The following is a 51,795-nucleotide window of genomic DNA, read 5'->3' on the forward strand; positions in this document are numbered from 1 at the left end:
GTAGAGGCTGCTCGCCCTAGCAGCGCGGCCATGGAACGGATCGAGTTACCTGCCACCACTGCACGCGAAATCTCTTCGCGCTCAGCCAACGTCAGAGCCAATCTGGACCTGCGGCGTACAGCGGGTCTGATACCGCCTGTTTCCGCCAAGATGCGCTGTATCGATGAATGGTTTCGATCAAATAGTTGGGCTATGTGCTGGAGAGAGTCGCCTTTCTGCCAGTGATCCCACATCAGTTTTTTCTGGCTTTCGGTGTAATAGATCCGAGGTCTCTGCTTCATCTGCAACACTCCTTCTGCTTACACAGAATTTAGTTGTGTTGCATCGACCGGTTGAATCCACAGCCGAAAGCAGCCCTTAGAAAAGTTACAGTTCTTGATCCATTTCTGCAGGTCAGATCTTGTGGATGTTGGGCGGACAGCTCTAAGGGATAGGTATTTTCAGACAGGCACTCGACAGGTAGTCTGAGCCACCCAACTACGTAGCAGCGCGATGGACATCAATCTACTGAACGAATCCATGATCGGCCATTGGCGTATTCCCTCGGGTGTCTGGCAATGCGAGTTCCAGTTCGGGAGCCGATTAATTTACGTCCAGCATCACGATGATGAGCTCCCCCATGCCAGGCTTATCGAGGCGCAACGTGTGGTCAACGCCGCGTGGACTGATTTGCCCCAAGCCCTAAAGTTTGCCGAGCAGCACTGTAAAACGCAGATGCCTGAGTTGATGCGGCTTTATGAGACTCATATGCCGTGGGAGTCTCCGTTGTATGTGTACTCGATCCACTTCGATCTCGACTCACCTTACCCCGGCTATACCATTTCCAAGAACCTTGATTTCGATTGGGGTCGTACCCTGGTCGATGAAGACGACCTGTGTATGAGTCACAACGTCTGCATGAAGCTGCATGAGCCAGGGGATGACTTTTGGATTTACATCAAGCGCGTGGGCTTTCAGCAATTTGAGCTTGGCTATTAGCCTAGTGATCAACTATCAACTAAGGGTCTGTTCCTGAACCTCGTTGATCAGGCACGCTCCCCAATACACCACCACTGAACTTCAACCTCATCATCGCTTTGGGTTACATCATGCCCATGCTCGATGAATGACTCGGGTATATCCAGGGCAAGCTTGTGGCTCAGGCTTATTGGAGCGAGCGAATTATGCTGCCCCAGAAAACTCAGGTAGTACTCACGGTCATAGAACACCGTTACTTCACTTTGGTGCAGCCAGGGCCATACCAGTAGGCAGGCGACGCGGTAGTAGCCCTGGCTGCGATCCGCAGCGCGGGAAAGATGGTTCGCTGCTTCGAGCAGTTGCTGAACGCAAAACGCCTGCAATTCGATACGTGCCTGCGGACCTTCAACGAGGGTATTGAGCACTGGAATTTTCCAGTGCGTGTAGCGCTGGCGTTCATCAATGTGAGGATAGAACTCACCGCTAAAGCCCGCGGCCCAGTACTCCAATGCGCGGAGACGGCGGGGGATGCCTCGGAGCTTTTTGTTACTGAGGAGTAATCTTCGCAAGGGATGTCCTTATGCTATGCGGTGACACTGACGGTTTGGGTGCTCATTGTAAGCTGCTAAGCGATCAGCGTTTTCGGGAGTTGATATTGGAAATATCCGCTCTTGAAAGCTGCCCGGCATGGGCTTTCATTTTTGACGGTTTGCGCAAATAGCCTGATGTTTTTCTGTTTGGCTCGACATCCTTTTTAGCAATCCCGGAAACGGTCCAACCACAATCCCCGCTTCACCCATACCGAAAATACGAGAGGCAAAAAATCTTGGAATAGCTCGGCGAAATAACCCTATAAGCCGTCCGCCCCTTTTCTGCATTCTGGCAGCAACCATTGAGCGTCCATCAGTTGCAGTTCATCTGCTGTCCAGTGGTCTCATGAACAGGTCTGGCTCTTCGTGAAGCCCTGAAATCTGGCACATCGAACAACCCGGTGACTAAAGGCCCTCCACAAGCGGACACTACGGATTGCATGGCCTTGGCGAGGGCCGGCGCGGGCAGACCGGCGTTCGCACGGTTTTCCATGGGCCGGCCACTTCGCGGCTATTCTCTAATTTCAGGTCGATGGCCTAAAGATCCATGTCCACGCCTATGGCCTGATGTCCTGCTCGCCCGGGTAAAAACGCTTTTCTCAGCCTCGCTGAGCCGTGTCGGGTGTTGCTTCGAGGACGGGCCCCTCCAGTTCGAGGGCGGTTAATGGCGCTTCACGGTGATCAGGGACGATGACAGTGAGGGCATGCATGCAGTGGCGGCCATGGATATGAGCGTCGGGTCAACGACCGGAGAAGAGGCGGCGGACTTTTTCGTGCAGACCCTGGAACAGGCCAACGATGCCGTGGTGATCATTGACGATCACAACCAGGTGGTGTTCTTCAACGCGGCGGCCGAACGTTTCTGGGGCTGTCCACGGTGCGAGGTGCTGGGCAGCGACGTCAGCACGCTGGTGCCGATCCCCATCCGCTCGCGGAATGATGGCGAGACCGGGGTCAACAAGATCATCGGCACCAGCCGCGATGTGTGCATCACGCGCAAGGATGGCGAAGAGCGCTGGGGCGCGATGGCGATCTCGAAAATCACCCTGCAGGGGCGCATTTTGTATGCCGCCTTTTTCAAGGACGTGACCCAGACGCGGTTGAAGGATATCGAGCAGCGCTTGCTGTCGATGTCAGTCAATGCCAGTAGCTCGGCCACCTGCATCGTCGACGCCGACGGCCGACTGATCTATATCAACGACGGGCTGGTGCGCTTGCTGGGGTATTCCCGCGAGGAATTGCTGGAGCGCTCGCCGCAGATGTTCTTCGTCACCGATACCCCGGGCCAGGCCCAGGCCGACGAGCTGCAACTGGAGAGCATCCTCAGTGGCCAGCCCCATGAAGCCTGCGGCCTGATCAGCAAGCGCAACGGCCAGCGGCTGTGGGTGCAGGTCTGCTCGGCGCCGGTGTTCGACGCCGGCGGGCGGATCGGCAATATCGTCATCGTGTTCACCGACATCACCCGTTCCAGGCTGCCCGAAGTGCTGCAGGACAAGGTCATCGGCGCCTTGTTGCAAGAGCAGCCCCTGGAACGCGTGTTGATGCTGCTGTGCCAGGAAATCGAGCGCCTGGCGCCGGAGGTCATCGTCTCGATCCTCGGCGTGGACCCGCAGGGGCTGATGCACCCCCAGGCCAGTCCCGGCTTGCCGGCCGACTATTCCCAAGCCATGGAGGGACTGCCGATCGGGCCCGCCGCCGGTTCCTGCGGCACCGCGGCCTTTCGCGGCGAGCCGGTGCTGGTCACCGATATCGACACCGATCCGCTGTGGGCCGATTATCGTTTGCTGGCGCAGCGGGCCGGGGTGCGGGCCTGTTGGTCGATCCCGCTGCGCAACAGCGCCGGCAGGGTGTGCGCGACCTTTGCCCTGTACTTTCGCGAGCGCCGCAAGCCCGATACCACCCATGCCCATCTGATCATGACCGGGACCCTCCTGTGCATGCTGGCGCTGGAGCGCGAGGAGGCGCGCCAGTCGATCCGCCACATGGCCTTGTCCGATGCCCTGACCGGCTTGCCCAATCGCAGTTCCCTGCTGGTCGAGGCCAACCGCAGCATCGCCGAGGTGGCCCTGGAGCAGGGCGAGTTGGCGGTGCTGTATGTCGACCTGGACCGCTTCAAGCAGGTCAACGAGGCCCTGGGGCATGCCTCGGGCGATGAGCTGCTGCAGGTCATGGCGCAACGGCTGCGCAGCGTACTGCGCGAGTCGGACATCGTCGGCCGGCTGTCGAGCGACGAGTTCGTGCTGGTGCTGCCCCGGATGAACGCCACCCGGGTCACGACCTTTCTCGAACGCCTGATGCCGACCCTGGGCGCCCCGGCCGATATTGCCGGGACCGCCGTGGTGCCTTCGGCCAGTGTCGGCGTCAGCCTGTACCCCAGCGACGGCCAGGATATGGAAAGCCTGCTGCATTGCGCCGATATCGCCATGTACCAGGCCAAGCGTACCGAGCGCGGCGGTTTCAGGTTCTTCCTCGAGGAGATGGACCAGCTCGCCCAGCAGCGCCTGCAGCTGGAGACGGCGCTGCGCCAGGCCCTGACCAGCGACGGCCTGCATCTGGTCTATCAACCGCAGATCGACTTGCGCAGCAACGGCCTGGTCGGGGTCGAGGCGCTGGCGCGCTGGGAGCATCCGCGCCTGGGCACTATCCCGCCCGCGCAATTCATCGCGCTGGCTGAGGAGTGCGGGTTGATCAACTATCTCAGCCAGTGGGTGCTGTGCGAAGCCTGCGAGCAACTGGCGCGCTGGCGTCGATCGGGCATCAGGGTGCCGTCCATGTCGGTCAACCTGTCGCCGATCAACTTCCACAACCTCAACCTGGCGGCCCTGATCGCCCGCCAGTTGCAGCGTTGCGGCCTGCAGCCGGCGGACCTGTGCGTGGAGGTCACGGAGGGCGTTTTCCTGTGCAGCAGCCCGACCACCGAGCAGACCCTCCAGGATCTGCACACCCTGGGCGTGCGCCTGGCCATCGATCACTTTGGCGCGGGCTATTCCAGCCTGGGCTATCTGCGGCGCTTGCCGATCAACGAGCTGAAGCTGGACCAGAGCTTCGTCGAGGAACTGGAGCACGACGCCTCCTGCCGCGCCTTGAGCGAGGCGGTCATCGGCATCGGCAAGGGCCTGTCCCTGCGGGTGATCGCCGAGGGCATCGAACACCCCGCGCAGCGCGACATCCTGCAGGCGCGGGGCTATGACGTGGGGCAGGGCCAGCTGTTTTCCTCGCCATTGCCGGCCCGGGCGTTCGGGCAGTGGTTTGTGGGTTGGCAGAGTTAGCCGGCCGGTCGATGGGGCAGCGCCGCGCTCCAGGCGGATGCGAAGTGGACCGCGACGGGCCTGCGCACGACCCTTTCTTTTCCTTCTTTCCAGGGCCGCTGCGGGCATTGCCCGGTGCCAGGCGTGGGCGTGGTCATTCAAACACTATGTTCTTTAAGTCAAGTTGTTAGCGTGTAGGGATTTTCTGTTTTATGCCGTCGAAAACCAATTAAACCTGACGGTTTGTTAGATGTTTAGTTGTGGGTATTTAGTGTTTCTGATTATTGGATTTTGTAACTGTTGGCGTATTCCGTATGGGACTGATGTGATTCGGGAAAATCATTTGTCAGCGGTATTTTTGTGGGCTTTAGTGGGGGTGGAAAACAATTCGCGAACACTTCCAAACAGCATGATTCAATCATGGGTGGTTTAAATATAATAAGAAGGTAAGCCATGACAGACTCCACAAAAGTGCCGGCTGCGTGCGATACAGCGGGCGATTTTCATAATGAGAAAACCGCCGGCGGACTGAAAAGAACCCTGACGCCCCGGCACCTGAATATGATCGCCATCGGCGGCTGCATCGGTACCGGGCTGTTCGTCGCCTCGGGTTCGACCATTGCCCAGTCCGGGCCGGGCGGCGCGCTGCTGGCCTTTGTGGTCATCGGCGCCATGGTGTTCTTCCTGATGACCAGCCTCGGTGAACTGGCGTCCTGCATGCCGGTTACCGGTTCGTTCTCGACTTATGCCTCGAAGTATGTCGATGAAAGTTTCGGCTTCGCCTTGGGCTGGAACTACTGGTATGCCTGGGCGGTGACCGTTGCAGTCGATCTGGTGGCCGCGCAGATCATCATGGCTTATTGGTTTCCGGATGTGCCGGGGTATATCTGGAGTGCGGGTTTTCTATTGATCATCAGCGCACTTAATATGGCCTCGGTGCGCTTGTTCGGTGAGTCCGAGTATTGGTTCGCCCTGATTAAAGTCATCACTATCCTGCTGTTTATCACGGTGGGCATTCTGATGTTGTTCGGCATTCTGAGCGGCGGCGAAAATGCCGGCCCCAGGCTCTGGTTGATTGGCGATGCGCCGATTGTCGGCGGCCTGGGGGCCTTGGTCGGGGTGGCGATGATCGTGGGGTTTTCGTTCCAGGGCACCGAGTTCGTCGGCATCGCCGCCGGTGAAACCCGGGACCCCGGGAAAAACGTGCCGCGCGCGGTGCGGCAGATCTTCTGGCGGATCCTGCTGTTCTACGTGCTGACCATCCTGATCATCGGCCTGTTGATTCCTTACAACGACCCGAGCCTGTTGAGGAATGGGGTGTCCGATATCCGTGTCAGCCCCTTCACCCTGATCTTCGAACGGGCCGACATGCTCGGCGCGGCTGCGGTGATGAACGCGGTGATCCTGACCTCGGTGCTGTCCGCCGGGAACTCCGGCATGTACGCCTCCTCGCGGATGCTCTACAGCCTGGCCCTGGAGGGCAAGGCGCCGGCGATCTTCGCCCGTTTGAGCGCATCCGGCACCCCGCGGTGGGCGCTGCTGGCCACGGCCACGGTGGCGGCCTTGTGCTTCCTGACCTTCATCTTCAGCCCGGGGCAGATCTATAACTGGTTGCTCAGCACCTCGGGCATGCTCGGCTTTATCGCCTGGCTGGGCATTGCGGTCAGCCACTACCGGTTTCGTCGCGGCTATGTGCGCCAGGGCCATGACCTGGGCAATCTGCCCTATGTGTCGCGGTTCTTTCCGTTCGGGCCGATTTTCGCCTTTGTCCTGTGCCTGTTCGTCACCCTGGGGCAGAACTATCAAGCCCTGCTCGGCGACTCGATCGATTGGGCTGGGCTGACCGCCACCTACATTGGCCTGGTGCTGTTCCTGGCGATCTGGCTGGCGCACAAAGTTGTCAGTAGATCCAGGTTCGTCCGGTTCGATGACATGAGCTTTTCGATGATTCGCAACAAGTCCGAGACTTGCCCGCCGCTGGAATCGGCTATGAATGAGAATGCGGGTCTTCCTGTGCGAATGACCCAGGTCGGAGCCAAGTGATGAGTCAGGATTTTCTCGAAAGTTATTACCAGGCCACGATTGAAAAGACCGCCTATCCGGCGCTTGGCGGCCGGGTGGAAACCCGGGTGTGCATTCTGGGCGGCGGGCTGGCCGGGCTGTCCACGGCGCTTGGCCTGGCCGAACGCGGCGTAACCGACGTGGTGGTGCTGGAATCCCACACCGTGGGGCACGGCGCCTCGGGGCGCAACGGCGGTTTTGTATTCGGCGGCTATTGCCTGGGCAATGCCGAGCTGCTCAAGACCCTGGGCCGCGAGGAAGCGCAGCGGCTCTACCGGCTGACCATCGACGCGGTCGAACTGATCCGCCAGCGCGTCCGGCAATACGACATCCAGTGCGACCTGACCGACAGGGGCGTGCTGCTGGCCAACTGGTTCAACGACCCGGCGCGTCTGGAAAAGCCTCGGCAGCTGATGAAGGAGGTCTATGGCGTCGACTGGCAGTATGTGGCGCCGGGCGAGTTGCGGGAAAAGCTCAAGACCGAGCGCTATTTCGGCGCCTTGTTCGAGAGCAATGCCTTTCACTTCCACCCGCTCAAATATGTGTATGGCGTGGCGGCGGCTGTCGCCGGCTACGGCATCGATATCCACGAACACTCCGCGGCCCTGGCGATCGAGCAGCAGGGCGGCAAGTACCTGGTCAGGACCGCGGGTGGCGAAGTCCTGGCCGAGCAGGTGGTGTTCGCCGCGGGTGGGTATTCCCGCGGGCTATACCGGCCGGTGGAGCGGGCGACGCTGCCGATTGCCACCTATGTGGTGGCGACCGAACCCCTGGGCGAGCGTTTGCGGGAAGCGATCAACTGCGAGTCGGCCATTTACGACACCCGCTTTGCCTTCGACTATTACCGCCCACTGGCGGACAGCCGGATCCTCTGGGGCGGGCGCATTTCCATCCTCAATCGGGGCCCGCAGGCGATCGCCGGCTTGCTCAAAGCGGATCTGGTCACGGTCTACCCGCAATTGGCCGACGTCGAGATCGAGTACTCCTGGGGCGGGCTGATGAGCTACGGCCGCCAGCAGATGGCGCAGATCGGCCAGGATGACAACGGCGTGTGGCATGCCGTGGGGTTTGGCGGTCACGGCATGGCGCCGACCACGGTGGCGGGGGAAGTGCTGGCGGATGCCATCGCCAAGGCCATTCCGATTCCCCGGGGCTTTGGCCAGTTTGGCCTGGTGCCCACCTTTGGCTTGGCCGGTCTGGTCGCGGCGCAGGCGACCTATACCGCCTATCAGGCCCTGGATGCCTACGATGCCCACCGTTTGAACAAATGACCGCAGCTTCTCCCGGGCCATACAGGTCATGGAGCAATCTCAGCGTTTTCTGGCCCAAACCCCGGAATGAACTTATGCTGGCGGGCAAATCTGCACTCATTGAAAACCCAAGGCGTGACGCGAGGACGTTCCGAGCGTCTACGACTTGAACAAGTGACGCTGCTGCAGCCCGTATTGGCTCTTGGCATATTGAAATTGGGAGATTGTGTATGGTCATCAAACCCCGCGTTCGCGGCTTTATCTGTGTGACGACCCACCCGGTCGGTTGCGAAGCCAACGTCAAGCAACAGATCGACTACGTCACCGAACAAGGCACCATCGACGCTGGGCCAAAGAACGTACTGGTGCTCGGCGCTTCCACCGGCTACGGCCTGGCCGCACGTATCACCGCCGCCTTCGGTTGCGGCGCCAACACCCTGGGTGTGTTCTTCGAGCGCGGCAGCGTTGACGGCAAGCTCGGCACCGCCGGCTGGTACAACACCGCGGCTTTCCACAAGTTCGCCGAAGAAAAAGGCCTGTACGCCAAGAGCATCAACGGCGACGCCTTCTCCGACGAAGTCAAGCGCCAGACCATCGAAACCATCAAGCGCGACCTGGGCAAGATCGACCTGGTGGTCTACAGCCTGGCCGCTCCGCGCCGTACCCACCCGAAAACCGGCGAAGTCCTGAGCTCGACCCTCAAGCCGCTGGGCAAATCGGTGACCCTGCGCGGTGTCGACACCGACAAGGAAATCGTTAAGGAAACCACCCTGCAGCCAGCCACCCAGGAAGAAATCGACGGCACCGTGGCCGTGATGGGTGGCGAAGACTGGCAGATGTGGATCGACGCGCTGCACGAAGCCGGCGTCCTGGCCGAAGGCGCGAAGACCACCGCCTTCACCTACCTGGGCGAGAAGCTGACCCACGACATCTACTGGAACGGTTCCATCGGCGAAGCCAAGAAGGACCTGGACCAGAAAGTCATCGGCATCCGCAAGGAGCTGTCGGACCTGGGCGGCGACGCGCGGGTATCGGTGCTCAAGGCCGTGGTGACCCAGGCCAGCTCGGCGATCCCGATCATGCCGCTGTACCTGTCGCTGCTGTTCAAGGTCATGAAAGAGCAGGGCAGTCACGAAGGTTGCATCGAGCAGGTCTACGGTCTGTACAAGGACAGCCTGTACAACCCGAACCCGATCATCGACCAGGAAGGCCGCCTGCGTGCCGACTACAAGGAACTGGAACCTGCCGTCCAGGACCGCGTGAAGCAGCTGTGGGATGAAGTCACCAGCGAAAACCTCTACCAGATGACCGACTTCGCCGGCTACAAGCAGGAATTCCTGCGCCTGTTCGGTTTCGAGATCGACGGCGTCGACTATGAAGCCGATGTCGATCCGGACGTGAAGATCGCCAACCTGATCCAGGTGTAAGCGAACTTAATGCGTCATCGCCAACGCCCCTCCCATGAGGGGCGTTGTCGTTTCTGCCCGGGCTGTGCGCAGGTTCAGGCCGCTGCCTGTCAACGGTCGGCTTGGGTTGGGATCGACATCTGGCGCATCACTCGTGTTGAATGTCGGCCCATTGCCAAGGGGGAAGACCATGCAAGCCGCACCCGTGCGCATCACCGCCGAGGAGATGCTCTCCGCATGCCGACCTACGTCAACGACCACAGCGGCTACCTGATCGAGACCGCCGCCGGTCTGCTGGACAATGCCAGCCCGGAGGAGCGCATCCGCCTGGAAGCCGAAGAGGAAACCGGCTACCGCGTCGGCGCGGTGGAGAAGGTCTATGAAGCCTTCATGAGCCCCGGCTCGGTCACCGAGCGCATCCACTTTTTCATTGGCGAATACTCCCCCGACGACCGTATCGGCGACGGTGGCGGCCTGGAGGAAGAGGGCGAGGACATCGAGGTGCTGGAGCTGGGTTACCAGCAGGCGCTGGACATGGTGCGCAGCGGCGAGATTGTCGACGGCAAGACCATCATGCTCCTGCAATACCTGGAACTGCGCCTGATGCCGCCGCGCCGCCTGACGATCCTGGTGGCCGCGCCCCGGTACTCGGCAACCGACGATGCGGCGGCGCTGACGCAGCAGGTCGCCAGCCTGGACGACTGGGCCGCGCGGCTGTTCGAGGCCGGGCACAGCCCTGTGTTCGGCCAGTGGCTGGGGGTGGCGGCGGGCGAATCCAGCGCTGCCGACGAGTTCCAGGCGCGTGCGCGGCATCAGTTGCAGCGTTGCGACGCGCTGCTGCGGATCGGCGGGGCCTGCGCCCGTGCCGATGCCCTGGTCGCCATGGGTGAGCAATTGGGCCTGCCGGTCTACCGTTCGCTGCAGGACATCCCGCGTTGCACTTCGGCCAGTTGAGCCAGCGCTCAACTGGCCGATTGGCCGACGGCCTTGTATCGGAGTGTGTATCGGCCCGGTGCTGATACACCTGCTTGTCCTGGCGCCGGTTGCGCACACAACCCGGATACACCCCGAGGATTAACTACGTCCACCCGCCAGCACCGAGCTTCTCGGTGTCGGTGGCGGGAACCGTTAATCAATCCATCGAAGGGGTATCAGCATGTTCAAACTCTCCAATGTTTCCAACGTCGCGCTCGGCCTGGCGCTGGTCGGCGGCCTGGGCCTGTCCACCGCCGCTTCGGCGCTGAGCATGACCGAGCTGTCCCAGGGCTACACCCTGGCCGCGGCCGACGGGGTCAAGACCTCGGCCGAAGGCAAGTGCGGCGAAGACAAGTTCGCCAAGACCGACACTAACCACGACGGCAAGGTCTCCCGCGAGGAGTTCATCGCCGCCGCCCCCGAGCGCGCCGCCGAGTTCGACAAGATCGACGCCAACCACGATGGCGCCATCAGCCTGAGCGAAGCCAAGCAGTACCTGGCGGCCAAGGCCGGTTCGGCCGAAGGCAAATGTGGCGAAGGCAAGTGCGGCGCGGCGATCGAGTCCTGATCGGCGGTGGCGGGGGGCACCCGGGTGCCCCCCGGTTTTTTCCGGGGCAACCAGGAGATTGACCCATGCAACCCTCTCACAGCGTGTTATCTACCCAGGCTCCGCGGCTGCCCGTTTCGGCAACCGTGGGGCTTGGCTTGCGTCGTGCCTTGCTCGACTCATTGCATACGGCGCCTGCGGGCGCTTTTGACTTTCTGGAACTGGCGCCGGAAAACTGGATCGGCATCGGCGGTGCCCATGGCGCCGCGTTGCGCGCCCTGGCCGAGCGCTACCCGTTGAGTTGCCACGGGCTGTCGTTGTCCCTCGGTGGCCCGGCACCGCTGGACCTGGGGTTCCTGCGGGAAGTGCGGCAGTTTCTCGAGCGTTTTAATGTGCCGCTGTACAGCGAACACCTGAGCTACTGCGGCGACGACGGGCATCTCTACGACCTGCTGCCGCTGCCGTTCACCGAAGAGGCGGTGCGCCATGTCGCGGCGCGCATCCGCCAGGCCCAGGAGGTGCTGGGCCGGCGTCTGGCGGTGGAGAATGTCTCGTACTACGCCGCGCCGCGCCAGGACATGGACGAGCTGGCGTTCACCAACGCGGTGCTGGCCGAAGCCGATTGCGACCTGTTGCTGGACGTCAACAACCTCTACGTCAACTCGGTGAACCACGGGTTCGAGCCCCAGGCCTTTCTTGCCGGCCTGCCGCCGGAGCGGGTGGTGGCGATGCATGTGGCCGGGCACTACGACCAGTCCGACAGCCTGAAGATCGACACCCACGGTGCGCCGGTCAAAGCGGTGGTCTGGGCCTTGCTGGCGCGCGCCTATGAGTTGTTTGGCGTGCAACCGACCCTGCTGGAACGGGACTTCAACTTCCCGCCATTCGCCGAGCTGCTGGGCGAGCTGGACAGCATCCGCCAGTTGCAGGCCAGTGCCTGCCAGATGCAGGGGAGGCTGGCCCATGGATAAGCCGCTGATCGCCCTCGACGCCCAGCAACAGGCCCTGACCGCCTACCTGCGCGACCCCGAGCACCGGGCGCCGCCCGCCGGGATGGACCGCACGCGGGTGGAGATTTACCGCGAGCTGGTGTTCGACAACCTGCAGTCGTTGCTCAGCGGTACTTTTCCAGTGCTGCGTTCGGTGCTCGGCGAGGCGGATTGGCGCCGGCTGCTACGGGTGTTCCTGCGCGAGCACCGCTGTGCCACGCCAAAGTTCGGCGAGATCGCCGGCGAATTCGTGGCCTGGATGGCTTCTACGCCCGCCGGTTTGCAGGACGGCAGTTGGCCGGCCTTCATGGTCGAACTGAGCCATTACGAGTGGATCGAAATGGCCCTGCAACAGACCGAGGCCGAACCGCTGCCGGTCAGCGACCCGGAGCTGCTATTGCGTCGCCCACTGCGCCTGTCGCCCCTGGCCTGGCCGCTGGTCTACGCCTGGCCGGTGCAGCGCCTGGGCCCGACCTGGCGTCCCAGCGAGCCCGGGGCAGCACCGACCTTGTTGCTGATCTGCCGCGATGCCGGCTACCGCGTGCGCTTCTCTGAACTCAGCCCACTGGCCTGGCGCCTGCTGGAGCGTATCGAGGCGCTCCCCCAACTCCACGGCCGCGCCCAGTTGCAAGGCCTGGCCCTCGAAGCGGGCATCGACGACCTCGACACCTTTCTTGCCAATGGCCAGAGCCTGCTGCGACAACTGCACGGCCAAGGCGCTATCGGCCCAATGTAGCCGCTGGCGCAGCCTGCGATCGGCGGCGTAGCCGTCGTAAAACCTGGTTGCACGTTGTCCCAGGCACACCGCGTTGCCTGGGTTTTTGCGTCTGCTGCGCAGCCGATCGCAGGCTGCGCCAGCGGCTACAGGGATATGCGTCTGTTATCGAACGTTGCCTGTGCAGAAACACCAACGCTGTGGCGCAAGCTGCGGCTGTTTTGCAGCAATCGGCGGTTCAATCCGATACGTGCTTGAACAGATGCCGGCTCCAGCCGTTATTGGCCCGATGTAGCCGCTGGCGCAGCCTGCGATCGGCGGCGTAGCCGTCGTAAAACCCGATTGCACGTTGTCCCTGGCACACCGTGTTGCCTGGGTTTGCGTCTGCTGCGCAGCCGAGCGCAGGCTGCGCCAGCGGCTACGGGGATATGTGCCTGTTATCGAACGTTCCCTGCGCAGAAACACCAAGGCTGCGGCGCCAGCTGCGGCTGCTTTGCAGCAATCGGCGGTTCAATCCGATAGACGCTTGAACAGATGCCGGCTCCAGCCGTTATTGGCCCGATGTAGCCGCTGGCGCAGCCTGTGCTCGGCGGCGTAGCCGTCGTAAAACCCGGCTGCACGTTGTTCCTGGCACACCGCGTTGCCTGGGTTTGCGTCTGCTGCGCAGCCGAGCGCAGGCTGCGCCAGCGGCTACGGGGATATGTGCCTGTTATCGAACTTCCGCCGTAGAAACGCCAAAGCCGCGGCGCCAGATGCGGCTGCTTTGCAGCGATCGGCTGTTCAATCCGATAGGCGCTTGAACAGATACCGGCTCCAGCCGTTATTGGCCCGATGTAGCCGCTGGCGCAGCCTGCGCTCGGCGGCGTAGCCGTCGTAAAACCCGGTTGCACGTTGTCCCTGGCACACCGCGTTGCCTGGGTTTGCGTCTGCTGCGCAGCCGAGCGCAGGCTGCGCCAGCGGCTACGGGGATATGTGCCTGTTATCGAACTTCCGCCGTAGAAACGCCAAAGCCGCGGCGCCAGCTGCGGCTGCTTTGCAGCAATCGGCGGTTCAATCCGATACGTGCTTGAACAGATGCCGGCTCCAGTCGTTATTGGCCCGATGTAGCCGCTGGCGCAGCCTGCGATCGGCGGCGTAGCCGTCGTAAAACCTGGTTGCACGTTGTCCCTGGCACATCGCGTTGCCTGGGTTTGCGTCTGCTGCGCAGTCGAGCGCAGGCTGCGCCAGCGGCTACAGGGATATGTGCCTGTTATCGAACTTCCGCCGTAGAAACGCCAAAGCCGCGGCTGCTTTGCAGCGATCGGCGGTTCAATCCGATACGTGCTTGAACAGATACCGGCTCCAGCCGTTATCGGCCCGATGTAGCCGCTGGCGCAGCCTGCGATCGGCGGCGTAGCCGTCGTAAAACCTGGTTGCACGTTCTCCCTGGCACACCGCGTTGCCTGGGTTTGCGTCTGCTGCGCAGCCGATCGCAGGCTGCGCCAGCGGCTACGGGGATATGCGTCTGTTATCAAGCTTTTCCCCAGTAGAAACACCAAAGCCGCAGCGCAAGCTGCGGCTGCTTTGCAGCTATCGGCGGTTCAATCCGATACGTGCTTGAACAGATGCCGGCTCCAGCCGTTATTGGCCCGATGTAGCCGCTGGCGCAGCCTGCGCTCGGCGGCGTAGCCGTCGTAAAACCCGATTGCACGTTCTCCCTGGCACACCGCGTTGCCTGGGTTCGCGTCTGCTGCGCAGCCGATCGCAGGCTGCGCCAGCGGCTACGGGGATATGTGTCTGTTATCGAACTTCCCCCGTAGAAACACCAAAGCCGCAGCTCACGCTGCGGCTTTTTTGCCCCTCGGTATCAGCGTCCGTGGCGCAGGCGCCCGATCAAGGCATCCAGGCTGAGTTTGCCCGGGCCCTGGAACAGCAGCGGCAGCAGCGCCGCCAGGTAGATCGCCGGCAGTTTGAAGTTGCCGTGGCCCTTGTTGCTGATGGCGTAGCCCTGGGCCAGTTCACTGAGGCTCGACCAGTCGGTCGGCCAGTGCACGGCGACGGTGGCGACCACAGTGACCACGATCAGCACCAGCGCGGCGCAGCGGGTGCCCAGACCTAGCAGCAACGCCAGGGGGCACAGCAGCTCGGCCCACATCGACAGCTGCCAGTTCAGGCTCGCCGGCAACTGGTCGAAGGGAAAGGGGAAGGCGGACTGGATCTGCTGGAACCAGTTTTCCCCCTGCCATTTTTCCAGGCCCGACTCGAAGAACTCCCAGGCCAGTAACAGGCGCAGGCTGAGGAGCGCGACCCAGGGGGACAGGCGATTGAGGTGGCGTTGCAGCCCGTCGAGGGCGGACGACAGTGTGAGGATCATGGGGTGGATCTCCTGGGCAAAGTGGGGGGCATTACAAAAGCGGCGCAGCCTGCGCCAGCGGCTACCGGGGCGGTATCAGCTCAGCGCGGGTTCAGGGCCTGGCGTTGCCGGCGTTTGTTGGCCTGGGCCAGCTTGCCCAGCAGGTTGATCGCCATGGCCGAGCAGGTGAGCGTGAAAGGCAGCAGGTACCAGGCGCTCAAGGGGATGCGTTTGAAATTGGAGAAAGCGAATATCGCGGCGATCACCCACATGCCGGTGGTGTGCAAGCGTTTCCAGGCCGTGCGGCTGAGCAGCGAGGCCGGGCCTTTGAACGAGGTCAGGGTCAGCAGCAGGATAAACAGGTAACCCACGGACCCGGGCAGGTTGCCCAGGGTGCTGCGGCCGGGCCAGAACTGCGGGTTCAGTTGCCCGTAGCTGTAGATCAGCAGCGCGTGCACCAGGTGCGAGAAGGCGAACGCCAGGCCGATGAAACGGCGCTCGCGCACCAGCGTCTGGCTCAGCGGCGAGGGCAGCAGCACGGCGAATGCCGAGGCAGTGAAGGCCAGCAGAAACAGCACGAAAGATGAGCGCGCGGTGGCGCGGATGGCGCTGCGGGTGGCTTCGACCAGGTCCGGCTCAAGCAGCAGGATCAGCGCGGTCATCAGCAGCACGACGGCGGCCAGCAGGCTGAACAGCCGCCAGCCGTGGAAACGCGAGGGAAGGGATGGTGTGGGCATGAGAGGCTCCTTGAGGTTGGGCGCCGCTGTCGCGGCGCGTCCCAGGAGTCTTGCAAGGCCATGTATATCGGCTGTGTCGGCGAGGGGCGGTTATGTATGCCTGTGTAGCGAGGCGCTCAGAGGCTGGCCTTGTTGCTGACCAGGATCAGCTCCGCGCACAGGCCGCCCCCTTCGCGATTACTCAGGCGCAGCGAGCCACCCAGGGCCACCGCCAGTTGCTGGGCGATGGCCAGCCCCAGGCCGGTGCCGCCGGTGTCGCGATTGCGCGAGCTTTCCACCCGATAGAACGGCTTGAGCACTTCGGCCAGTTGCTCTTCGCTGATCCCCGGGCCGCGGTCCAGGACCTTGACCGACAGGCGATCGCCGGCTTGTGCCTGGACCTCGATCCGCGCCGCGCCGGAGAACTTCAGCGCGTTGTCCACCAGGTTCACCAGCACCCGGCGCAGGGCGTGGGGGCGGGTGTCGATCAGCGCCCCGTTCTTGCCGGCCAGCTCGACGTCCTGGCCGGTGTCCTGGTAGTCGAACACCAGGCTGTCGAGAAACGCGTCCAGGTCGATGCGGCAACTGGCCTCGGTGGCGCCATGGATGCTGCGGGCATAGGCCACGCCCTCGCGCACCAGGTGCTCCATTTCGCTCAGGTCGTTCCACAGCTTGTCCTTCTCGGCGGAGTCGTCCATGAACTCGGCGCGCAGTTTCATGCGGGTGATCGGCGTCTGCAGGTCGTGGGAGATTGCCGCCAGCAGTTGCATGCGCTCCTTGAGGTAGGCGCCGATCCGCGCCTGCAGGGCATTGAAGGCCTTGGCCGCGTGCACCACTTCGATCGGGCCTTTTTCGTCCAGGTGCACGCCGTGGGTGTTGGGGGCGAGGCTGTCCACCGCCTGGGCCAGCCGGGTCAGCGGGCGCACAGCGATACGTACCGCCAGCCAGGCGCAGAGGATCAGCACCAGCAACTGCCCCAGCAACACTGCCGGCAACCAGGGCGACATCGGCGTCATCGCCGGGCGCACGTCGATGGTCAGCGGGCTGCCGTCGGCCAGTTGCAGGTGGGCCTGATAGTGCTGGCGCGGTCCGGGGATGGTGTTGAATGTCAGGTGGTAGTCGCCGCCAATGGCGCTCTTGATCGAGTTCACCGAGACCGGTACATCGGCGCTGTCCATGGGCTGGCCGGGTTCGCCGGCATTGAGCAGATAGCCATAGTTGCGCCGTTGCAGACGTTGCAGCCAGGCGGGGCGCTCGGCGGCGGGCAGGCGGTCGAGGATGGCGATGGAGGTGGCGACGTCGCTTTCCAGGTTGCCGAGCATGGTCATCTTCGCGCTCTGGTAGCGCTCGTAGGACTGCGCGGCGAACGACAGGCCCTGGGCCAGCGCCAGGCCGATCAGGAAAATCAGCGACAGCCGCGAGGCGAGGGTGCGCGGCCAGTGCAACGCAAGCTTCATGACGCGGCCTCGAGGATCTCCACCGGCAGCGAGAACACATAACCCTCGCTGCGCACGGTCTTGATGTAGGCCGGTTCGCGAGCGTCGTCCAGCAGGCGCTGGCGCAGGCGGCTGACCAGCAGGTCGATGGAGCGGTCGAACAGGTCGGCGTCGCGGCCCTGGGTCAGGTTGAGCAGCTGGTCGCGGTTGAGCACCCGTTGCGGGTGGTCGAGGAACACCCGCAGCAAGCGGTATTCGGCGCCGCTCAGGGCGACCAGGGTGCCGTCCTGGTCCAGCAGGTGGCGCGCGGTGGTGTCCAGGCGCCAGCGGCCGAAGCCCAGCAGGCGGCCGCTCTCGGTGACCACCAGGTTCGGCGGCAGCATGCGCGTGCGGCGCAGCACGGCATTGATCCGCGCCAGCAGCTCGCGGGCGGCGAAGGGCTTGACCAGGTAATCGTCGGCGCCCATCTCCAGGCCGACGATGCGGTCGGTCTCATCGTTGCGCGCGGTGAGCATCAGCACCGGCGTGGCCTTGTGCTTGCCGGCGCGCAGCTCGCGGCACAGCAGCAGGCCATCGTCGCCGGGCAGCATGATGTCGAGCACGATCAGGTCCACCGGGGTGGTTTCCAGGAAGCTGCGCATCTGCCGGCCGTCAGCCACTACCGTGGTGCGCAGGCCGTTCTTTTTCAGGTAGTTGCCTACCAGCTCTCTGATCTCGCGGTCGTCATCGACTATCAATACGTGATCGACATGATCCATGGGGTTGCCTCTGTATAGGGTCGTGCTGCCTAGTCTATAGGGCCCGGGCGGGCCTGCCTGCGGGCTTTTGTATTGCAGTGTATCTGGCGCCTCACTGAATACACGGCGATGCAAAACAGGGTTTTTCCGACGCCTTTGTATCGCTGTGTATCCCCCGGCGGCGTGGATACGCAGGGAAACCGCAAGGGCGGTTTGCCGACACAAGCGCGATACCTTGCGCGCATTCAATGGGCTCCATCGAGGCACAGCCACTGGCCTCGCAACCCAACCCATTGTCGTTCGAGGAAACCCGTATGAAACGCACCGCCCTCTACGCCGCCTGCCTGTTCGCCGCGCTGAATATCTGCACCCTGTCGGCCCGCGCCGAAAGCACCGTGCAGGCCCAGACCTACAGCTACGGCACCCCGCTGGATATCCAGAAAGTCCTGTCGATGACCGAAGACGCCGAGCCGAGCTGCGGCGTGGTCAATGCGCGCATGACCTACCTCGATTCCCAGGGCCGTACCCAGGCCCTGGATTACCGCAAGTTCGCCAACAACTGTAACGACGGCAACTGAGTGCACTCACTTGTCATGTAGTCCCTGTTGAACATGAGGATCAGCCCATGAACACCCTGAAAACCTGCCTGCTTACCCTGACCTTGACCCTGGCCGGCGTGGCCGTGGATGCCAGCGCCGCCGATGCGTCCTGCACGACCTGCTTCCAGCTCGCGCCCTTGAGCCAGGGCGGCCAGCCAGAGCGAGCGGCGCCGCTGCTCGCCGAAGGCGGCTACGAGCGCACCCCGCAGGGGATGCGCGCCGACAACCAGGCCTGAACCGGGCCTGCCACCCCTGAATACGCCCGCCGCTGATGGCGGGCGGGACATTGACCGATCACAGGTGATGCCATGTTGCTCATAGCGTTTCTCGGCGGGGTCCTGACCATTCTCAGCCCCTGCATTCTTCCGGTGGTGCCGTTCCTGTTCGCCCGGGCCGACCGCTCGCGCGGCTCGGTGCTGCTGACCCTCGGCGGCATGGCGCTGACCTTTGCCCTGGTGTCGAGCCTGGCGGTGGTCGGCAGCGACTGGATCGTCCGGGCCAACGGCATCGGGCGCCAGCTGGCGCTGATTGTGCTGGGGCTGTTCGCGCTGTCGCTGATCTTTACCCGCTTCGGCAACTGGCTGGCGCGGCCCTGGGTCAGCCTGGGCAATCGCCTGGACGGCCTGCGCCTCGATCGGGCGCGCAAGTTCTCCGGGCCCTTGGCGGCGCTGTTGCTGGGGGTGGCCACTGGCTTGCTCTGGGCGCCCTGTGCCGGGCCGATTCTCGGGGTGATCCTGACCGGCGCCATGCTGCAAGGGGCGAGCGCCCAGACCAGCCTGTTGCTGCTGGCCTACGGCCTGGGCAGTGCCTTGTCCCTGGGGCTGCTGATCTTTGCCGGAAGAAGGCTGGTCAACCGGCTCAAGCCGTCCCTGCCGGCCACCACCTGGCTGCGCCGCGCCGCCGGTTGCCTGGCGTTGCTGGCGGCCGTGGCGATCGGCAGCGGGGTGGACGACCGCCTGCTGGCCAGCACCTCATCCCAAGGCGGCGCGGCCCTCGAGCAAGGCCTGCTGAAGAGCGTGCCCAAGGCCCTGGACTATCTGATCGACAAGGCTGGCGCGGCACCCGCCGAGACGCTGCCGAGCAAGGGCCCGATGCCTTCGCTGAGTGGCGCGGTGCAATGGTTGAATTCGCCGCCGCTGGACGCCGAGGCCTTGCGCGGCAAGGTGGTGCTGGTGGACTTCTGGACCTACGACTGCATCAACTGCCAGCACAGCCTGCCGTATGTGAACGCCTGGGCGAAAAAGTACGCCAAGGACGGGCTGGTGGTGATCGGCGTGCACACCCCGGAATACGCCTTCGAAAAGGTCATCGACAACGTCAAGGCCCAGGTGCGCAAGCTGGATATCGGCTACCCGGTGGCCATCGATAACGACTACGCGATCTGGCGTGCCTTCGACAACCAGTACTGGCCGGCCCACTACTTTATCGACGCCCGCGGCCAGGTGCGCTACAGCCACTTTGGCGAGGGCAGTTACGAGGCGCAGGAGCAGGTGATCCAGCAGTTGTTGCGCGAAGCCAAGGCGCCTTGAGGGGCCGGGTTGCCGATTGGGGGGCCGGGCGGTGGGGCAGGCACACCGCGTTATTCAGAGCGCCAGCCAGCCTCTACAACCACCAGCGCAGCAGGAAAAAGAACGCCATGCTCAGCAGCATGCTGACCAGGGTGTTGCGGGTGTAGATCACCAGCACAATGGCCACCAGCGAGCTGATCAGGTACGGGTTGTCGTAGGCCAGGTTGAGCTGGTGCTCGGGCATGAACACGATCGGCCCGCAGATCGCGGTGAGCATGCCCGGTACGGCAAAGCCGAGGAACTGCCGGGCGTTGCTGCTCAGGCGCACCGGCAGGCGCGGTTCGAGAAACACGTAACGGTTGAGAAACACCAGCAAGCCCATGCCGAAAATCACTGCCCAGACCATCATGTGCGCTCCCGGTAGAACTTGTTGCAGAGAAAACCCGCGGTCATGCCCAGCAGGCCCGACAGCACCAGGGCCGAGCCCCATTGCCAGTAGCTGAACAGCACCGAGCAGAACAGCGACACCGCCACGCAGACCACGGTCGGCACGTTGCGCACCAGCGGCGTGATCAGGGCGATAAAGGTCGCGGCGATGGAGAAGTCCAGGCCCAGGTGTTCGAGCCCGGGAATGGCGCGCCCGAGGACGATGCCGGCCAGGGTGAACAGGTTCCAGGCGATGTAGAAGGTCAGGCCCACGCCGAGGGCGTACCAGCGGTCGAACTGCTGCTTGTCGTGCTGGCTGGTCAGGGCGAACAGCTCATCGGTGAGCAGGAACCCCAGGCCGACCCGCCAGCGCCCCGGCAGCGGCGCAATCACCGAACGCATGCTCATGCCGTACAGCAGGTGCTGGGAGGTCAGCAGCAGGGTGGTGAGCAGGATCGAGAAAATCCCCGCGCCGCCCTTGAGCATGCCGATCGCCACCAGCTGCGCGGCGCCGGCGAAGACGATGCTCGACAAGCCCTGGCCTTGCAGGGGCGTGAGATTGGCCTCGATGGCCATGGAACCCGCCAGCAGCCCCCAGGGCGCGGTGGCCAGGGACAGCGGCAGGATGGCAACGGCACCGCGCAGGAACGCGGTGCGGGGAAGAACAATGCTGGACATGACAGCCTGCAATCAAGGAACGGGAACCGACTGTGCCAGTCCGCGACGGAAATGGCTTGAACGATCTTGCGCACTTGGCGCCGATGGTCGTTATTTCGTTCACCCCGCAGATGCTTCTGTAGGAGCGGCCGGTCGACGCTCGATTGCCGGCGATTGGGGTAACGCGGTGTGCCTGATACGACGCCTCGCGAGCAAGCTTCGCTCCTACAGAGGCTAGTATTCACCGCGAGTCCATGACCGGTTCGTAATCTGTCGGCCATGGCGCCAAGCCGATCTGTCTGCTACAACGCTTCGCTAGTATCGGCCGGCTTCTCCCGCGGGGGAGGCGGCCTGTCATCTTCCTGCAACAGCCCCGTGCCAAGAAGAGTGTCTGGCCGCTACCGGCCAGGTCACTACGGGGCCGTTCACCCACTGCCCCATCCCAAGGAGAGGGTCTATGAGAAAACTGTTTGCAACCGCGGCACTGGCCGCGCTGATGATCTGCACCGTCGGGGTCAGCCAGGCACGGGAGGCGCGACAGCAGCGCGACTCGGTCGCCGGGGTGTTCGACTACTACCTGCTGTCGCTGTCCTGGTCGCCGACCTTTTGCCTGACCCATCCGGAAAACGAGCAGTGCTCCGGCAAGGGCTACGGTTTTGTCCTGCACGGCCTGTGGCCGCAATACGCCAAGGGCGGCTGGCCGCAGTCCTGCCCGCCCTTGACGCAGCTGAACGCCGAAGAGCGGGCCAAGGGCCTGACCCTGTTCCCCACCGCCAAGCTGATGGAGCACGAATGGAGCAAGCACGGCACCTGCAGCGGCCTGGGCGCCATGGGCTACCTGGAGACCTCCGACCAGGCCCTGGGCAAGGTGAAGATTCCCGAGGTGCTGGAACCTTCGACCACCGTGCATTACTTCGAGGCCCGGGAGATCGAGCAGTTGTTCCGCCAGGCCAACCCGGGCATTCCGGAGAAGGGCGTAGCGGTGTTGTGCAGCGGCCCGGAACTCTCTGAAGTGCGGGTCTGCCTGGACAAGAACCTGGGGTTCGGCGCCTGTGGCAAGGGCGTGCGCACCCAGTGCCGCCAAGGCGATATCCGCATACCGCCGATTCGCTGACCGGCGAGCGGCCAGGGGGGAGGCGGCATAGGCTGGCCTAAGCATCTAGGGTTACAAGACGCCCGTCTTCATCCAAGGAGCCCATGATGTTGCATATCCGCACCCCCCTGATCCTGCATCCCGGGTTGTCCACGGCCACCCGGCGTATCTGGCTCAAGCTGGAAAACCTGCAACCCAGTGGCTCGTTCAAGATGCGCGGCCTGGGCCTGCTCTGTACCCAGGCGGCGCAGCAGGGCAAGCGCCGCGTGGTCTGTCCGTCCGGCGGCAATGCCGGGCTGGCCACGGCGATGGCGGCGGCCAGCCTTGGCCTGCAAGCCTGCATCGTGGTGCCGCAGACCACCGCGCAAACCACCCGCGAACGCATCGCCCGGACCGGCGCCGAGGTGCTGGTGCATGGCCAGGTCTGGGACCAGGCCAACGAACGCGCGCTGCAACTGAGCAGCGCTGCCGACAGCGAATACGTGCCGGCCTTCGACCACCCGGTGCTGTGGCAAGGACACAGCAGCATGGTCGATGAAATCCTCGAAGACTGTCCGCAGGTCGACACCATAGTGGCGTCGGTGGGCGGCGGTGGCTTGCTGGCCGGCATCCTCACCGGCCTGCTGCGCCACCAGCGCCAGGACTGCCGGATCATCGCCTGCGAAACCACCGGCAGCGCTTCCTTCGCCGCGGGGCTGGCGGCCGGGCACCCGGTCAAACTGGCGAAGATCGACACCGTCGCCAGTTCCCTCGGCGCGGCCCAGGTGGCGGCCTGGCCGTTGCAGCAGATCCAGGGTTTTCCCTATCAGTCGCTGGTGTTGTCGGATGCCGAGGCGATCCTCGGCGTGGTGCGTTATGCCGACGATCTGCGCCAGTTGGTGGAGCCGGCCTGCGGCGTCTCGCTGGCGGTGGCCTACCTCGATCACCCGGCCATCGCCGCGGCGCGGGACGTGGTGATCGTGGTGTGCGGCGGCGTCAGCATCAGCGCTCGCCAGGTGGCGGACTGGGGCGCATCGCTATGATGGCGACCTACATTTTTGGCGGGCGCTATGCCATGCGCACCTTCTCCGCGCGGGCGATGCTGTGGATCAACCGCAGCTGCGCCGGCATGCTCGCGGTGCTGGCGCTGGGCCTGAGCCTGTATCGGCGCAGCGATATCCGCTGAGTCTGCATTAGTCTGACCTGCCGGCGCGCTGCGCCTATCGCCAGCAAGCTGGCTCCTACAGGTGTTGCCGCGAGCGCGGACTCGCGGCAGGCGCCGATCCTGTAGGAGCGCAGCTTGCTCGCGAGGCGGTGTGTCAGGCACACCGTGTTGTCCCTGGCGCGGCCTTTCTGAAACAGCCTCTAGAACCTCAAGGTCGCGCCGCTGGTCAGCCAGCGGTCGCGGCCTTCGTTCAACTGGCCGCCGAGCACCAGGTCGAGGTCCAGGTTCGCCCCCAGGTGCAGCCGTGGCCCGGCTTGCCAGGCCTGCTCGCCGCAGCGCTGGCCGTAACGCTCGGCGACCAGGGTCAGGCGTTCGCCCAGGTCGTATTCGAAGCCGCTGCCCCAGGTCCAGTGGTGGTTCTGCTGGCCGTCGTCATAGGCGTGGGCCCAGCCGGCGTTGAGGTTCAGGCGCAGGCTGTCCAGGGGCTGATAGGTCAGCGGCAGGCCGATGTCGCCACCGTCGAACGAGTGGCCGCGGTTGAGGGCGAAATGCGCGGACGTCGCCAGCGCCAGTTGCAGGCCCAGGTCTTCGCGGTTCCACAGTTGCGCCTTGAGTTGCGGGCTCAGTTGGGTTTCGCCGTGGCCGTCCTCACGGTTGCGCTCGAGGGCGGCGCCCAGTTGCAGCCTGGGCAGGCCGGCGAAGGTGCAGGCCGGGGAGACCACCGCGCCATGGCTTGCGCCGTGGTGGCGCAGGCTCTGGTACCAGATATCCAGGTTGCATTCCCCCGGTGCGTTGATTGCGCCGTCGTCCACCACATAGGCGCCGCCCGCGGCATTGGCCTTGGCGACCAGGGTCAGCAGGCCGATCAGGCTCAGGGTGAGGCCGACGAACATCAGGTTGCGCCGCAGCATGCGCCGTTTCGCCGGGGGCAGGTCGCGGGTGAGGCTGGCGAAACGGTTATTGCGCGAAGGGCTGTATTTGGACATGGCGGTTCTCGCTAAGGCATGGGCAGAGGCCGCGCTGTGTGGGCCGCTGCGTAGTCGAGTGGGGAAGTAGTCGAGTGGGGAAAAGGGTCATTGCCAGTCGCTCACTGACAGGGTCTGGATGCCGGCGGCCCTGGCCAGGGCCACCAGCTCTTCGGTGTCGTCGCCGCCGGGCAGGGCGATCACCATGTCCGGCCGGCTGTCGCGCAACATGAAGGCGTTGCGCAGGCGTTCGGCGAGCTTGCCGTGCAGCTGCCAGTTGGCCGGGTAACGCACGATGTCGGCGCCGATTTCCCGGCCCCAGTCCTCTATTTGTGCGCCGAGGAACTGGCTGCCGCCGTGGATCAGCACCTGCACTTCATGCAGGCGCTGAAAGGCGTCGAGTACCCGCCGGCACAGCTGGACGTCGGCGCAGTGGCGCCCCGCGCAGATCAGGACACGCATCGTGCGGTCTCCTGCGCCGTCGGCTGGATGCTCAACGGGTTGTCCAGCAGCATTTCACCCAGCTCGGCGTTATCCAGGTCGCGCTCGCCGGCCCGCTCCAGCGCCGGATAGGCCAGGGCCGCGATGTGGTGGTGCACGCGCCGGTAATCGCGCAACACCCGCTGGAAAATGTCGCCGGACTCGGCCCAGGCCGTGCGGTCCTCGCGCAGGCTGCGAAAGTGCTCGCGGCTGGCGTCGGCTTCCAGCCGCCTGACCAGTTCCTTGCGGTTCACCAGTTGGTGGGCGTTGGCCAGGTCTTCGCGCAGGAACACGGTGATCGCCAGGCTCAGGCTGTCGACCACGGCCTGGTGCAAGGGCTCGATGCAGTCCAGCTCGAACACCGAGAACTGCTCGCCGCGCCGCAGCCGGCGCGCCGCCAGTTGGGTCAGGCTGCTGGAGAGGATGTCGCCGGCGTGTTCCAGGTTGATCACGAACAGCAGGATTTCCTGGGCGCGGTCGGCGTCCTGGTCGCTGATGCCGTCCTGGCCGATATCCGCCAGGTAGGCGCGGATCGCGGCGCTGAGCAGGTCCAGCGACTGGTCGATGCGCCGCACCTCATCGGCGCCGGCCGGGGTCGAGGCCTGGAACAGGCGCAGCACCCGGTCGAGCATCAGCGACAGCATGTCGGCCAGGCGCAGGGCCTCGCGGGCGGCGTTGGACAAGCCGATATTGGCCACCGCCAGGCCGGCTTCGTCCAGGTAGTGCGGCATGCCCGGGTCGACGTCGCGCGGCGGCTCCGGCAGCAGGCGGTTGAGCAAGGTTGCCATGGGCCCGGTCAGGCCGATGAACAACAGGGCCAGCACCAGGTTGAACAGGCTGTGCAGGTAGACCACCTGCAGACTGGCATCGAGGGCGGCGACCGGTGCGCTCCGGGCGATCCAGGGCAGGCACGGCAGCAGCACCGCGACACCGCACAGGCGCACCAGCAGATTGCCCAGGGGCAGGCGCCGGGCGACGCTGGAATCGGCGTTGAACAGCGACGGCAGGGCGCCGCCGATATTGATCCCCAGTACCAGGGCCATGGCGGTCACCGACGACAGCAGCCCGGTGGCGGCCAGGGACGCCACCAGCAGCACCACGGCGACGCTGGAATGGCACAGCCAAGTCAGCAGCGCCGCCGCCAGCAGGGCGATCAGCAGGTCGCCGTCGAGGCCGCGCATCAGTGCGGCGAACACCGGCGTGCCTTCCACTTCGCCCAGGGTGCCGCCGAGCATGCGCAGGGCCAGCAGCATCAGCCCCAGGCCGATCAGCGCGCAGCCGAGGCTTTCAAAACGCGAGTCGTCGCGCAGGCGGAACACGATAAAGCCCGCCAGCAGCACCAGCGGCGTGAGGATCGAGATATCGACGCTGAGCAGTTGCACCACCAGGGTCGAGCCGATATTGGCCCCGAGCATCACCGCCAGCGCGGGGGCCAGGCCCAGGGTGCCGGTGGCGGTAAAGGAGCTGGCCATCAGGCTCACCGCGGTGCTGCTTTGCAGGACCCCGGTGATGGCGATGCCGGACAGCAGGGCCATCCAGCGGTTGTTCAGGTGCTGCCCCAGCCACTGGCGCAGCTGGGTGCCGAAGCCGCGCAGCAGCGCCGAGGAAATCATCTGGGTGCCCCACAGCAGCAGGGCGATGGAGCCAGCGAGGTTGATCAGCAGAGTAGTTCCCGACATGAGGACTCTCCCTTGTGTGTTTCATGGCTTGGCGGATCGCAGCAGGCGGATGCAGCGGCGATGAAGAGCGCTGGCAAGGCCCAGCAGCAGGCGGATCTCGACCCCGCTCAGCAGGCCCCGGGCATATAGCCGCACACTGGCCTTGGTCAGCAGGGTGGCGATCCGTTCCAGGACGATTACCAGCAGCGCGCGCAAGGCGCGTTCGGCCGATGACAGCAGCTCGATGATCGGTTTCATGCTGGGTGCTCCACTTGGGCGGGGCCCGGTGTTTGCGATACCTGGATGGGCGGTGCCTGGGGTAGCGCCGCTTTGCGGCTATCGCGAGCAAGCTCGCTCCTACAAGGGGGGGGGCTGTAGGAGCGAGCTTGCTCGCGATGGCAGCAAAGCGGACCGTCAGGCCCTCAGAACCATTGCTTGAAGCGACGGATGTAGAGGGTCTTCATGGTCTGGGCGACGACGCAGTAGCACAGCAGGGTGCCGACCAGCCAAGGGAAGTATTCCCACGGCAGCGGTACCAGGCCGACCATTGCACCCAGCGGCGAGAACGGCACGTAGATGCCCAGGGCCATCACCAGGCCGGTCATCAGCATCACCGGCAGCGCCGCGGTGCTCTGGATGAACGGGATCTTCTGGGTGCGCAGCATGTGCACCACCAGGGTCTGCGAGAGCAGGCCTTCGATGAACCAGCCGGACTGGAACAGGGCGGCCATTTCCACGCTGTTGGCGGCGAACACGAACCACATCAGGGCGAAGGTGGTGATGTCGAAGATCGATGAGGTCGGCCCGATCCACAGCATGAAGCGCCCGATGTTCTTGGCGTCCCACTTGCGCGGCTTGCGCAGGAACTCCTTGTCCATCTTGTCCCACGGCAGCGACAGCTGGGAGATGTCGTACATCAGGTTCTGCAGCAGCAGGTGGATCGCCAGCATCGGCAGGAACGGAATGAACGCACTGGCCACCAGCACCGAGAACACGTTGCCGAAGTTGGAGCTGGCGGTCATGTTCAGGTACTTCATGATGTTGCCGAAGGTCTCGCGGCCCTTGATCACGCCTTCTTCGAGGACCATCAGGCTCTTTTCCAGGAGGATGATGTCCGCCGATTCCTTGGCGATGTCGGTGCCGCTGTCCACCGAGATACCGACGTCGGCGTCGCGCAGCGCCGGGGCGTCGTTGATGCCGTCGCCGAGGAAGCCCACGGTATGCCCGTTGGCCTGCAGGGCCTTGAGCACCCGGGATTTCTGCAGCGGGGTGAGCTTGGCGAATACCGTGCGTTCTTCCACCAGGCGCGCGAGCACCGCGTCGTCCATGTGCTCGATATCCCGCCCGAGCAGCGGCTGGCCGACTTCCAGGCCGACCTCGCGGCAGATCTTCGCGGTGACGATCGGGTTGTCGCCGGTCAACACCTTCACCGTCACGCCGTTTTCGCGCAGCGCGGCGATGGCCGGGCCGGCGGTTTCCTTGGGCGGATCGAGGAAGGTCAGGAAGCCTTCGATGATCAGCTCGCGCTCGTCGCTGGCGCTGTATTGCTGGCGGGTCTGCCCCGGCGCCAGGTCGCGGGTGCCGACCAGCAGCACGCGGAAACCATCGCGGTTGTATTCCTCGGCCAGCTCCAGCAGCGCCGCCCGGCGCCCGGCGTCGAGGGCCACGGTGACGCCGTCCTGGCGCACCCGGGTGGCGGTGTCGAGCATTTCCTCGACCGCGCCCTTGCACACCAGCAGGTGATGGCCGCTGGCGTCGGCGAGGATCACCGAGAGGCGCCGGCGGACGAAATCGAACGGCAGTTCATCGACCTTGCTCCAGGCATCGGGCGCGCTGAACTTCGGGTTGTTTTCGGCGTAGCTCACCACCGCGCGGTCCATCAGGTTCTTCATGCCGCTCTGGTGGTAGCTGTTGAGCCAGGCCAGTTGCAGCACCTGGTCGCAGCGGCTGCCGCTGATATCGACGTGGTGCTCGAGGATGATCCGGTCCTGGGTCAGGGTGCCGGTCTTGTCGGTGCACAGCACGTCCATGGCGCCGAAGTTCTGGATCGCGTTGAGGCGCTTGACCACCACCTTGCGCTTGGCCATGGCCGCGGCGCCCTTGGCCAGGTTGGCGCTGACGATCATCGGCAGCATTTCCGGGGTCAGGCCGACGGCCACCGCCAGGGCGAACATGAAGGCTTCGGCCCAGTCACCCTTGGTGAAACCGTTGATCAGCAGCACCACCGGCACCATCACCAGCATGAAGCGGATCAGCAGCCAGCTGACGCTGTTCACCCCGCGGTCGAAGGCGGTCTGGGTCCGCGAGCCGACGATGGAGCGCGCCAGGGAACCGAAGTAGGTGCGCGATCCGGTGGCCACCACCACCGCGGTGGCGGTGCCGCTGACCACGTTGGTGCCCATGAAGCAGATGTTCGGCAGGTCGAGCAGGTCCTGTTGGTCGGCTGCCGTGCGATGGGCGGATTTCTCCTGCACTGCGCCCAGGGTGTCGTACTTCTCCACCGGCAGCGCCTCGCCGGTCAGCACCGCCTGGCTGATGAACAGGTCGCGGGATTCGATCAGGCGGATATCGGCGGGAATCATGTCGCCGGCCGACAGTTGCACGATGTCGCCGACCACCAGGTCGCGCATCGGCACTTCGCGCAGCGCGGCTTTCATGCCCATCTGCTCGCGCCGCAGCACGGTGGCGGTGGTCCGCACCATGGCCTTGAGCGCCTCGGCGGCCTTGGCCGAGCGGTACTCCTGCCAGAAACGCATCAGGCCGCTGACCAGGACCATGACCAGGACGATGATCACCCCGGTCAGGTCGGTTTCCTCGCCGGCTTGCAGGGGCAGCCAGAAGTCGGTGAAGAAGCTGATGGCGGTCAGCGTCATCAGCACATAGATGAACGGGTTGTTGAAGGCTTGCAGCAACTGCACCAGGGCATGCGGCGGCCGGTCGTGGGCCACTTCGTTGAAGCCGTCGCGCTGCAGGCGGCCTTCGGCGTCGAGTTCGGTCAGGCCGTTGGCGTTCGACTTGACGTTGTCCAGGGTCACGCCAAGGCTGTTCTGCGCTTCGCGGGCGGCGCGCATCGACAGCCGGGTGTCGTCGCGGGTGGGGTTTTGCGAGGAGGCGGTGCGGGTTTTTACCGTAGTCATTACGTGTGCTCCTGCCGCAGGCTTGCGGCACGACACACAGACCACTCACCTATTCAAAGACGAGCGAACGTATGTCGAGCCGCAAGTAAGCGATCGATTCAGGTAGTTGCGTTTTATTGGTTTTAACGTTCGCCGCCTATTCAATGAATATGAACAGGCGACGAACCTACTACTGGCTTCGTCCATAACAATGACCACCAACTTTTAGTTGTAAGCAGGCAATAGGAAGTTGCCGAATTCCTTATTAAGGAAAACGTTCAGGAAGGACTTGAAAGTGCCTTCGATTAAACTAGAAGTGCGAGTCCCGGGACAGGCTCAGCAGCAGGCCGGCCTGCATGAGGAGGCCGGCCAGGCTCCGACTCTGAGGGTCCTGGCTGTCGTCGAAACTCCAGCGTTGCTGGAGCCGGCAGGTGACCGGGCAGACGCGCCAGTTGGCCCGCGGCCGGGTTTGCGAGGAGGGGGTGGAATACAGGGTGCCGACCCGGGAAACGGCCGCGCGCTCAGCGCAGGGCTTGACCCGCATGGTCGATGCAAAGGCACGTACGCCGGGCATTACAGTGGATTTGAAGTTCATAACAGTTGCCTCGCGACCGGACTGGCTCCGGTGAAGGCAAGTTACGAAGGAGCGTCAAGCTCTAGCGCAGCTCACCCGACCGAAAAGTCGAGTCCCGTCATGTTCTGGGTTAAGTGCCCAGCCTTGCGCAAGCGCATCGACCAGACAGCGTCTAGATACTGTGTCCATTGGCTTCTTTTGTGAGTTGAAAAAAGGCCGGTTTGGCCGGCCCGCGCAATTTACTCAGGGCCACCTGTCAAGTCAAGATTAAATTGCCACGAATCATATGTTCGTTCAGCTTTAAGTAAGGTCTGTAGCGGAACTCAGATAAATGATGGGCAAGTTATATAAGGCAGTTCTGAATGACGGCCATAACAATGCTGGAGATAGTTATTGTGCTGTAGCCGTTGAGAAACAGGCCGAGGCGCATTGCGCGCCCCGGCGGATATATCAGTCGAGGATCAGGTGCGGCAGGAAGCGGCTGGAGTCCTTGGTGATCAGGCTGTCGTCTTCACGCACGCCGATACCGGCGGCCTGGTCGCCGATGACCCAGGAGCCGATCAGGGTGTAGCTGTCGCCAAAGCGCGGCAGCGGGGCGAAGGACTGCAGGATGTAGGGCGCGTCGGTGTAGGGACCGTCTTCCTTGACCACCTCGTCCTGCGGGGTGCGCAACTCGATGTTGGCGCCTTCGCGGGAAAAGAACGGCTTGCGCACCCAGCCCTTGGGCACCTCGTGTTGCGGGTGCGGGTCCAGGTGGGTTTCCAGCAGGTTCGGGTGGCCCGGGTGGGCTTCCCAGAGCAGCGGCAGGATGCCCTTGTTGGAGAGGATGGATTTCCACGCCGGCTCGAAGAACTGCGTGTCGCTGGCGGCGATCGCCGCGCCGAAGGGCTCGTGGAAGATGAACTCCCAGGCGTGCAGCTTGAACAGGTGCGGGATCCAGCGGTCCTGCAGGTCGACGAAGCGGCCTTCGGCGGTGAGGCCGATGTCTTCCACATCGATGTGCCGCGACTCGATGCCGGCCTTTTCCGCGATCAGGCGCAGGTAGTCGGTGGTGGCGCGGTCCTCCACCGAATCCTTCATCGAGGCGAAATAGAATGGACGCTTGATCCCCAGCTGGGCGAAAGCCTGGTGCAGCCGGGTGTCGATGCTGTTGAACTGGTCGGCATGCCGCGGCAGCAGGCCGCGCTCGATGTTCTGCTCCAGCCAGCCCCATTGGAACGCCGCGGTTTCATAGAGGCTGGTGGGCGTGTCGTAGTTGAGTTCCAGCAGCTTGGCCGGGCCCTGGCCGTTATAGGAAAAGTCCAGGCGGCCATAGAGGTGCGGGTGACCCTCGAGCCATGAAGTGCGGATCATGTCGTAGAAGGCCGGCGGGATGCTCAGGCGATCGAGCAGGGCCTCGCTGCGCACCACCCGGTCCACCAGGTCCATGCACATCTCATGGATCTCGGTGGTCGGGTCTTCCAGGTCGTCCTCGATCTGCTTGAGGCTGAACTGGTAGTAGGCGCTTTCGTCCCAGTAGGCTTCGCCGTCGATGGTGTGGAACAGGAAACCGAGTTTTTCCGCGGTCTGTCGCCAGTCCGGGCGTTCGTTGCAGGGGATCTTCTTCATGGCGCGCTTCCTTAGCTGCTCGAGCGTCCCGAACTCCAGCTCGAGGAGCTGGAGCCGCCCCAGCCGCTGCGGGCGCTGGCCTGGCTGCCGAAGCCGCCGCGGGAGGTGGAGGAGGACACGGACATCGGCCGGGTGTTGGTCCGGAAGCCGCTGCCCGACTGCGCCTGGCGTGACTTGGAGAAGGTCGAGCCGCTGGCGATGCGCTGGTTGAGCGTCGAGTTGGCGTAGCTGCCGCGGTCGTCGCGATAGCGGTAGACCGGCTCGGAGTAATAGTTGCGGCTACCGCCGCTGAGCAGGTTGCCGATCAGCAGGCCGGTGAGCAGGCCGCTGTCATTGCTGCTGAACGACGAGCTGCGGCCAGCCTCGGGGCTGACCCCGGCTGCCGCCAGCTGTTCGCGGGTGAAGGCGCCCTGGGCGTTGATTTCAAAGCCGCCGAGCTTGGGCACGAACTTGCCGCTGGAGTCCACCTGGCACCAGTTTTCGACGAAGTCGGCATCGCAGTCGGCCTGGTTGTCGTAGACCGGCGCCTGAGCGCGGTGCTCCGCCATGGCCTTGATATAGGCATCGGAGCAGACGTCCACGGCGATCTTGCCGTCCACGCATTCCTGCACCGACTGGAAGTTGAATTTCTGCTGGACCGCGAGGGTCTCCGGCTCCGAGTTGCAGCCCGAGATCGCCAGCGCCACCGAGGCGGCCAGGGAGAGCTGAACGTATTGGCTTCGTTTCATCGAGGGCTCCGTGCGGTCGATCAGTTCTGCGAAGGGGTCATGCAGGCGGCGTTGAGCAGGCCGACGCTGATGGCCACGGCGGCGACATAGATGCCGGCGGCGATTTCACCGTTGCGGATGCGCTGCGAAGTGCCCTTGAGCACCAGGCTGGTCATCAGGAACGCCAGCAGTTGCACCACGGCGGCGATCAGCGCCCAGACGGCGAAGTCCAGCAGGCTGATGGAGTAGGCGATGACATTGCTCGCCGGGATGGCGAAACCGATGATGGCGCCGCCCAGGGCGATGGCGGCGGAGACGTTGCCCTCGCGGATCAGCTGGAATTCCTTGTGCGGCGTCAGGCGGGTGTAGACGAACTGGAACAGGGCGAACAGCACGGCCGCGCCGAGGATGTAGGTCAGGAAACCGACCACGGCGAATTTGTTCAGGGAGATGGAAAGGGCTTCAAGCATGGGTTCTGGTCCTTGTCAGAGGGTTTGCAGGTCGGTCATGTACAGGGAAATACCGAGGGAGGTCACCAGGCTGACGGTGCCGTCGGCGTATTGCTCCACGGAAAACAGCAGGAACTCGCGGCGATTGGTCAGGCCGGTGTCGCGGGCATAGAGCATCGAATGGCTTTCGAAGGCGAAGGTCTCGTCCGGCTTGGACACCTGCTCGCGCAGCGGCACCAGCTCGGTCTGTCCGGCTTCGGTGCCCCATTCGCGCAGGTACTCGACGCCGTCGAGGCTGTAGGTGGGCTGGCCGATCAGGCTGTTCGGGCCGGCCAGGCGCCGCAGCTCGGCTTCGCTGTTGACGGCCTGGTTGCTCAGGTAGTTGAACAGGATGATCGATTTGACCTGGCCGTCGATGCCGCCGCTGGTGTGCACCTGCAGCCAGTAGTCCTCGTCGTCCAGGTAGTAGCGCGACAGCCATTCGGACTGGCCCAGGTCCACCAGGCCTTCGCTGTAGACCGCCTGGTCGCCGGGAATCGCCACGCGGCTGTTGTCGGCGAGCAGCAGCTTGAGGCTGGCGTCGAAGCGGACGCCCGCGCCCATGCTCAGGCCCAGTGGGCCGGTGGCGAAACTCGAGCCTGTGGTGGCCGGGGCCTGGAGCCCCAGAAAGCGTTTAAACCATCCCATTGTCGATGTCCTTGAGGCGGGTGGAAGCGATGTAGAAGAGTTCGCCGCCCTGGATCCGCGTATCGCTGTGCGGGTTGATCTGCGGGTGTTGCGCGCCGCGGGCGCGGTAGCCGATCAGGGTGGCGTTGTAGCGTTCCTTGAGGTGTACGTAGAGCTCGGCGAAACGGCCTTCGTAAGTCTCGGGCAGGCGCATGACGTATTGGGTGGCGCCCTGGCCGACGCACAGCAGTTCGTTGATCACCACCGAGGAGCCCGGGTCCTGGGAGGAGCGCACCAGCATTTCGATGGCCATGCTCGAGGTGCACTCCAGCTTGGGGGCGTAGGAGGCGGCCAGGGTGGCGATTTCGCTGTCGTTGAAGTGGGCGACCACATGGCCGCTGGGGCGCAGCTGGTTGATCGCCAGCACGCTGGCCAGGGTCAGGTCGTCGGAGCTGGTGCGCACCAGCACCCGTTCGGCGCCGGGCACCCCGGCGCGCAACAGCAGGGCCGCGGACGACAGGCTTTCGCCCTTGATGAAGGCGGCCTTGCCCTGCATCGGGTTCTCGTCGAGGCAGGCGTCGCAGATGACGATCAGGTTGTCGTTGGAGGTTTCGTCCTGCAGCAGCAGTTCGATCACCCGCTCGCTGGACGCGCCTTCCCAGCCGACCAGCACGGTATGCCCGGTCTTGCCGGTGAAGTCGCCTTTGCCTTTCATGCCTTTTCTCCATACTTCGATAACGCTGCTGGTGGTCTTGCCGATGGCCGCGGTCAGCAGCGCGATGCCGCCGAGCATCACCCACACGGCGACGAACACTCGGCCAGCGGCGGATTGTGGCGACAGGTCGCCATAACCCACGGTCAGGGTGGTGGTGAAATAGAAATAGATGAAGGTCGCGGGCGCGGTGAGGTGCTGCTCGCCCAGGGCCACCAGGCCGAGATAGGAGGTCGCGGCATGCACGCCGAGCGCGATGGCCAGGCCCATCCAGCCGAAGCGCTGGAAGAAGGTGGCCGCGTATACCCGAAGCAAGATGAAAATCGACATCGAATCCCTGATTTCCTGATGAGCAGATCTATCCGTGATGCAGCGCGCCGTGCCCGGGCAAGGCATGGCTCATTGCCGCGCGGCATTAGACATCGGCTTGGCGCCGGATAAAAGCATTTTTGCTGCGATGAACCCCGCGAAGGCGCCAAAGATGTGCCCTTCGAAGGACACCCCGGCCCGTGGCAGGAACCCCAGGACCAGGCCGGAATACAGAAACATCGTCACCGCGGCGGCCAGCAGGCTGCTCCAGCTGCGCAATAACCAGGCGCGGGTGAGGATGTAGGCCCACAGGCCGAAGACCCAGGCGCTGGCGCCAACGTGGATGCCCCTGAAGCCGAACAGCCAGACCAGCGCGCCGCCGAGCAGGATGATGATCAGGCTGACCACCACGAAGCGCCGCTGGCCTTCGGCGATCACCATGGCGCCGAGGATCAGGAAGGGCACCAGGTTGGCGGTCAGGTGGGTAAAGGAGCCGTGGAGAAAGGGCGAGGCGAGTATCCCCGGCAAACCCTGCAGGGTGCGCGGGATCAGGCCGAAGAGATTCAGGCTGTAGCCGCTCAGGCTGTTGAGCACCTGTGCGGCGATCATTACCAGGGCCAGGCCCGCCAGGGTCTTGAAACCATTTGCAACGGCCATCGAGGCCCTCCAGGAGGCCGAAAAAACACAGGCGATTCACTGTAGGAGCGCAGCTTGCTCGCGATGGACTGGAGGGCGCCGCGCTCATCCAGGCAGTACGCGACATCGTTAACGACCATCGCGAGCAAGCTGCGCTCCTACAGGTTGAGTGGTGCAACAGCGCTGTTTACTCGGCGGACTGCTGCTTTTTCAGGCGCTCGAGGATGGCGTTGGCACTGCCCTGGTCCGGCACGATGTTGGCTTCGCGCAGGCGGCGTTCCAGGTCGTTGCCATTGCTCGAATCGGCCAGTTGCTCCTGGGCTTCCATTTCCGCCGCGCGCTGGTCTTGCTTGGCCTGCAGGCGGTTCAGGGTGTTGACCGCGGTTTCCAGCTTGCCGTTGGCGCCGCCGCTGGCGATCGAGGCGCTGACCTGGGCTTTCTGCACGCTCTCGCGGGCCTTGGCCATGTCCACTTGCTGGCGCAGGCTGCGGATGCGCGCTTCGGCCTTGCCGATGTCCTTGCGCATCTTCTCGGCGTAGGCGCCGAATTCGCTGGCTTGCTTTTGTTCCGCTTCCAGGCCGGTGGTCAGGGTCGAGATGGCTTCGGCGACTTCCAGGGCCAGGTCTTCGCGGTTGGCCTGCAGCGAGGCTACGGCCTTGGATTCCAGGTCGGCGATCTTCGCGGTGAATTCGCTGACTCGCTCCGAAGACAGTTTGTGCTTGGCCATGATGGTGACCAGCTCGCGCTTGGCGTTGGACAGGGCGTTGTCGGCGTCGCGGATTTCCTGGTCGAGGATGCGCAGGGCCTGCTGGTCGGCGATGCTTTCGCCGACTTCGTTGGCGCCGCCGCGCAGGGCGGTGAACAGTTTGTTCCAGATGGACTGAGTCATGTAGGTGTACTCCGGATTCTCGGCAATCAGTTGAAGAAGCTTTCGAAGGCTTCGGTGGCGCGTTGGACGTTGTCCACCAGGGTCTTGACCTCGGTCACCACGTTGGTCAGGTTCGAGCTGGCGCTCAGGGCGCCGAACATGTTGTAGACGGTCTGGCCGTTGGGCATGGACTCGATGCCGATCGAGGAGAGGGGGAACATCTCCCGGCTGCGCAGCACCGCGTCATTGAAGCGGGCGACGTCGTTGATCGACTCCAGGTCCACCAGCACGGTGTCGACGATGATCTGCTCGCCGACCACCGCGATGTAGATCGGCAGGCCGCCGAAGTCGTGCATTTCCAGCTTGATGCTTGGCTCGGCGCCTTGAATCAGGCTCAGGCCGATTTCGTTCGAGGTCACTTCGTCCAGGGCCTGCAAGGCGCCGAAGAGGCGGTCGATGGTCCAGTTTTCACCTGCGATCATGTCATTCTCCAATACCGGTGCGCCGCCGATCAGGGGTTGGCGCAGCTTCTTCTCAATGTGCTTGAGCACGCTCCGGTTTTCCGGAAGTACCCAGGTTTCGTGTTTCACATAACCAGCGGCACTCAGGCCCGCGCGCATCTGCTTCATGTAGAAGCTCGACGGCTTCTTGGCGGAAGCCTTGCTGGGGGCCCTGTTGCTGGAGGCCTTACTGCTGGAAGCTTTCGAGCGCTCTCCTTGTCGACTCTCTGAGGAAGCCGGTAGGTCAGCAGGCTGACTGGCCGGGAGGGTCTTTTTCATGGGGTGACTCCGTTGTGCACGTATCACGCGTGAGAACATTACAGGGGATTTTGTTATGGCTCAATGACTCACGCGTGATATTTTTTTGCTCGGCGAAGCAACGGTCGCAGGGCTCTGGAGCGGCATTTTGCGTTAATCAGCCGACTGCCGTGGCTCAGGGGGGGCATGCCGGTGCCTGGGGGCTGGGCGAGGCTTTTCGGGCCTCGATCATTGCCCGGGCGATGTCGGGGTGTGGAATTTATACAGGGTGCAGGGGTAGCCGTCTGCCGTGATTGGATGACAGCTGTAGGCGTCGCCGACGAGCGTGGGAATGACCCGGGCCCAGAAATCCCGGGCCGGACGGTTGTCGTCGATGTGGACGATCTGCCACTGCCCGGGCAGCAGTTCCAGCAGTCGCGTCACCACCTGTCGGCCGATGCCGCGACCGCGAAAGCGCCGGACCACGAAGAAGTAGGCGAGGTTGTACTGCGTCTCGGCGAAGTGCACCTGGTCGTCGACTATGGCAAAGCCCGCCAACTCGCCGTCGACCCGCAGCAGCCAGGGACGGGTGCCGGGCTGGCGCCAGTATTCGGTCTTCGGCTGGATCTGGAACAGACCGTGGCGGCCGAGCTTGAGCGGCAGCCACTCGCTGAATTCGTACATGAAGAACTGCATCAGGTTTTCGATGCATTCCAGTTCGTCGCGCTGGGCCGGGTGCAGTTCGATCTGGCTCATGGTTCCAGGCTCCGGGCAGGTTCGTCGGGCGACGCAGCCTGGGCCGCGAACGGGCATGGGGCGCCAAGGCTGTAGCGCGGGCGGGCGTTGAGGGTGAGCGCGTCGGGCATGGGATTCGTCCGTGAGCCAGGGGTGTTTTTCTTCAATACAGGGGGCGGCCTGCGCACCTACCTTGGTCACCGGACTCCCCGATTGATCCTTTGAAGGTGTGTGATGAGCGTAGTGTTTTCCATGGCGGCCTTCGCGCTAGCCTCTTCGATTACCCCCGGCCCGGTCAATATCGTGGCCCTGAGTTCCGGCGCGCAGTTCGGCTTTCGCGCCAGCCTGCGGCATGTCGGTGGCGCGACCCTGGGCTTTGTCCTGTTGCTGGTGTTGATCGGCCTGGGTTTGCATGAGTTGTTGCGGCTATGGCCGTTCCTCACTCGCGGCATCCAGTTGTTCGGGGTGGCCTTCCTGCTGTTCATGGCCTGGAAGCTGGCGGTGGACGACGGCCGGCTGAGCAGCGACGACAAGGCCAAGGCGCCGTCGGCCTGGTACGGCGCGATCATGCAATGGCTCAACCCCAAGGCCTGGCTGGCCTGCGTCGCCGGCATGGGGGCCTTTGCCGCCAATGGCGAGGCGCTGCTGGTGTGGCAGTTCGCGCTGGTGTACTTCGTGATCTGCTACCTGTCGATTGCCTGCTGGGCCTACGCCGGGACTTTTTTGCGCCAGTACCTGAGCAACCCCAAGGGCATGCGCCTGTTCAACCGCAGCATGGCGGCGCTGCTGGCGGCGAGCGCGGTATATCTGTTGTTGCCTTGAATCGGCGTTGGCTTTATCGCGAGCAAGCTCGCTCCTACAGAGATCGCGTCCTCTGTAGGAGCGAGCTTGCTCGCGATGAGGGCGTCAGGTCTGTCAATCACCCGCGATATTGCCCCGGCGTCGCCGCCAGGTGCTGCTTGAAGGCGCGCTGGAAGTGCGCCTGGTCGGCGAAGCCGGCTTCCAGGGCCACATCGGCGATCGGCTCGCCGTCACGCAACCGGGACTGGGCGAACTGCACCCGCTGGTTGACCACGAACGCGTGGGGCGTCATGCCGTAATGCTGCTTGAAGGCGCGGATCAGGTAGGACGGCGACAGCTCGGCGGCCTGGCAGATTTCCTCCAGCTTCAGCGAGCGGGTGCAGTGTTGGCGAATGTAGTCGGCGGCCCGTTGCAGTTTCTGGTTGCGCTCGCGTGGCGGCCGGCTTGCCGGGTTCAGGCGCTGCTGCAGGTCGCTGAAAAACGCCACCGTGGCGCTGTGCTTGTGCAGCGTCTCGGGCTGTTCGTCCACCAGCACTTCATACAAGCGGTTGAGCCCGGCATAGAGTTTGGGGTCGTCGCTGTGGGGCGTGGAAAAGGCGCGAAAGCCCAGGTCCTGGCTGAACCCCAGCTGATGCTGCAGGTCGGTCAGCCAGGAAGTGTCGACATAGAGCATGAGATACGACCAGGGTTGGTCGTCGATCGGGTTGCAGGCGTGCACTTCGCCGGGGTTCATCAGCACCACGGTGCCGGCGCCGATGCGAAATTGCGCCTGCTCGTGCAGGTAGGTGCTGTACCCGGCGGTGATGGCGCCGATGGAAAAATGCTCGTGGGCATGCCGGGCGTAACAGACCTTGCGCCCGTCGGCGATCGAGCGGGCCTCTATAAAGGGCAGCGCCGCATCGCGCCAGAACTGCGGGGCGGTATCGGGGCTGTGGCTCAAGCTCGGCTTCATCAAAGGCATCCCATCGGCAAGCGTCGGCCACCGAGTGTATTAGCTCTCGCCGGCGAAGGCTCGTTCCAGCGCGGCGATATCGAGTTTTTTCATCTGCAGCAGGGCCTGCATCACCCGCTGCGACTTGGCCGTGTCGGGGTCGGTCATCCAGTGGTTCAGCGCGCAGGGCACGATCTGCCAGGACAGCCCGAACTTGTCCTTGAGCCAGCCGCACTGCTGGGCCTCGGGCGCGCCGCCGTAGGACAGGGCGTTCCAGAAATGATCGATTTCGCCCTGGTTCTGGCAGTTGACCTGCAGCGAGACCGCTTCGTTGAACTGGAACACCGGACCGCCGTTGAGGCCGGTGAAGGTCTGCCCGTCGAGCTCGAAGGACACGGTCATCACCGAGCCTTCGGGGCGGCCGTGGAACTCGAAGCCGGCCTTGCCGTAGTGGGTGAGGGCGGTGATGCGCGAGTGCTCGAAGACCGAACAGTAGAACTGGGCGGCGGCTTCGGCCTGGTGGTCGAACCACAGGCAGGGGGTGATGCGATGAATGTGCGACATGACGGTTCTCCTCGGCAGGTGATCCACGCTTGGGCAAGCGTAGTCAGCCGATAGTCGTCCGGGGTTGCCGTAGATCGACAACTCACTGCCCTTCATCCGGGGGCGACGGGTGCATGACCGGCGGTCGCAGAATCCGACCTGTTCGGCAAACTGCGCTTAGCTGTATGGAAAACCTCGCGGCGCGCGTAGGCCTTCGGCCACAGCGACACCGCTCCAGGATCCCGTGAATCCTGTCCCCCCTCGGCCTGAGGAGTTGCGCATGCTGACACTCAATATCAATGGCAAGGACCAGCAGCTCGAGGTGCCCGCGGACATGCCGCTGCTCTGGGTGCTGCGCGATGTGGCGCACCTGACCGGCACCAAGTTCGGCTGCGGCATGGCGCAATGCGGCGCCTGTACCGTGCATGTCGACGGCGCGCCGCTGCGTTCCTGCGTGACCCCGGCCGCGACAGTGGCCAACGGGCAGAAGATCCTCACCATCGAAGGCCTGTCGGCAGACGGCTCGCACCCGGTGCAGCGCGCCTGGGCCGAGCTGGACGTGGTGCAGTGCGGTTACTGCCAGTCGGGGCAGATCATGTCGGCCGCGGCCTTGCTGGCGAAGATCCCGTCGCCCACCGACAGCGATATCGACCAGGCGTTGTCCGGCAATATCTGCCGCTGCGGCACCTACCCAAGGATCCGCGCGGCGGTCAAGCGCGCCGCTGAAATCGGCTGAGTCGGCATTAAGAGGGGCAAGGCATGATCACTGCATCGCGTCGTGGATTTCTCAAAGGTGGCGCGCTGCTCGGCGGCGGGCTGGTGGTGGCGTTCGTCATCCCGGGAGCCAATCGTTTTGCCCGGGCGGCGAGCGAAGAATTCGTGCCCAATGCGTTCTTGCGCATCGCTCCGGACGGGGTGGTCACCGTGGTGCTCGGCCATTCGGAAATGGGCCAGGGCATCTGGACCGGGCTGTCGATGCTGATCGCCGAGGAACTGGATGCCGACTGGTCGAAGATCCGCGTCGAGCACGCGCCGGCCGCCGCGGTGTATGGCTTGCCGGCGTTCGGCGGGATGCAGATCACCGGCGGCTCGACCTCGACCTGGATGGAGTTCGACCGCTATCGCCAAGCCGGCGCCGCGGCCCGGCAGATGCTGATCGAGGCGGCGGCCAAGCGCCTGCAGGTGGCGCCCTCGACCCTGCGCACCGAGCAGGGCTGGGTGGTGGCCGGCGACCAGCGCCTGAGCTACGGCGACCTGGCCAACGACGCCGGGCAGTTGCCGGTGCCGGAGCCGGCCTCGTTGCGCTTGAAGGAGGCCAAGGACTGGCGGCTGATTGGCAAGCCGACCCCGCGCCTGGACACCCCGGAGAAAATCACCGGCCGCGCGCAGTTCGGCATGGACATGTATTTCGATGGCCTGCTGACCGCCGTGGTCCTGCGTTCGCCGGTGTTCGGCGGCACGCTCAAGTCGTTCGATCCCCAGGCGGCGCTGGCGGTGCCCGGGGTGATCAAGGTGCTCCAGGTGCCCACGGGCGTGGCGGTGGTCGCCGAGCATTACTGGGCGGCCAAGCAGGGGCGCGATGCGCTCAAGGCCGAATGGGACCTGGGGCCGAACGCCAACATGAGCAGCGAAAGCCTGATGCAGAGCTTTCGCAAACTGGCGCTGACCCCCGGGACCAAGGCCGCCGAGGCCGGCGATGCGGCCGGGAGCATGGCCAAGGCGACGCAGGTGCTCAAGGCCGAATACAGCGTGCCGTACCTGGCCCATGCGCCGATGGAACCGCTCAACTGCACGGTGCGCATCGGCGCCGACAAGTGCGAGATCTGGACCGGCACCCAGTTCCAGACCCTGGACCAGATGGTCGCGTCGAAGATCACCGGGCTCAAGCCGGAACAGGTGCAGATCCACACGCAATTTTTGGGTGGCGGTTTCGGCCGTCGGGCCAACCCGACCTCGGACTTCGTCAGTGAGGCGGTGGAGGTGGCCAAGGCTGCCGCCGCCCCGGTGAAAACTGTCTGGTCGCGGGAGGACGACGTGCGCGGCGGCTATTTCCGTTCGGCGTTCCTGCATCAGGCGCAGGTCGGCCTGGACGCCCAGGGCCTGCCGCTGGCCTGGCAGCATGTGCTGGTGGGGCAGTCGATCATGGCCGGCACCTCGTTCGAGGCCAGCTTCGTCAAGAACGGCATCGACAACACCTCGGTCGAGGGCCTGGCGGACGGGCCTTACCTGAAGGGCACGCCGAACCACAGGGTCGACCTGCATTCGCCGATGACCGGCATCACCGTGCTATGGATGCGTTCCGTGGGCCATACCCACACCGCGTTCGTCGTCGAATCGTTGATCGACGAGATGGCCGCCGCGGTGGGCAAGGACCCGGTGGAATACCGCCGCACCCTGCTCAAGGATCACCCACGGCACCTGGGCGTGCTCAACCTGGCGGTGGAGAAGGCCGGCTGGGGCAAGCCCGTGCCCAATGGCCATGCCCTGGGCGTGGCGGTGCATGAGTCCTTCGGCAGCTACGTGGCGCAGGTGGCCGAGGTGTCCCAGGAGGCCGAGCGGATTCGCGTGCACCGGGTGGTCTGTGCGGTGGATTGCGGTATCGCGGTGAACCCGCAAAGCATCGTCGCGCAGATGGAGTCGGGCATCACCTTCGGCCTGGGCATGGCCCTGCACAGCCGCATTTCCTTCAAGGACGGCCGGGTGGTGCAGTCCAACTATCACGACTTCCAGGTGTTGCGCCTGAACGAGATGCCTGCGGTCGAGGTGCACATAGTCGCCAGCAGCGAGAAGCCCGGCGGTATCGGCGAGGCGGGCGTGCCGCCCACGACGCCGGCGGTGGCCAATGCGGTGTTCGCCCTGACCGGCCAGCGCCTGCGCGAGCTGCCGCTGCAACTGGCGGGGGTGTGAGATGAAACGCCACCTGCTCCTCGGCTCGCTGATCCTGATCGGCCTGGGCGGTTATGCCTCGGACCTGTTCGCCGCCGATGAACCGGCGCTGGCGGCATTCGCGACGGTGCAGAAGGTATTCCAGAGCCCGCGCTGCCAGAACTGCCACATTCCCGGGGATGCGCCCTTGCAGTTCGACGCCGGCACGCCCCATGCCATGGCCGTGGTCCGTGGCCTGGACGGCAAGGGCGCGGCGGGGCTGCCGTGCGCCGCCTGCCATGGCGCAAGCAACCCGCCGGACAGCTACGGCCCGCACGCGCCACCGGGGGCACCGCACTGGAGCCTGCCGCCGGCGGCGCACAAGATGGCCTGGATCGGCCTGCCGGCCGACCGCCTGTGCCAGATGATCAAGGACAAGGCCAGCAACGGCGATCGCGACTTTGCCGCGCTGATCAAGCATGTCAGCGAAGACAAGCTGGTGCTCTGGGGCTGGAATCCCGGTGGCAATCGCGCGCCGGTACCGGTGCCCCACGACGTGTTCGTCAGCCAGTTCAAGCGCTGGGCCGAGGCGGGCGGACCCTGTCCGGCGGTCGGAAGTTGACGCCAGGAGCGCCCAGCGAGGGCTGGTTGCGGGGCAGTCGCAGGCCCCGGCAACTAAGCTCTATAGGTGATACCCGCCAATGGAGTGTGCGATGTTTTCCCCAGACAAGCCTGTCCAGGCACCGAACCCGGTGCCAGCCCCGGAGGCGGACGACCCGTCCCGGCAACTGTTGCGCGATCAGAACCGCCGGGCCGAGCAGGAGCTGGCCGCGGTGCAGGTAGCCAACCTCGATAAACTGACCCTGCTGCCCAACCCCCACGGCTTTGCGGTGCTGGCCGGCGATGCGCTGCAGGCCTGCAAGGACCTGAACTGCCCGGCGACCTTGCTGCTGTTCGATCTTGACGATATCTACCGTATCGCCCGCGCTTATGGGGCGGAAGAAGGCGAGGCGGCGCTCAAGACCTTCGCCGATGGCCTGCGCATCGCCTTTCGCGAAAGCGACGTGGTCGGGCATCTGGAGTTCCAGCGTTTCGCGGTGCTGCTGACCGGCTCGGAACGGATGGAAAAGCTGGCGATCATCGCCCGCCTGCAGGCCATCCTCGACGAGCGCACCACCACCCAGCAGTGCATTTACGACATCTGTTTCAGCATCGGCCAGATCGAGTTCGATCCGGCCCGGCCGGTCGATGTGGAAACCTTGCTGGCGGATGCCGACAAGTCCATGAGCAGACCGGCCTCGGGCCGCAGGTAAAGGGGTAGCCGCCGATCCATGGAGGTTTTTTCGTCAAACGGCTGTGTGGGCTGGACGGGGAGAAAGTCCAGCCGATAAAAAACCGCCCAAGGGCGGTTTTTTATCCTGTGGCGGTCACTCGGCGCTCGGCACCAGGAACGCGGCTTCCAGCAACTGCCGGGTGTAGGGGTGCTGCGGCGCGGCGAAGATGTGCTGTGCGTCGCCTTGCTCCACCACCTGGCCATGCTTGACCACCATCAACTGGTGGCTCAGGGCCTTGACCACCGCCAGGTCGTGGCTGATGAACAGGTAGGTCAGGTTGTACTTGGCCTGCAGCTTGCGCAGCAGCTCCACCACCTGGCGTTGCACGGTGCGGTCGAGGGCCGAGGTCGGCTCGTCCAGCAGGATCAGCGCCGGCTTGAGCACCAGGGCGCGGGCGATGGCGATGCGCTGGCGCTGGCCGCCGGAGAACTCGTGGGGGTAGCGGTGCCGGGTTTCCGGGTCCAGCCCCACTTCCTTGAGCGCTTCGATGATCGCCTGTTCCTGCTCGGCGGCGCTGCCGATCTTGTGGATGCGCAGGCCTTCGCCGACGATCTGGCTCACGCACATGCGCGGGCTGAGGCTGCCGAAGGGGTCCTGGAACACCACCTGCATCTCCCGGCGCAACGGCCGCACCTGCTGCTGCGACAGGCCGTCCAGTTGCTGGCCTTCGAAGCGGATGGCGCCCTTGCTGCCGATCAGGCGCAGGATTGCCAGGCCCAGGGTGGATTTGCCCGAGCCGCTTTCGCCGACGATGCCCAGGGTCTGGCCCTGGGGCAGGCTGAAGTTGATGCCGTCCACCGCCTTCACATGGTCGACGGTGTGACGCAGCAGGCCTTTCTTGATCGGGAACCAGACCTTCAGGTCCTCGACCTGCAACAGCGGCGGGCCGACCACATTGCTCGCCGGCTTGCCGCTGGGCTCGGCCGCCAGCAGTTCGCGGGTGTAGGGATGCTGCGGCGCGCGGAACAGTTCTTCGCAGGACGCCTGTTCGACGATGCAGCCGCGCTGCATCACGCAGACGCGGTGGGCGATGCGCCGGACCAGGTTGAGGTCGTGGCTGATCAGCAGCAAGGCCATGCCCAGGCGCGCTTGCAGCTCCTTGAGCAGTTCGAGGATTTTCAGTTGCACGGTGACGTCGAGGGCGGTGGTCGGCTCGTCGGCGATCAGCAGTTCCGGTTCGTTGGCCAGGGCCATGGCGATCATCACCCGTTGCCGCTGGCCGCCGGACAGCTCGTGGGGCAGGGCCTTGAGGCGCTTGTGTGGCTCGGGGATGCCCACCAGTTCCAGCAGCTCCAGGGTGCGCCGGGTGGCGACCTTGCCGATCAGGCCCTTGTGCAGGCCCAGCACCTCGTTGATCTGCTTCTCGATGCTGTGCAGCGGGTTGAGCGAGGTCATCGGCTCCTGGAAGATCATGGCGATGCGGTTGCCGCGAATATGCCGGATGGTTTTTTCTTTCTGGGTCAGCAAATCCTGGCCGGCGTACTGGATGGTCCCGGACGGATGGCGGGCCAGCGGGTAGGGCAAGAGGCGCAGGATCGAGTGCGCGGTCACCGACTTGCCGGAACCGCTTTCGCCCACCAGGGCCAGGGTTTCGCCGCGCTTGATGTCGAAGCTGATGCCCTCGACCACCCGTTGCGTGTGCTCGCCGACGCCAAATTCGACGGCGAGGTCGCGGACTTCGATCAGATTGTCCTGATTCATCTCATTTCCTCGGGTCGAAGGCATCGCGAGCGGACTCGCCGATAAATACCAGCAGGCTCAACATGATCGCCAGCACGGCAAAGGCGCTGATGCCCAGCCACGGCGCCTGCAGGTTGGATTTGCCCTGGGCCACCAGTTCGCCCAGGGACGGCGCACCGGGGGGCAGGCCGAAACCGAGGAAGTCGAGGGCGGTCAGGGTGCCGATGGCGCCGGTGAGGATGAACGGCATGAAGGTCATGGTCGAGACCATGGCGTTGGGCAGGATATGGCGGAACATGATCGCGCCGTTCTGCATGCCCAGGGCGCGGGCGGCGCGCACGTATTCCAGGTTGCGCCCGCGCAGGAACTCGGCGCGCACCACGTCCACCAGGCTCATCCAGGAGAACAGCAGCATGATCCCCAGCAGCCACCAGAAGTTCGGCTGCACGAAGCTGGCGAGGATGATCAACAGGTAGAGCACCGGCAGCCCGGACCAGATCTCCAGGAAGCGCTGCCCGGCCAGGTCGACCCAGCCGCCATAGAAGCCCTGCAGTGCCCCGGCGATGACGCCGATGATCGAACTGAGGATGGTCAGGGTCAGGGCGAACAGCACCGACACCCGGAAGCCGTAGATCACCCGCGCCAGCACGTCGCGGCCCTGGTCGTCGGTGCCCAGCAGGTTGTCCGCCGAGGGCGGCGCGGGGGCCGGGACTTTCAGATCGTAGTTGATGCTCTGGTAGCTGAACGGGATCGGCGCCCACAGCACCCAGGCGTCCTTGGCCGCCAGCAGTTCGCGGATATATGGGCTCTTGTAGTTGGCCTCCAGGGGGAACTCGCCGCCGAAGGTGGTTTCCGGGTAGCGCTTGAGCGCCGGGAAGTACCAGCCGTCGTCGTAGTGCACCACCAGCGGCTTGTCGTTGGCGATCAGCTCGGCGCCCAGGCTTGCGCCAAACAGGATCAGGAACAGCCACAGCGACCACCAGCCGCGCTTGTTGGCCTTGAACAGTTCGAAGCGCCGGCGATTGAGGGGGGACAGGTTCATCTCAATGCTCCCGGCTTTCGAAGTCGATGCGTGGGTCGACCAGGGTGTAGGTCAGGTCGCCGATCAGTTTCACCACCAGCCCCAGCAGGGTGAAGATGAACAGGGTGCCGAACACCACCGGGTAATCGCGGTTGATCGCCGCCTCGAAGCTCATCAGGCCTAGGCCGTCGAGGGAGAAGATCACCTCCACCAGCAAGGATCCGGTAAAGAAGATGCCGATGAAGGCCGAGGGGAAACCGGCGATCACCAGCAGCATGGCGTTGCGGAACACATGGCCGTACAGCACGCGGCGCCTGGTCAGGCCCTTGGCCCGGGCGGTGACCACGTACTGCTTGTTGATCTCGTCGAGGAAGCTGTTCTTGGTCAGCAGGGTCATGGTGGCGAAGTTGCCGATCACCAGGGCGGTCACTGGCAGCGCCAGGTGCCAGAAGTAGTCGAGGATCTTGCCGCCCCAGCTCAGCTGGTCGAAGTTGTTCGAGGTCAGGCCGCGCAGCGGGAACCAGTCGAAATAACTGCCGCCGGCGAACATCACGATCAGCAGGATGGCGAACAGGAACGCCGGGATCGCATAGCCGACGATGATCGCCGAGCTGGTCCAGACGTCGAAGTGGCTACCGTGGCGAGTGGCCTTGGCGATCCCCAGGGGGATCGACACCAGGTACATGATCAGGGTGCTCCATAGCCCCAGGGAGATCGACACCGGGAGCTTTTCGCGGATCAGGTCGACCACCTTGGCGTCGCGGAAGAAGCTGTCGCCGAAATCCAGGGTCGCGTAGTTCTTGATCATGATCCACAGGCGTTCCGGCGCCGACTTGTCGAAGCCGTACATCTTCTCGATTTCCTTGACCAGGGCCGGGTCCAGGCCCTGGGCCCCGCGGTAGCTGGACCCGGCCACCGAGACTTCGGCGCCGCCGCCGGCGATCCGGCTGGTGGCGCCTTCGAAACCCTCGAGCTTGGCGATCATCTGTTCCACCGGGCCGCCGGGCGCGGCCTGGATGATCACGAAATTGATCAGCAGGATGCCGAACAGCGTGGGGATGATCAGCAGCAGTCGCCGCAGAATGTAAGCCAGCATCTTATTGCTCCACGCCGTCGGGGGCGGCCTGCGAGTGGGTGTCCAGGGGCACGGCGGGCTTGGCGTCGGGCTTGATCCACCAGGTCTGGATGCCGACGTCGTACTTGGGCGAGACGCTCGGGTGGCCTATGTGATCCCAATAGGCCACGCGCCAGGTCTTGATGTGCCAGTTGGGAATCACGTAGTAGCCCCATTGCAGCACCCGGTCGAGGGCGCGGGCATGGGCCACCAGGCTCTTGCGCGAGTCGGCATTGATCAGGTCTTCAACCAGGGCATCGATGGTCGGGTCCTTGAGGCCGATGAAGTTGCGGCTGCCGGGGTTGTCGGCGCTGGAGGACTTCCAGTATTCGCGCTGCTCGTTGCCCGGCGAACTCGATTGCGGGAAGCCGCCGACCACCATGTCGAAGTCCCGCGAGCGCAGGCGGTTGATGTACTGGGAAACGTCGACCCGGCGGATCACCAGGTCGATCCCGAGGTCCGCGAGGTTGCGCTTGAACGGCAGCAGCACGCGCTCGAACTCGGTCTGCGCCAGCAGGAACTCGATCACCACCGGCTTGCCCTGGACGTCGACCATCTTGTCGTCGACGATGCGCCAGCCGGCTTCCTGCAGCAGCTGGTAGGCCTGGCGCTGCTGGGTGCGGATCATGCCGCTGCCATCGCACACCGAGGGCTGGAAGGCTTCAGTGAAGACCTGGTCGGGGATCTTGCCGCGCAGCGGTTCGAGGATCTGCAACTCGTCGGCGTCGGGCAGGCCGGTGGCGGCCATTTCCGAGTTCTCGAAGTAGCTGCGGGTGCGGGTGTAGGCGCCGTTGAACAGTTGCTTGTTGGTCCACTCGAAGTCCAGCAGCAGGCTCAGGGCCTTGCGCACCCGCACATCCTGGAACAGCGGACGGCGAATGTTGTAGACGAAGCCTTGCATGCCGGTAGGGTTGCCGTTGGGGATCTGTTCCTTGATCAGCCGACCTTCGGCCACCGCCGGGATGTTGTAGGCGTTGGCCCAGTTTTTCGCGCTGGTTTCCAGCCAGTAGTCGAATTGGCCGGCCTTGAGGGCTTCCAGGGCCACGGTGTTGTCACGGAAATAGTCGGTGGCCATGACGTCGAAGTTGAACTGGCCGCGGTTGATCGGCAGGTCCTTGCCCCAGTAATCCTTGACCCGCTCATAACGCACCGAGCGTCCGGCCTTGACCTCGACCACCTTGTACGGGCCGCTGCCGAGGGGGATTTCCAGGTTGCCCTTGGAAAAGTCGCGGTGCTCCCACCAGTGCTTGGGCAGTATCGACAGCTGCCCGAGGATCAGCGGCAGCTCGCGGTTGTTCTTGTGCTTGAACTTGAACAGCACCTTGAGCGGGTCTTCGGCGATCACGTCCTCGACGTCGGCGTAGTAGCCGCGGTACATCGGCGCGCCGGCCTGCATCAGGGTCTGGAAGCTGAACACCACGTCTTCGGCGCGGATCGGCTGGCCGTCGTGGAAACGCGCCTCGGGGCGCAGGTAGAAACGCACCCAGCTGTTGTCCGGGGCTTTCTCGATCTGCCCGGCGATCAGGCCGTATTCGGTGAAGGGTTCGTCCAGGCTCTGGCGCATCAGGGTGTCGTAGATCAGGCCGATATTGTCCGCCGGCACGCCTTTGTTGATGAACGGGTTGAGGCTGTCGAAGCCGCCGAAGCCGGACTCGCGGAAGGTGCCGCCCTTGGGCGCGTCCGGGTTGACGTAGGCGAAGTGCTTGAAGTTCGCCGGGTACTTCGGCGGTTCGTTGTACAGGGTCAGGGCGTGTTGCGGGGCGGCCTGGGCGAGGCAGGCGATCCCCGTCAGCAGCACGCCGCCGGCCCACGGGAGCAGGGCACGCAGGGGCATCATTGGGCTTTCTCCAGAGACTTCAGCCACCAGGCGCTCAGGCCCAGTTGGTAGGGCGGCGTGGTGACGAAGGCGAACCGGTTGCGGTACGCCAGGCGATGATAGTTGAGGTACCAGTTGGGGATGATGTAGTGCTGCCACAGCAGCACCCGATCCAGGGCCCGACCGGCGGCCAGTTGCTCGTCGCGGCTCTGCGCGGCGAGCAGGTGTTCCAGCAGGTGATCGACAATGGGATTGTTGATGCCCGCATAGTTCTTGCTGCCCTTGACCCCGACCTGGCTGGAGTGGAAGTACTGCCATTGCTCCAGGCCCGGGCTCAGGGTCTGGTTCAGGGTCATGAGGATCATGTCGAAATCGAACTGATCCAGGCGCTGCTTGTACTGCGCCCGGTCCACGGTGCGCAGGTGCGCGTCGATGCCGATGCTGGCCAGGTTCTCGACGTAGGGCTGGAGGATCCGTTCCAGGTTCGGGTTGACCAACAGCAGCTCGAAGCGCAGCGGTTGCCCGTTGCTGTCGAGCAGGCGCTGGCCGTTGAGCTTCCAGCCGGCTTCGGCGAGCAGGCCCAGGGCCCGGCGCAGGGTCGCCCGCGGGATGCCGCGGCCGTCGGTCTGCGGCAGGCTGAAGGGCTGGGTGAACAGGCTGGCGGGCAACTGCTCGCGGTAGGGCGAGAGCAGCAGCCATTCATGGCCGACCGGCAGGCCCGTGGCGGAGAACTCGCTGTTGGGGTAGTAGCTGGTCGCGCGCTTGTAGGCGCCGCTGAACAGGGTGCGGTTGGTCCACTCGAAATCGAACATCAGGCCCAGGGCTTCGCGCACCTTGCGCTCGGCGAAGATTGCCCGGCGGCTGTTCATGAACAGGCCCTGGGTCTGGGTCGGGATCTGGTGCGCCACCTGGGCCTTGATGATGTCGCCGCGATTGACCGCGGGGAAGTTGTAGCCGTTGGCCCAGTTCTTCGCCTGGTGTTCGATGTAGATGTCGAATTCGCCGGCCTTGAAGGCTTCGAAGGCGACGTCGCTGTCGCGGTAGAACTCCACCGCGACCTTGTTGAAATTGTTGAAGCCGCGATTGACCGGCAGGTCCTTGCCCCAATAGTCCTTGACCCGCTCGAACAGCAGCGAGCGCCCCGGTTGCACCCGGGTGATGCGGTAGGGGCCGCTGCCCAGCGGCGGCTCGAAGGTGGTGGCCTTGAAGTCGCGGTCTTTCCAGTAGTGCTGCGGCAGCACCGGCAACTCGCCCAGGCGCAGGATCAGCAGCGGGTTGCCGGAGCGCTTGAAGACGAAGCGGATGCGTTGCGGGCCGAGAATGTCCACCCGCTGCACTTCCTGCAGGTTGGTGCGGTATTGCGGGTGGCCTTCCTTGAGCAGCAGCCGATAGGAAAACGCCACATCGTAGGCGGTGATCGGCTGGCCATCGTGGAAGCGCGCCTCGGGGCGCAGGTTGAACACCACCCAGCTGCGGTCTTCGCTGTATTCGACGGAGCGGGCGATCAGGCCGTAGCTGGAAGTCGGCTCGTCGCCGGACGGCGCGTACTGGCCGGTGCCGACCATCAGCGGCTCGTTCAGCTCGTTGACCCCGTATTGCAGGAAGTTGGGCGTGGAAACCGGGCTGCTGCCCTTGAAGGTGTAGGGGTTGAGGGTGTCGAAGGTGCCAAACGCCATGACCCGCAAGGTCCCGCCTTTGGGCGCGGCGGGGTTGACCCAGTCGTAATGGGTGAATTTGGCGGGGTACTTGAGCGTGCCGAACTGCGCGTAACCATGACTTTCAGTGATCGTTGCGCTTGCGGGAAAGCTCAAGGCCAGACTGATTAGGGACAGGAGGAGGGGACGCATCAAGTCAGAGATCCGATCCAGGCGGCTTGGGCTTTGTGCTCCGTACAGTAACAGCTTGTATCGACAGGAAAAAGGCCGCCCCGGGATGGCCACGACATTTGCTTGTCGCCGCTGGATACAGCGCAATCTGTAGCCGCTGCCGAAGGCTGCGATCGACCGGTACGGTCGTGGGGATCTTCAGGGCGCAGGAGGGCCTGCGGCCCTATCGCAGCCTGCGGCAGCGGCTACACCGGAAGA

General features: G+C 64.3%; 49 protein-coding genes and 1 pseudogene. 20 read left to right on the forward strand and 30 right to left on the reverse strand.

Annotated elements, in window-relative coordinates; genetic code table 11:
- Nucleotides 1-281 (reverse strand): helix-turn-helix domain-containing protein (locus tag BM019_RS13720; protein ID WP_139217367.1); only part of this gene is annotated, 281 nt, incomplete at its 3' end.
- Nucleotides 282-492: 211 nt separating this feature from the next.
- Here BM019_RS13720 and BM019_RS13725 point away from each other — a divergent pair.
- Nucleotides 493-978 carry a hypothetical protein gene (locus tag BM019_RS13725; RefSeq protein WP_092418589.1) on the forward strand — a complete coding sequence of 162 codons (486 nt, stop codon included), beginning with the start codon at nucleotides 493-495 and terminating at the stop codon, nucleotides 976-978.
- Nucleotides 979-1,025: 47 nt separating this feature from the next.
- Here BM019_RS13725 and BM019_RS13730 read toward each other — a convergent pair whose 3' ends face one another.
- Nucleotides 1,026-1,526 carry a DUF3916 domain-containing protein gene (locus BM019_RS13730; protein WP_028682184.1) on the reverse strand — a complete coding sequence of 167 codons (501 nt, stop codon included), beginning with the start codon at nucleotides 1,524-1,526 and terminating at the stop codon, nucleotides 1,026-1,028.
- A 698-nt stretch (nucleotides 1,527-2,224) separates the two neighbouring features.
- Between BM019_RS13730 and BM019_RS13735 the strand changes: the two genes are divergently transcribed.
- The 8 genes and pseudogenes from BM019_RS13735 (at nucleotide 2,225) to BM019_RS13770 (ending at nucleotide 12,759) form a co-directional block, all read left to right on the forward strand.
- The gene (locus tag BM019_RS13735) at nucleotides 2,225-4,816 is read left to right on the forward strand and encodes an EAL domain-containing protein (RefSeq protein WP_239691073.1); all 2,592 of its coding nucleotides are present in this window, start codon (nucleotides 2,225-2,227) and stop codon (nucleotides 4,814-4,816) included.
- Between the two features lie 432 nt (nucleotides 4,817-5,248).
- Nucleotides 5,249-6,838, forward strand: a complete 1,590-nt coding sequence (locus BM019_RS13740) for an amino acid permease (protein WP_092418591.1) — start codon at nucleotides 5,249-5,251, stop codon at nucleotides 6,836-6,838.
- Nucleotides 6,838-8,127 (forward strand): NAD(P)/FAD-dependent oxidoreductase, encoded by a 1,290-nt coding sequence (locus BM019_RS13745; RefSeq protein ID WP_092418592.1) that lies wholly within the window; start codon nucleotides 6,838-6,840, stop codon nucleotides 8,125-8,127. Before BM019_RS13740 ends, BM019_RS13745 begins: the two co-directional genes overlap by 1 nt.
- A 209-nt stretch (nucleotides 8,128-8,336) precedes the next feature.
- A complete protein-coding gene (gene fabV / locus BM019_RS13750; protein ID WP_016704607.1) occupies nucleotides 8,337-9,533 on the forward strand; it encodes an enoyl-ACP reductase FabV in 1,197 nt (398 codons plus the stop codon).
- 213 nt (nucleotides 9,534-9,746) lie between these two features.
- Nucleotides 9,747-10,466: pseudogene (locus tag BM019_RS13755) on the forward strand (ADP-ribose pyrophosphatase); the annotation flags it as partial.
- Nucleotides 10,467-10,668: 202 nt separating this feature from the next.
- Nucleotides 10,669-11,055: an HvfA family oxazolone/thioamide-modified RiPP metallophore gene (locus BM019_RS13760; RefSeq protein ID WP_009043551.1), complete on the forward strand. Its 387-nt coding sequence runs from the start codon at nucleotides 10,669-10,671 to the stop codon at nucleotides 11,053-11,055.
- A gap of 65 nt (nucleotides 11,056-11,120) precedes the next feature.
- Nucleotides 11,121-12,005 (forward strand): HvfB family MNIO-type RiPP peptide maturase, encoded by an 885-nt coding sequence (locus tag BM019_RS13765; RefSeq protein ID WP_092418593.1) that lies wholly within the window; start codon nucleotides 11,121-11,123, stop codon nucleotides 12,003-12,005.
- On the forward strand, nucleotides 11,998-12,759 hold the full coding sequence (locus BM019_RS13770; RefSeq protein ID WP_092418594.1) for an HvfC family RiPP maturation protein: 762 nt from the start codon (nucleotides 11,998-12,000) through the stop codon (nucleotides 12,757-12,759). The genes BM019_RS13765 and BM019_RS13770 overlap by 8 nt, the downstream gene beginning before the upstream one ends.
- Before the next feature lie 1,825 nt (nucleotides 12,760-14,584).
- Here the strand turns inward: BM019_RS13770 and BM019_RS13775 are convergent.
- The 4 genes from BM019_RS13775 to BM019_RS13790 all read right to left on the reverse strand — a co-directional run bounded on the left by BM019_RS13775 (nucleotide 14,585) and on the right by BM019_RS13790 (nucleotide 17,980).
- Nucleotides 14,585-15,091 carry an HvfX family Cu-binding RiPP maturation protein gene (locus tag BM019_RS13775; RefSeq protein WP_092418595.1) on the reverse strand — a complete coding sequence of 169 codons (507 nt, stop codon included), beginning with the start codon at nucleotides 15,089-15,091 and terminating at the stop codon, nucleotides 14,585-14,587.
- Between the two features lie 80 nt (nucleotides 15,092-15,171).
- The gene (locus tag BM019_RS13780; protein ID WP_092418596.1) at nucleotides 15,172-15,807 is read right to left on the reverse strand and encodes a hypothetical protein; all 636 of its coding nucleotides are present in this window, start codon (nucleotides 15,805-15,807) and stop codon (nucleotides 15,172-15,174) included.
- Nucleotides 15,808-15,923: 116 nt separating this feature from the next.
- Complete coding sequence (locus BM019_RS13785; protein ID WP_092418597.1) at nucleotides 15,924-17,243, reverse strand: ATP-binding protein; 1,320 nt, start codon at nucleotides 17,241-17,243, stop codon at nucleotides 15,924-15,926.
- Entirely contained in the window at nucleotides 17,240-17,980 is a 741-nt protein-coding gene (locus tag BM019_RS13790) for a response regulator (RefSeq protein ID WP_092418598.1), read from the reverse strand. The genes BM019_RS13785 and BM019_RS13790 overlap by 4 nt, the downstream gene beginning before the upstream one ends.
- A 293-nt stretch (nucleotides 17,981-18,273) precedes the next feature.
- On the opposite strand from BM019_RS13790, the gene BM019_RS13795 reads away from it, so the two are divergent.
- The 3 genes from BM019_RS13795 to BM019_RS13805 all read left to right on the forward strand — a co-directional run bounded on the left by BM019_RS13795 (nucleotide 18,274) and on the right by BM019_RS13805 (nucleotide 20,087).
- Nucleotides 18,274-18,537, forward strand: a complete 264-nt coding sequence (locus BM019_RS13795) for a DUF2790 domain-containing protein (protein ID WP_092418870.1) — start codon at nucleotides 18,274-18,276, stop codon at nucleotides 18,535-18,537.
- A 47-nt stretch (nucleotides 18,538-18,584) separates the two neighbouring features.
- Nucleotides 18,585-18,794, forward strand: a complete 210-nt coding sequence (locus BM019_RS13800) for a hypothetical protein (protein ID WP_053260892.1) — start codon at nucleotides 18,585-18,587, stop codon at nucleotides 18,792-18,794.
- A 72-nt stretch (nucleotides 18,795-18,866) separates the two neighbouring features.
- Complete coding sequence (locus BM019_RS13805; RefSeq protein ID WP_092418599.1) at nucleotides 18,867-20,087, forward strand: cytochrome c biogenesis protein DipZ; 1,221 nt, start codon at nucleotides 18,867-18,869, stop codon at nucleotides 20,085-20,087.
- A gap of 73 nt (nucleotides 20,088-20,160) precedes the next feature.
- Here BM019_RS13805 and BM019_RS13810 read toward each other — a convergent pair whose 3' ends face one another.
- On the reverse strand, nucleotides 20,161-20,472 hold the full coding sequence (locus BM019_RS13810; RefSeq protein ID WP_009043562.1) for an AzlD domain-containing protein: 312 nt from the start codon (nucleotides 20,470-20,472) through the stop codon (nucleotides 20,161-20,163).
- Nucleotides 20,472-21,170: an AzlC family ABC transporter permease gene (locus tag BM019_RS13815; RefSeq protein ID WP_009043563.1), complete on the reverse strand. Its 699-nt coding sequence runs from the start codon at nucleotides 21,168-21,170 to the stop codon at nucleotides 20,472-20,474. Before BM019_RS13815 ends, BM019_RS13810 begins: the two co-directional genes overlap by 1 nt.
- A gap of 436 nt (nucleotides 21,171-21,606) precedes the next feature.
- Here BM019_RS13815 and BM019_RS13820 point away from each other — a divergent pair, with 436 nt between their 5' ends.
- The 3 genes from BM019_RS13820 (at nucleotide 21,607) to BM019_RS13830 (ending at nucleotide 23,407) form a co-directional block, all read left to right on the forward strand.
- Nucleotides 21,607-22,263, forward strand: coding sequence for a ribonuclease T2 family protein (locus BM019_RS13820; RefSeq protein WP_009043564.1), 657 nt, complete (start codon nucleotides 21,607-21,609; stop codon nucleotides 22,261-22,263).
- 86 nt (nucleotides 22,264-22,349) lie between these two features.
- Nucleotides 22,350-23,264 (forward strand): pyridoxal-phosphate dependent enzyme, encoded by a 915-nt coding sequence (locus BM019_RS13825; RefSeq protein ID WP_092418600.1) that lies wholly within the window; start codon nucleotides 22,350-22,352, stop codon nucleotides 23,262-23,264.
- The gene (locus BM019_RS13830; RefSeq protein ID WP_239691074.1) at nucleotides 23,261-23,407 is read left to right on the forward strand and encodes a hypothetical protein; all 147 of its coding nucleotides are present in this window, start codon (nucleotides 23,261-23,263) and stop codon (nucleotides 23,405-23,407) included. The genes BM019_RS13825 and BM019_RS13830 overlap by 4 nt, the downstream gene beginning before the upstream one ends.
- A gap of 179 nt (nucleotides 23,408-23,586) precedes the next feature.
- Here BM019_RS13830 and BM019_RS13835 read toward each other — a convergent pair whose 3' ends face one another.
- The 15 genes from BM019_RS13835 to BM019_RS13905 all read right to left on the reverse strand — a co-directional run bounded on the left by BM019_RS13835 (nucleotide 23,587) and on the right by BM019_RS13905 (nucleotide 37,627).
- A complete protein-coding gene (locus BM019_RS13835; RefSeq protein WP_092418601.1) occupies nucleotides 23,587-24,372 on the reverse strand; it encodes a hypothetical protein in 786 nt (261 codons plus the stop codon).
- An 87-nt stretch (nucleotides 24,373-24,459) separates the two neighbouring features.
- Nucleotides 24,460-24,813, reverse strand: a complete 354-nt coding sequence (locus tag BM019_RS13840) for a DUF2493 domain-containing protein (protein ID WP_009043567.1) — start codon at nucleotides 24,811-24,813, stop codon at nucleotides 24,460-24,462.
- Complete coding sequence (locus BM019_RS13845) at nucleotides 24,801-26,510, reverse strand: Na/Pi cotransporter family protein (RefSeq protein ID WP_092418602.1); 1,710 nt, start codon at nucleotides 26,508-26,510, stop codon at nucleotides 24,801-24,803. The genes BM019_RS13840 and BM019_RS13845 overlap by 13 nt, the downstream gene beginning before the upstream one ends.
- Nucleotides 26,511-26,531: 21 nt before the next feature.
- Nucleotides 26,532-26,747 (reverse strand): hypothetical protein, encoded by a 216-nt coding sequence (locus BM019_RS13850; RefSeq protein WP_009043569.1) that lies wholly within the window; start codon nucleotides 26,745-26,747, stop codon nucleotides 26,532-26,534.
- A gap of 164 nt (nucleotides 26,748-26,911) precedes the next feature.
- Nucleotides 26,912-29,626 carry a magnesium-translocating P-type ATPase gene (gene mgtA / locus BM019_RS13855; protein WP_092418603.1) on the reverse strand — a complete coding sequence of 905 codons (2,715 nt, stop codon included), beginning with the start codon at nucleotides 29,624-29,626 and terminating at the stop codon, nucleotides 26,912-26,914.
- 289 nt (nucleotides 29,627-29,915) lie between these two features.
- The gene (locus BM019_RS13860) at nucleotides 29,916-30,200 is read right to left on the reverse strand and encodes a hypothetical protein (RefSeq protein WP_007920982.1); all 285 of its coding nucleotides are present in this window, start codon (nucleotides 30,198-30,200) and stop codon (nucleotides 29,916-29,918) included.
- Nucleotides 30,201-30,629: 429 nt separating this feature from the next.
- On the reverse strand, nucleotides 30,630-31,787 hold the full coding sequence (locus BM019_RS13865; RefSeq protein WP_092418604.1) for a glutathionylspermidine synthase family protein: 1,158 nt from the start codon (nucleotides 31,785-31,787) through the stop codon (nucleotides 30,630-30,632).
- Nucleotides 31,788-31,798: 11 nt separating this feature from the next.
- The gene (locus BM019_RS13870) at nucleotides 31,799-32,515 is read right to left on the reverse strand and encodes a DUF1190 domain-containing protein (protein ID WP_092418605.1); all 717 of its coding nucleotides are present in this window, start codon (nucleotides 32,513-32,515) and stop codon (nucleotides 31,799-31,801) included.
- Between the two features lie 20 nt (nucleotides 32,516-32,535).
- Nucleotides 32,536-32,964 carry a DUF350 domain-containing protein gene (locus BM019_RS13875; RefSeq protein WP_009043573.1) on the reverse strand — a complete coding sequence of 143 codons (429 nt, stop codon included), beginning with the start codon at nucleotides 32,962-32,964 and terminating at the stop codon, nucleotides 32,536-32,538.
- 15 nt (nucleotides 32,965-32,979) lie between these two features.
- Nucleotides 32,980-33,630: a DUF2491 family protein gene (locus tag BM019_RS13880; RefSeq protein ID WP_092418606.1), complete on the reverse strand. Its 651-nt coding sequence runs from the start codon at nucleotides 33,628-33,630 to the stop codon at nucleotides 32,980-32,982.
- A complete protein-coding gene (locus BM019_RS13885) occupies nucleotides 33,617-34,651 on the reverse strand; it encodes a potassium channel family protein (RefSeq protein ID WP_092418607.1) in 1,035 nt (344 codons plus the stop codon). The genes BM019_RS13880 and BM019_RS13885 overlap by 14 nt, the downstream gene beginning before the upstream one ends.
- A 69-nt stretch (nucleotides 34,652-34,720) precedes the next feature.
- Entirely contained in the window at nucleotides 34,721-35,287 is a 567-nt protein-coding gene (locus BM019_RS13890) for a rhomboid family intramembrane serine protease (RefSeq protein ID WP_092418608.1), read from the reverse strand.
- A 166-nt stretch (nucleotides 35,288-35,453) separates the two neighbouring features.
- A complete protein-coding gene (locus BM019_RS13895) occupies nucleotides 35,454-36,155 on the reverse strand; it encodes a PspA/IM30 family protein (RefSeq protein ID WP_009043577.1) in 702 nt (233 codons plus the stop codon).
- Nucleotides 36,156-36,181: 26 nt separating this feature from the next.
- The gene (locus tag BM019_RS13900; protein WP_225970776.1) at nucleotides 36,182-36,913 is read right to left on the reverse strand and encodes a YjfI family protein; all 732 of its coding nucleotides are present in this window, start codon (nucleotides 36,911-36,913) and stop codon (nucleotides 36,182-36,184) included.
- Between the two features lie 207 nt (nucleotides 36,914-37,120).
- Nucleotides 37,121-37,627: a GNAT family N-acetyltransferase gene (locus BM019_RS13905; RefSeq protein ID WP_092418609.1), complete on the reverse strand. Its 507-nt coding sequence runs from the start codon at nucleotides 37,625-37,627 to the stop codon at nucleotides 37,121-37,123.
- A 213-nt stretch (nucleotides 37,628-37,840) separates the two neighbouring features.
- Between BM019_RS13905 and BM019_RS13910 the strand changes: the two genes are divergently transcribed.
- Nucleotides 37,841-38,428 (forward strand): LysE family translocator, encoded by a 588-nt coding sequence (locus BM019_RS13910; RefSeq protein WP_085531108.1) that lies wholly within the window; start codon nucleotides 37,841-37,843, stop codon nucleotides 38,426-38,428.
- 97 nt (nucleotides 38,429-38,525) lie between these two features.
- Here the strand turns inward: BM019_RS13910 and BM019_RS13915 are convergent, their stop codons facing one another.
- Nucleotides 38,526-39,359 carry an AraC family transcriptional regulator gene (locus tag BM019_RS13915; RefSeq protein ID WP_092418610.1) on the reverse strand — a complete coding sequence of 278 codons (834 nt, stop codon included), beginning with the start codon at nucleotides 39,357-39,359 and terminating at the stop codon, nucleotides 38,526-38,528.
- A gap of 39 nt (nucleotides 39,360-39,398) precedes the next feature.
- The gene (locus tag BM019_RS13920; protein ID WP_009043582.1) at nucleotides 39,399-39,902 is read right to left on the reverse strand and encodes a VOC family protein; all 504 of its coding nucleotides are present in this window, start codon (nucleotides 39,900-39,902) and stop codon (nucleotides 39,399-39,401) included.
- 259 nt (nucleotides 39,903-40,161) lie between these two features.
- On the opposite strand from BM019_RS13920, the gene BM019_RS13925 reads away from it, so the two are divergent.
- The 4 genes from BM019_RS13925 (at nucleotide 40,162) to BM019_RS13940 (ending at nucleotide 44,059) form a co-directional block, all read left to right on the forward strand.
- Nucleotides 40,162-40,617 carry a (2Fe-2S)-binding protein gene (locus tag BM019_RS13925; protein ID WP_009043583.1) on the forward strand — a complete coding sequence of 152 codons (456 nt, stop codon included), beginning with the start codon at nucleotides 40,162-40,164 and terminating at the stop codon, nucleotides 40,615-40,617.
- Nucleotides 40,618-40,640: 23 nt separating this feature from the next.
- Nucleotides 40,641-42,788: a xanthine dehydrogenase family protein molybdopterin-binding subunit gene (locus tag BM019_RS13930; protein ID WP_092418611.1), complete on the forward strand. Its 2,148-nt coding sequence runs from the start codon at nucleotides 40,641-40,643 to the stop codon at nucleotides 42,786-42,788.
- A gap of 1 nt (nucleotide 42,789) precedes the next feature.
- Nucleotides 42,790-43,368, forward strand: coding sequence for a hypothetical protein (locus BM019_RS13935; protein ID WP_092418612.1), 579 nt, complete (start codon nucleotides 42,790-42,792; stop codon nucleotides 43,366-43,368).
- 91 nt (nucleotides 43,369-43,459) lie between these two features.
- On the forward strand, nucleotides 43,460-44,059 hold the full coding sequence (locus BM019_RS13940) for a GGDEF domain-containing protein (RefSeq protein ID WP_092418613.1): 600 nt from the start codon (nucleotides 43,460-43,462) through the stop codon (nucleotides 44,057-44,059).
- 114 nt (nucleotides 44,060-44,173) lie between these two features.
- Here BM019_RS13940 and BM019_RS13945 read toward each other — a convergent pair whose 3' ends face one another.
- From BM019_RS13945 to BM019_RS13965, 5 genes are read right to left on the reverse strand one after another with little or no spacing between them, the layout of a single operon-like run.
- Nucleotides 44,174-45,781, reverse strand: a complete 1,608-nt coding sequence (locus BM019_RS13945) for an ABC transporter ATP-binding protein (protein WP_092418614.1) — start codon at nucleotides 45,779-45,781, stop codon at nucleotides 44,174-44,176.
- Nucleotide 45,782: 1 nt separating this feature from the next.
- Nucleotides 45,783-46,802: an ABC transporter permease gene (locus tag BM019_RS13950; RefSeq protein ID WP_009043588.1), complete on the reverse strand. Its 1,020-nt coding sequence runs from the start codon at nucleotides 46,800-46,802 to the stop codon at nucleotides 45,783-45,785.
- A gap of 1 nt (nucleotide 46,803) precedes the next feature.
- Nucleotides 46,804-47,877: a microcin C ABC transporter permease YejB gene (locus tag BM019_RS13955; RefSeq protein WP_007920957.1), complete on the reverse strand. Its 1,074-nt coding sequence runs from the start codon at nucleotides 47,875-47,877 to the stop codon at nucleotides 46,804-46,806.
- A 1-nt stretch (nucleotide 47,878) separates the two neighbouring features.
- Nucleotides 47,879-49,732: an extracellular solute-binding protein gene (locus BM019_RS13960; protein WP_092418615.1), complete on the reverse strand. Its 1,854-nt coding sequence runs from the start codon at nucleotides 49,730-49,732 to the stop codon at nucleotides 47,879-47,881.
- A complete protein-coding gene (locus BM019_RS13965) occupies nucleotides 49,729-51,558 on the reverse strand; it encodes an extracellular solute-binding protein (RefSeq protein WP_092418616.1) in 1,830 nt (609 codons plus the stop codon). The genes BM019_RS13960 and BM019_RS13965 overlap by 4 nt, the downstream gene beginning before the upstream one ends.
- Between the last annotated feature and the right edge of the window lie 237 nt (nucleotides 51,559-51,795).

It is taken from the genome of Pseudomonas sp. NFPP07, from assembly GCF_900115645.1.
Taxonomy (GTDB): domain Bacteria; phylum Pseudomonadota; class Gammaproteobacteria; order Pseudomonadales; family Pseudomonadaceae; genus Aquipseudomonas; species Aquipseudomonas chlororaphis.

Coding starts and splice junctions, on each gene's coding strand:
- BM019_RS13725 (WP_092418589.1), top strand. CDS start 493: ATGGACATCAATCTACTGAACGAATCCATGATCGGCCATTGGCGTATT.
- BM019_RS13740 (WP_092418591.1), top strand. CDS start 5,249: ATGACAGACTCCACAAAAGTGCCGGCTGCGTGCGATACAGCGGGCGAT.
- BM019_RS13745 (WP_092418592.1), top strand. CDS start 6,838: ATGAGTCAGGATTTTCTCGAAAGTTATTACCAGGCCACGATTGAAAAG.
- fabV (WP_016704607.1), top strand. CDS start 8,337: ATGGTCATCAAACCCCGCGTTCGCGGCTTTATCTGTGTGACGACCCAC.
- BM019_RS13760 (WP_009043551.1), top strand. CDS start 10,669: ATGTTCAAACTCTCCAATGTTTCCAACGTCGCGCTCGGCCTGGCGCTG.
- BM019_RS13765 (WP_092418593.1), top strand. CDS start 11,121: ATGCAACCCTCTCACAGCGTGTTATCTACCCAGGCTCCGCGGCTGCCC.
- BM019_RS13770 (WP_092418594.1), top strand. CDS start 11,998: ATGGATAAGCCGCTGATCGCCCTCGACGCCCAGCAACAGGCCCTGACC.
- BM019_RS13775 (WP_092418595.1), bottom strand. CDS start 15,091: ATGATCCTCACACTGTCGTCCGCCCTCGACGGGCTGCAACGCCACCTC.
- BM019_RS13780 (WP_092418596.1), bottom strand. CDS start 15,807: ATGCCCACACCATCCCTTCCCTCGCGTTTCCACGGCTGGCGGCTGTTC.
- BM019_RS13785 (WP_092418597.1), bottom strand. CDS start 17,243: ATGAAGCTTGCGTTGCACTGGCCGCGCACCCTCGCCTCGCGGCTGTCG.
- BM019_RS13790 (WP_092418598.1), bottom strand. CDS start 17,980: ATGGATCATGTCGATCACGTATTGATAGTCGATGACGACCGCGAGATC.
- BM019_RS13795 (WP_092418870.1), top strand. CDS start 18,274: ATGAAACGCACCGCCCTCTACGCCGCCTGCCTGTTCGCCGCGCTGAAT.
- BM019_RS13800 (WP_053260892.1), top strand. CDS start 18,585: ATGAACACCCTGAAAACCTGCCTGCTTACCCTGACCTTGACCCTGGCC.
- BM019_RS13805 (WP_092418599.1), top strand. CDS start 18,867: ATGTTGCTCATAGCGTTTCTCGGCGGGGTCCTGACCATTCTCAGCCCC.
- BM019_RS13810 (WP_009043562.1), bottom strand. CDS start 20,472: ATGGTCTGGGCAGTGATTTTCGGCATGGGCTTGCTGGTGTTTCTCAAC.
- BM019_RS13815 (WP_009043563.1), bottom strand. CDS start 21,170: ATGTCCAGCATTGTTCTTCCCCGCACCGCGTTCCTGCGCGGTGCCGTT.
- BM019_RS13820 (WP_009043564.1), top strand. CDS start 21,607: ATGAGAAAACTGTTTGCAACCGCGGCACTGGCCGCGCTGATGATCTGC.
- BM019_RS13825 (WP_092418600.1), top strand. CDS start 22,350: ATGTTGCATATCCGCACCCCCCTGATCCTGCATCCCGGGTTGTCCACG.
- BM019_RS13830 (WP_239691074.1), top strand. CDS start 23,261: ATGATGGCGACCTACATTTTTGGCGGGCGCTATGCCATGCGCACCTTC.
- BM019_RS13835 (WP_092418601.1), bottom strand. CDS start 24,372: ATGTCCAAATACAGCCCTTCGCGCAATAACCGTTTCGCCAGCCTCACC.
- BM019_RS13840 (WP_009043567.1), bottom strand. CDS start 24,813: ATGCGTGTCCTGATCTGCGCGGGGCGCCACTGCGCCGACGTCCAGCTG.
- BM019_RS13845 (WP_092418602.1), bottom strand. CDS start 26,510: ATGTCGGGAACTACTCTGCTGATCAACCTCGCTGGCTCCATCGCCCTG.
- BM019_RS13850 (WP_009043569.1), bottom strand. CDS start 26,747: ATGAAACCGATCATCGAGCTGCTGTCATCGGCCGAACGCGCCTTGCGC.
- mgtA (WP_092418603.1), bottom strand. CDS start 29,626: ATGACTACGGTAAAAACCCGCACCGCCTCCTCGCAAAACCCCACCCGC.
- BM019_RS13860 (WP_007920982.1), bottom strand. CDS start 30,200: ATGAACTTCAAATCCACTGTAATGCCCGGCGTACGTGCCTTTGCATCG.
- BM019_RS13865 (WP_092418604.1), bottom strand. CDS start 31,787: ATGAAGAAGATCCCCTGCAACGAACGCCCGGACTGGCGACAGACCGCG.
- BM019_RS13870 (WP_092418605.1), bottom strand. CDS start 32,515: ATGAAACGAAGCCAATACGTTCAGCTCTCCCTGGCCGCCTCGGTGGCG.
- BM019_RS13875 (WP_009043573.1), bottom strand. CDS start 32,964: ATGCTTGAAGCCCTTTCCATCTCCCTGAACAAATTCGCCGTGGTCGGT.
- BM019_RS13880 (WP_092418606.1), bottom strand. CDS start 33,630: ATGGGATGGTTTAAACGCTTTCTGGGGCTCCAGGCCCCGGCCACCACA.
- BM019_RS13885 (WP_092418607.1), bottom strand. CDS start 34,651: ATGTCGATTTTCATCTTGCTTCGGGTATACGCGGCCACCTTCTTCCAG.
- BM019_RS13890 (WP_092418608.1), bottom strand. CDS start 35,287: ATGGCCGTTGCAAATGGTTTCAAGACCCTGGCGGGCCTGGCCCTGGTA.
- BM019_RS13895 (WP_009043577.1), bottom strand. CDS start 36,155: ATGACTCAGTCCATCTGGAACAAACTGTTCACCGCCCTGCGCGGCGGC.
- BM019_RS13900 (WP_225970776.1), bottom strand. CDS start 36,913: ATGAAAAAGACCCTCCCGGCCAGTCAGCCTGCTGACCTACCGGCTTCC.
- BM019_RS13905 (WP_092418609.1), bottom strand. CDS start 37,627: ATGAGCCAGATCGAACTGCACCCGGCCCAGCGCGACGAACTGGAATGC.
- BM019_RS13910 (WP_085531108.1), top strand. CDS start 37,841: ATGAGCGTAGTGTTTTCCATGGCGGCCTTCGCGCTAGCCTCTTCGATT.
- BM019_RS13915 (WP_092418610.1), bottom strand. CDS start 39,359: ATGAAGCCGAGCTTGAGCCACAGCCCCGATACCGCCCCGCAGTTCTGG.
- BM019_RS13920 (WP_009043582.1), bottom strand. CDS start 39,902: ATGTCGCACATTCATCGCATCACCCCCTGCCTGTGGTTCGACCACCAG.
- BM019_RS13925 (WP_009043583.1), top strand. CDS start 40,162: ATGCTGACACTCAATATCAATGGCAAGGACCAGCAGCTCGAGGTGCCC.
- BM019_RS13930 (WP_092418611.1), top strand. CDS start 40,641: ATGATCACTGCATCGCGTCGTGGATTTCTCAAAGGTGGCGCGCTGCTC.
- BM019_RS13935 (WP_092418612.1), top strand. CDS start 42,790: ATGAAACGCCACCTGCTCCTCGGCTCGCTGATCCTGATCGGCCTGGGC.
- BM019_RS13940 (WP_092418613.1), top strand. CDS start 43,460: ATGTTTTCCCCAGACAAGCCTGTCCAGGCACCGAACCCGGTGCCAGCC.
- BM019_RS13945 (WP_092418614.1), bottom strand. CDS start 45,781: ATGAATCAGGACAATCTGATCGAAGTCCGCGACCTCGCCGTCGAATTT.
- BM019_RS13950 (WP_009043588.1), bottom strand. CDS start 46,802: ATGAACCTGTCCCCCCTCAATCGCCGGCGCTTCGAACTGTTCAAGGCC.
- BM019_RS13955 (WP_007920957.1), bottom strand. CDS start 47,877: ATGCTGGCTTACATTCTGCGGCGACTGCTGCTGATCATCCCCACGCTG.
- BM019_RS13960 (WP_092418615.1), bottom strand. CDS start 49,732: ATGATGCCCCTGCGTGCCCTGCTCCCGTGGGCCGGCGGCGTGCTGCTG.
- BM019_RS13965 (WP_092418616.1), bottom strand. CDS start 51,558: ATGCGTCCCCTCCTCCTGTCCCTAATCAGTCTGGCCTTGAGCTTTCCC.